Origin of the sequence: Microbacterium sp. SD291 (assembly GCF_017355365.1) — a bacterium.
Lineage (GTDB): Bacteria > Actinomycetota > Actinomycetes > Actinomycetales > Microbacteriaceae > Microbacterium.
Map to the genome: position 1 here is coordinate 1 of NZ_JADIJR010000025.1, position 45,666 is coordinate 45,666.

At 69.1% G+C, this 45,666-nt stretch carries 44 protein-coding genes, 2 tRNA genes and 1 pseudogene; 26 read left to right on the top strand and 21 right to left on the bottom strand.

Features of this window, described 5'->3' with window-relative positions:
- Positions 1-319, top strand: a pseudogene (locus IPV10_RS12920) (DNA-protecting protein DprA); the annotation flags it as partial.
- A gap of 82 nt (positions 320-401) precedes the next feature.
- A complete protein-coding gene (locus IPV10_RS12925) occupies positions 402-1,304 on the top strand; it encodes a tyrosine recombinase XerC (RefSeq protein WP_207484490.1) in 903 nt (300 codons plus the stop codon).
- 29 nt (positions 1,305-1,333) lie between these two features.
- Here IPV10_RS12925 and IPV10_RS12930 read toward each other — a convergent pair whose 3' ends face one another.
- Complete coding sequence (locus IPV10_RS12930; protein WP_242684954.1) at positions 1,334-1,909, bottom strand: murein hydrolase activator EnvC; 576 nt, start codon at positions 1,907-1,909, stop codon at positions 1,334-1,336.
- A 317-nt stretch (positions 1,910-2,226) separates the two neighbouring features.
- On the opposite strand from IPV10_RS12930, the gene rpsB reads away from it, so the two are divergent.
- The 9 genes from rpsB (at position 2,227) to IPV10_RS12975 (ending at position 8,910) form a co-directional block, all read left to right on the top strand.
- Positions 2,227-3,156, top strand: coding sequence for a 30S ribosomal protein S2 (gene rpsB, locus IPV10_RS12935; RefSeq protein WP_207484492.1), 930 nt, complete (start codon positions 2,227-2,229; stop codon positions 3,154-3,156).
- 50 nt (positions 3,157-3,206) lie between these two features.
- A complete protein-coding gene (tsf, locus tag IPV10_RS12940; protein WP_207484493.1) occupies positions 3,207-4,034 on the top strand; it encodes a translation elongation factor Ts in 828 nt (275 codons plus the stop codon).
- Between the two features lie 93 nt (positions 4,035-4,127).
- Complete coding sequence (gene pyrH, locus IPV10_RS12945) at positions 4,128-4,844, top strand: UMP kinase (RefSeq protein WP_207484495.1); 717 nt, start codon at positions 4,128-4,130, stop codon at positions 4,842-4,844.
- A gap of 67 nt (positions 4,845-4,911) precedes the next feature.
- Positions 4,912-5,466 (top strand): ribosome recycling factor, encoded by a 555-nt coding sequence (gene frr, locus IPV10_RS12950; protein ID WP_207484497.1) that lies wholly within the window; start codon positions 4,912-4,914, stop codon positions 5,464-5,466.
- A 5-nt stretch (positions 5,467-5,471) separates the two neighbouring features.
- Complete coding sequence (locus IPV10_RS12955; protein WP_207484499.1) at positions 5,472-6,611, top strand: phosphatidate cytidylyltransferase; 1,140 nt, start codon at positions 5,472-5,474, stop codon at positions 6,609-6,611.
- Complete coding sequence (locus tag IPV10_RS12960) at positions 6,611-7,186, top strand: DivIVA domain-containing protein (protein WP_207484501.1); 576 nt, start codon at positions 6,611-6,613, stop codon at positions 7,184-7,186. The genes IPV10_RS12955 and IPV10_RS12960 overlap by 1 nt, the downstream gene beginning before the upstream one ends.
- A 48-nt stretch (positions 7,187-7,234) precedes the next feature.
- Complete coding sequence (locus IPV10_RS12965) at positions 7,235-7,900, top strand: transglycosylase SLT domain-containing protein (protein WP_307861130.1); 666 nt, start codon at positions 7,235-7,237, stop codon at positions 7,898-7,900.
- 9 nt (positions 7,901-7,909) lie between these two features.
- Positions 7,910-8,197 (top strand): hypothetical protein, encoded by a 288-nt coding sequence (locus IPV10_RS12970; protein ID WP_207484503.1) that lies wholly within the window; start codon positions 7,910-7,912, stop codon positions 8,195-8,197.
- 2 nt (positions 8,198-8,199) lie between these two features.
- Complete coding sequence (locus IPV10_RS12975; protein WP_207484571.1) at positions 8,200-8,910, top strand: alpha/beta hydrolase; 711 nt, start codon at positions 8,200-8,202, stop codon at positions 8,908-8,910.
- Positions 8,911-8,931: 21 nt separating this feature from the next.
- Here IPV10_RS12975 and IPV10_RS12980 read toward each other — a convergent pair whose 3' ends face one another.
- Positions 8,932-9,993, bottom strand: coding sequence for an AI-2E family transporter (locus IPV10_RS12980; protein ID WP_207484505.1), 1,062 nt, complete (start codon positions 9,991-9,993; stop codon positions 8,932-8,934).
- Positions 9,994-10,171: 178 nt separating this feature from the next.
- Between IPV10_RS12980 and IPV10_RS12985 the strand changes: the two genes are divergently transcribed.
- Positions 10,172-12,124 (top strand): glycosyl transferase, encoded by a 1,953-nt coding sequence (locus IPV10_RS12985; RefSeq protein WP_207484507.1) that lies wholly within the window; start codon positions 10,172-10,174, stop codon positions 12,122-12,124.
- Positions 12,121-13,074: a tetratricopeptide repeat protein gene (locus tag IPV10_RS12990; RefSeq protein WP_207484509.1), complete on the top strand. Its 954-nt coding sequence runs from the start codon at positions 12,121-12,123 to the stop codon at positions 13,072-13,074. Before IPV10_RS12985 ends, IPV10_RS12990 begins: the two co-directional genes overlap by 4 nt.
- A 64-nt stretch (positions 13,075-13,138) precedes the next feature.
- Here IPV10_RS12990 and glgB read toward each other — a convergent pair whose 3' ends face one another.
- The 3 genes from glgB to glgX all read right to left on the bottom strand — a co-directional run bounded on the left by glgB (position 13,139) and on the right by glgX (position 19,589).
- Positions 13,139-15,343 (bottom strand): 1,4-alpha-glucan branching protein GlgB, encoded by a 2,205-nt coding sequence (gene glgB, locus IPV10_RS12995; protein ID WP_207484511.1) that lies wholly within the window; start codon positions 15,341-15,343, stop codon positions 13,139-13,141.
- Positions 15,340-17,412, bottom strand: a complete 2,073-nt coding sequence (locus tag IPV10_RS13000) for an alpha-1,4-glucan--maltose-1-phosphate maltosyltransferase (protein WP_207484513.1) — start codon at positions 17,410-17,412, stop codon at positions 15,340-15,342. Before IPV10_RS13000 ends, glgB begins: the two co-directional genes overlap by 4 nt.
- A gap of 65 nt (positions 17,413-17,477) precedes the next feature.
- Positions 17,478-19,589: a glycogen debranching protein GlgX gene (gene glgX / locus IPV10_RS13005; RefSeq protein ID WP_207484515.1), complete on the bottom strand. Its 2,112-nt coding sequence runs from the start codon at positions 19,587-19,589 to the stop codon at positions 17,478-17,480.
- 104 nt (positions 19,590-19,693) lie between these two features.
- On the opposite strand from glgX, the gene IPV10_RS13010 reads away from it, so the two are divergent.
- From IPV10_RS13010 to ligA, 3 genes are read left to right on the top strand one after another with little or no spacing between them, the layout of a single operon-like run.
- Positions 19,694-20,869: a cysteine desulfurase family protein gene (locus IPV10_RS13010; RefSeq protein WP_207484517.1), complete on the top strand. Its 1,176-nt coding sequence runs from the start codon at positions 19,694-19,696 to the stop codon at positions 20,867-20,869.
- A gap of 9 nt (positions 20,870-20,878) precedes the next feature.
- Positions 20,879-21,976, top strand: coding sequence for a tRNA 2-thiouridine(34) synthase MnmA (mnmA, locus tag IPV10_RS13015; RefSeq protein WP_207484518.1), 1,098 nt, complete (start codon positions 20,879-20,881; stop codon positions 21,974-21,976).
- 54 nt (positions 21,977-22,030) lie between these two features.
- Positions 22,031-24,349 carry an NAD-dependent DNA ligase LigA gene (gene ligA, locus IPV10_RS13020; protein ID WP_207484520.1) on the top strand — a complete coding sequence of 773 codons (2,319 nt, stop codon included), beginning with the start codon at positions 22,031-22,033 and terminating at the stop codon, positions 24,347-24,349.
- On the opposite strand, the gene IPV10_RS13025 is transcribed toward ligA, so the two are convergent.
- The 5 genes from IPV10_RS13025 to IPV10_RS13045 all read right to left on the bottom strand — a co-directional run bounded on the left by IPV10_RS13025 (position 24,318) and on the right by IPV10_RS13045 (position 29,439).
- Positions 24,318-24,887 (bottom strand): GNAT family N-acetyltransferase, encoded by a 570-nt coding sequence (locus IPV10_RS13025; RefSeq protein WP_207484522.1) that lies wholly within the window; start codon positions 24,885-24,887, stop codon positions 24,318-24,320. The genes ligA and IPV10_RS13025 overlap by 32 nt on opposite strands.
- 46 nt (positions 24,888-24,933) lie before the next feature.
- Positions 24,934-25,245 (bottom strand): acylphosphatase, encoded by a 312-nt coding sequence (locus IPV10_RS13030; protein WP_207484524.1) that lies wholly within the window; start codon positions 25,243-25,245, stop codon positions 24,934-24,936.
- A gap of 155 nt (positions 25,246-25,400) precedes the next feature.
- On the bottom strand, positions 25,401-25,853 hold the full coding sequence (locus tag IPV10_RS13035) for a GNAT family N-acetyltransferase (RefSeq protein WP_207484525.1): 453 nt from the start codon (positions 25,851-25,853) through the stop codon (positions 25,401-25,403).
- Positions 25,854-25,869: 16 nt separating this feature from the next.
- On the bottom strand, positions 25,870-27,693 hold the full coding sequence (locus IPV10_RS13040) for a DEAD/DEAH box helicase (RefSeq protein ID WP_207484527.1): 1,824 nt from the start codon (positions 27,691-27,693) through the stop codon (positions 25,870-25,872).
- 45 nt (positions 27,694-27,738) lie between these two features.
- Complete coding sequence (locus tag IPV10_RS13045; protein ID WP_207484529.1) at positions 27,739-29,439, bottom strand: long-chain-fatty-acid--CoA ligase; 1,701 nt, start codon at positions 29,437-29,439, stop codon at positions 27,739-27,741.
- 81 nt (positions 29,440-29,520) lie between these two features.
- Here IPV10_RS13045 and gatC point away from each other — a divergent pair, with 81 nt between their 5' ends.
- The 6 genes from gatC to IPV10_RS13075 are packed head-to-tail and all read left to right on the top strand — an operon-like array spanning position 29,521 to position 35,089.
- Entirely contained in the window at positions 29,521-29,820 is a 300-nt protein-coding gene (gene gatC / locus IPV10_RS13050) for an Asp-tRNA(Asn)/Glu-tRNA(Gln) amidotransferase subunit GatC (RefSeq protein ID WP_207484531.1), read from the top strand.
- The gene (gatA, locus tag IPV10_RS13055; protein ID WP_207484533.1) at positions 29,817-31,334 is read left to right on the top strand and encodes an Asp-tRNA(Asn)/Glu-tRNA(Gln) amidotransferase subunit GatA; all 1,518 of its coding nucleotides are present in this window, start codon (positions 29,817-29,819) and stop codon (positions 31,332-31,334) included. Before gatC ends, gatA begins: the two co-directional genes overlap by 4 nt.
- Positions 31,334-32,863, top strand: a complete 1,530-nt coding sequence (gene gatB / locus IPV10_RS13060; protein WP_207484535.1) for an Asp-tRNA(Asn)/Glu-tRNA(Gln) amidotransferase subunit GatB — start codon at positions 31,334-31,336, stop codon at positions 32,861-32,863. The genes gatA and gatB overlap by 1 nt, the downstream gene beginning before the upstream one ends.
- A 48-nt stretch (positions 32,864-32,911) precedes the next feature.
- Positions 32,912-34,171: a DNA polymerase IV gene (gene dinB, locus IPV10_RS13065; protein ID WP_207484537.1), complete on the top strand. Its 1,260-nt coding sequence runs from the start codon at positions 32,912-32,914 to the stop codon at positions 34,169-34,171.
- A 35-nt stretch (positions 34,172-34,206) separates the two neighbouring features.
- Complete coding sequence (locus IPV10_RS13070) at positions 34,207-34,524, top strand: hypothetical protein (RefSeq protein WP_207484539.1); 318 nt, start codon at positions 34,207-34,209, stop codon at positions 34,522-34,524.
- Complete coding sequence (locus IPV10_RS13075; RefSeq protein ID WP_207484541.1) at positions 34,508-35,089, top strand: hypothetical protein; 582 nt, start codon at positions 34,508-34,510, stop codon at positions 35,087-35,089. Before IPV10_RS13070 ends, IPV10_RS13075 begins: the two co-directional genes overlap by 17 nt.
- Here IPV10_RS13075 and IPV10_RS13080 read toward each other — a convergent pair.
- From IPV10_RS13080 to IPV10_RS13125, 10 genes are all read right to left on the bottom strand, one after another.
- Positions 35,086-35,571: a DUF2017 family protein gene (locus IPV10_RS13080; RefSeq protein WP_207484543.1), complete on the bottom strand. Its 486-nt coding sequence runs from the start codon at positions 35,569-35,571 to the stop codon at positions 35,086-35,088. The genes IPV10_RS13075 and IPV10_RS13080 overlap by 4 nt on opposite strands.
- The gene (gene clpS, locus IPV10_RS13085) at positions 35,568-35,864 is read right to left on the bottom strand and encodes an ATP-dependent Clp protease adapter ClpS (RefSeq protein WP_207484545.1); all 297 of its coding nucleotides are present in this window, start codon (positions 35,862-35,864) and stop codon (positions 35,568-35,570) included. Before clpS ends, IPV10_RS13080 begins: the two co-directional genes overlap by 4 nt.
- Entirely contained in the window at positions 35,861-36,208 is a 348-nt protein-coding gene (locus tag IPV10_RS13090) for a metallopeptidase family protein (protein ID WP_207484547.1), read from the bottom strand. The genes clpS and IPV10_RS13090 overlap by 4 nt, the downstream gene beginning before the upstream one ends.
- A gap of 37 nt (positions 36,209-36,245) precedes the next feature.
- A complete protein-coding gene (locus IPV10_RS13095; RefSeq protein ID WP_207484549.1) occupies positions 36,246-36,764 on the bottom strand; it encodes an OsmC family protein in 519 nt (172 codons plus the stop codon).
- Positions 36,765-36,818: 54 nt separating this feature from the next.
- Positions 36,819-37,448, bottom strand: a complete 630-nt coding sequence (locus tag IPV10_RS13100; protein WP_207484551.1) for a LysE family transporter — start codon at positions 37,446-37,448, stop codon at positions 36,819-36,821.
- Between the two features lie 52 nt (positions 37,449-37,500).
- Positions 37,501-39,660 (bottom strand): heavy metal translocating P-type ATPase, encoded by a 2,160-nt coding sequence (locus tag IPV10_RS13105; RefSeq protein WP_207484553.1) that lies wholly within the window; start codon positions 39,658-39,660, stop codon positions 37,501-37,503.
- 92 nt (positions 39,661-39,752) lie between these two features.
- Positions 39,753-39,828: transfer RNA gene (locus tag IPV10_RS13110), tRNA-His, on the bottom strand.
- Positions 39,829-39,864: 36 nt separating this feature from the next.
- Positions 39,865-40,491 (bottom strand): oligoribonuclease, encoded by a 627-nt coding sequence (gene orn / locus IPV10_RS13115; RefSeq protein ID WP_207484555.1) that lies wholly within the window; start codon positions 40,489-40,491, stop codon positions 39,865-39,867.
- Between the two features lie 35 nt (positions 40,492-40,526).
- Positions 40,527-40,601, bottom strand: a tRNA-Arg gene (locus tag IPV10_RS13120).
- A 531-nt stretch (positions 40,602-41,132) separates the two neighbouring features.
- Positions 41,133-41,402 carry a hypothetical protein gene (locus IPV10_RS13125; RefSeq protein ID WP_207484557.1) on the bottom strand — a complete coding sequence of 90 codons (270 nt, stop codon included), beginning with the start codon at positions 41,400-41,402 and terminating at the stop codon, positions 41,133-41,135.
- A gap of 195 nt (positions 41,403-41,597) precedes the next feature.
- Between IPV10_RS13125 and IPV10_RS13130 the strand changes: the two genes are divergently transcribed.
- From IPV10_RS13130 to IPV10_RS13145, 4 genes are all read left to right on the top strand, one after another.
- On the top strand, positions 41,598-42,119 hold the full coding sequence (locus IPV10_RS13130; protein WP_207484559.1) for a single-stranded DNA-binding protein: 522 nt from the start codon (positions 41,598-41,600) through the stop codon (positions 42,117-42,119).
- Positions 42,120-42,190: 71 nt separating this feature from the next.
- Positions 42,191-42,703, top strand: coding sequence for a hypothetical protein (locus IPV10_RS13135; RefSeq protein ID WP_307861132.1), 513 nt, complete (start codon positions 42,191-42,193; stop codon positions 42,701-42,703).
- Between the two features lie 88 nt (positions 42,704-42,791).
- A complete protein-coding gene (gene ettA, locus IPV10_RS13140) occupies positions 42,792-44,471 on the top strand; it encodes an energy-dependent translational throttle protein EttA (RefSeq protein ID WP_207484562.1) in 1,680 nt (559 codons plus the stop codon).
- Positions 44,472-44,478: 7 nt separating this feature from the next.
- Positions 44,479-44,967, top strand: coding sequence for a thioesterase family protein (locus tag IPV10_RS13145; protein ID WP_207484564.1), 489 nt, complete (start codon positions 44,479-44,481; stop codon positions 44,965-44,967).
- Between the two features lie 153 nt (positions 44,968-45,120).
- On the opposite strand, the gene IPV10_RS13150 is transcribed toward IPV10_RS13145, so the two are convergent.
- Positions 45,121-45,522 (bottom strand): hypothetical protein, encoded by a 402-nt coding sequence (locus IPV10_RS13150; protein WP_207484565.1) that lies wholly within the window; start codon positions 45,520-45,522, stop codon positions 45,121-45,123.
- Positions 45,523-45,666 lie beyond the last annotated feature (144 nt).

The window sequence follows — 45,666 nt, forward strand, 5'->3', positions numbered from 1 at the left end:
CTCAGCCACATCGGCCGGATGCCATCGGCTGCTGCGCGAGTACGATGCCCGCTGCGTGACGACGGCGGCCGAGATCCGCGAACTGTGGGGCGAGGGAGCATCGACTGCGCCGAGCGGCGACATCGCCGACCCTGACCGGCTGCGCCTGCTCGACGCCTTGAGCACGCGAGCGCGACTCCCTGCCGACGAACTCGTGCGACGCAGCGGACTCTCGCCAGAGCGGGTCGGCGCGCTGCTCGGCCTGCTGGAGCTCGAAGGCGCCGTCATCCGTGCCGAGACCGGCTGGCGACGGGCGGGAGCGGCGGCCGCGAGCCGCTGAGGGCAGGGGTGTGCGAGCGCCGGTCGCCCGTTCGGCGGCGAGGCGACGCGTGCGTCAGACGGCCCCCGGGCATGCTGTCACCATGGAGTTCCGCTCGGCCGCCGAGGCGTTCGCCGATCACCTGCTGCAGGTGCGTCGGCTGTCGCCCGCGACGGTGCGCGCCTATCGCTCCGATCTGCGCGACCTCGGAGTCTCGGCCGGCGACGCCGATCTGTCGGCCATCGACCTCGAGACGCTGCGCGACTGGCTCTGGCGCGCCACGCAGCGCGGCGACGCGCGGTCGACGCTCGCCCGGCGGGCGGCCGCCGCCAGGTCGTTCTTCAGCTGGGCGCAGGAACAGGGGCTCGTCGAGCACGATCCGAGCGTGCGGCTGATCGCGCCCAAGCGCGGACGCACCCTCCCGACCGTGGCCTCCGCGGATGCCATGACCGCACTCCTCGATCAGCAGCGCGCCGCAGCCGCCGGGGGAGACCCGCACGCCCTGCGGGATCACGCGATCCTCGAGATGCTGTACGGCGCCGGCATCCGCGTGTCGGAGCTGTGCGGTCTGGACATCGACGACCTCGACCTCGATCGCGGCACCGGTCGAGTCCTCGGCAAGGGATCCAAGGAGAGAGTCGTCCCATACGGGATTCCCGCCCGAGACGCCGTCGGTGCCTACCTGACCAGGGGGCGGCCTGCACTCGCCTCCCGCTCGGACAAGGCTTCCCCGGCGCTGTTCCTCGGCGCGAGAGGCGGTCGGATCGGCGCGCGCGCCGTCTACACGCTGGTCGCCGAGGTGCTCGCCCCCCACGTCGGAGCGGCCACGATCGGTCCGCACGCGCTGCGCCACACCGCCGCGACCCACCTGCTCGACGGCGGAGCGGACCTGCGCGCAGTCCAGGAGATCCTCGGACACGCGAGTCTCGGGACCACCCAGATCTACACGCATGTGTCAGCCGAGCGGCTGACGGCGACCTACCGTCTCGCGCACCCCCGCGCCTGAACCGCGTCGCGGTCGACGTCTGCCACAGCTCACAGCGGCCGGCAACAGGGGAGCAGGATCGCGCGCGGCACGTCGCCGAACATCAGCATCGGGTTGATGTAGTCGCCGTCGAGCCGCACGCCCAGGTGCATCGTCCCGGAAGGCGCGTGGCCTCCGGCATCCACAGTGCCGATCACATCGCCCGCGGAGACGACGTCACCGGGGGAGAGCGTCGACGAGAGCGGCTCGAACGTGGAGACGTACCCTCCCGCATGCTCGATCGTGAGCAGCGGACGATCGACGACCGTGCCGCGGAACGCGACGACGCCGTCCGCGGGCGCGCGCACCGACCTGTCGGGAGACGCCACCACGTCCACGCCGCGATGGCCGGCGCCGTATTCGTGCGCTGGTGCGCGGTAGGGCACCGCGACGTCTCGCGCCCCGGCGAACGGCCACTCCCACACGGGGTGCTCCTCCTCTGTGGCCGGATCCGCGTTCGTCGGTCCCGCGGCCACGGACGCCGCCGCGTGGGCAGGCGCGACGTCACCGGCCGGGGTCACGAGCACGGCCAGGAGCACGGCCGCGAGCATGAGCAGGGCGGGGGCCGGACGTTCGCGGATGCGCATGCCGCCCATCCTCCGCTGCCGTCCGGGAGCCGGTTCGGCGGATCCGGCCGAGCCACGGCGGATGAGGAGGGATGCCGGAGCCGCCATGGCGTGCAGGGTGAGTCATGCGGCGGCATCCTGTATGCTGGACGAGCACCTCGAAATCGGGGTGACTACGCGTGCCCAGAGCGACCGGCGCCTGCACAGGCAGAGGTCGCGGCATCCACACCCACAGGTCCCACTCACGAGCGGGCGGGTGTGCGCCGGGCACCAGGAAGTCCGATCAGCAGATCGGCAGAAACCTCAACGGCGCTCAGCGCCAGAACAAGGAGACGACCATGGCTGTGGTCACCATCCGCCAGCTGCTCGACAGCGGCGTGCACTTCGGACACCAGACCCGCCGGTGGAACCCGAAGGTGAAGCGCTTCATCCTCACCGAGCGCAGCGGCATCCACATCATCGACCTGCAGCAGTCGCTGGGCTACATCGACAAGGCCTACGACTTCGTCAAGGAGACCGTCGCCCACGGCGGCACGATCCTCTTCGTCGGCACGAAGAAGCAGGCGCAGGAGATCCTCGCCGAGCAGGCGACCCGCGTGGGCCAGCCCTTCGTCAACCAGCGCTGGCTCGGTGGACTCCTCACCAACTTCCAGACGATCTCCAAGCGTCTCGCACGCATGAAGGAGCTCGAGGAGCTCGACTACGAGACCCCGGCGAACAGCGGCTTCACCAAGAAGGAGCTCCTGCTCAAGAAGCGCGAGCTCGACAAGCTGCACAAGTCGCTCGGCGGAATCCGCAACCTCACCAAGACGCCTTCGGCGATCTGGGTCGTCGACGCCAAGCGCGAGCACCTCGCCATCGACGAGGCCAAGAAGCTCGGCATCCCGGTGATCGGCATCCTCGACACGAACGCGGACCCGGACGACTTCCAGTACCCGATCCCCGGCAACGACGACGCGATCCGCTCCGTCTCGCTGCTGACCCGCATCATCGCGGACGCCGCGGCCGAGGGCCTGCAGCAGAAGCACAACCCGGAGACCGGCGACGCTGAGCCGCTGGCCGACTGGGAGCGCGAGCTCCTCGAGACCCCGGCCGAGGAGACCGCTGAGGCTCCCGCTGCTGAGGCTCCCGCTGCCGAGGCTCCCGCCGAGGAAGCTGCCGCCGAGGAGGCTGCTGCTGAGGCTCCGGCCGAGGACGCAGCCGTCGAGACCGAGGCCGTCGAGACCGAGGCCGCCGAGGCCGAGGTCGTCGAGGCCGACGCCAAGTAATCCCCGCGACACCACGCACACCCACATCACGAAGCAAGGAGCCACCACACATGGCCAACTTCACCATCGCCGACCTCAAGGCGCTGCGTGAGCAGCTCGGCACGGGAATGGTCGACACCAAGAAGGCGCTCGAGGAGGCTGACGGAGACGTCGAGAAGGCCACCGAGATCCTGCGCCTGAAGGGTGCCAAGGGCAACGCGAAGCGCGCTGACCGTTCCACCAGCGAGGGCCTCATCGTCGCTCGCGAACAGGACGGCGCAGTGACGCTCATCGAGCTCGCCTGCGAGACCGACTTCGTCGCGAAGAACGAGCGTTTCATCGCGCTGTCAGACAAGGTCGCCGACGCCGTCGCCGCCGTCAAGGCGGACTCGGTCGAGGCCGGACTCGCCGCCCAGGCGGGCGACAAGACCGTCGAGACGGTCATCTCGGAAGAGGCCGCGATCATCGGCGAGAAGGTCGAACTGCGCCGCGTGCGCACGATCTCGGGCGACAAGGTCGAGGTGTACATGCACCGCACCAGCAAGGACCTGCCGCCGCAGATCGGCGTCGTCGTCGCCTACACGGGTGAAGACGATGAGACCGCTCGCAGCATCGCGCAGCACATCTCGTTCGCGAACCCGTCGTACCTGTCCCGCGAGGACGTCCCGACCGACGCCGTCGAGAAGGAGCGCGAGATCGTCACCGAGATCTCGCGCAACGAGGGCAAGCCGGAGGCGGCTCTGCCCAAGATCGTCGAGGGGCGCGTGTCCGCGTTCATCAAGCAGGTCGCCCTGCTCGAGCAGGACTACGCCAAGGACAGCAAGATCTCTGTCGCCCAGGTGGCGAAGGACGCCGGTATCACCGTGACGGACTTCGCGCGCTTCAAGGTCGGCGCGTAACACTGCGGAAGGGGTTCGGATCGACGCGATCCGAACCCCTTCTTCATGCCCAGAAGGCACTATCTTGAATCGGGACGAGAGGACAACACACCCATGACCGAACGCACCGGACGCCGCCGCGTCCTTCTGAAGCTCTCCGGTGAGGCATTCGGAGCCGGCCAGCTGGGAGTGAACCCCGACGTCGTCAGCCAGATCGCCCGTGACATCGCGGCAGCGGTCGATCGCGTCGAGATCGCGATCGTCGTCGGCGGAGGCAACTTCTTCCGCGGCGCCGAACTCAGCCAGCGCGGCATGGACCGTGGTCGCGCGGACTACATGGGCATGCTCGGGACCGTCATGAACGCCCTTGCCCTGCAGGACTTCCTCGAGCAGGCCGGCGCTCCGACGCGCGTGCAGTCGGCGATCTCGATGACCCAGGTCGCCGAGCCCTACATCCCGCTGCGCGCCGAGCGCCACATGGAGAAGGGCCGCGTCGTCGTCTTCGGCGCCGGCGCCGGGCTGCCCTACTTCTCGACCGACACGGTCGCGGCGCAGCGTGCGCTCGAGATCGGCGCCCAGGAGGTGCTCGTCGCGAAGAACGGCGTCGACGCGATCTACACCGCCGACCCGAACAAGCACGCCGACGCCGAGCGCATCGACCGCGTGACGTACCGCGACGCACTGCAGCGCGGTCTCAAGGTCGTGGACTCGACCGCCTTCAGCCTCTGCATGGACAACAACATGGACATGCGCGTGTTCGGCATGGAGCCGGCCGGCAACGTGACGCGCGCGCTGCTCGGCGAGCCCATCGGCACGCTGGTCACCGCCTGAGCGCCTTCCAGGGCGCGACGGCTTCGACCGATAGAATTCACAGAACACCCCGACGATAGGAGTCACCGTGATCGCGGACGTCCTCGCTGAAACCACCTCTCGCATGTCGCGGGCGGTCGAAGCCGCCAAGGAGGACTTCGCAACGGTCCGAACCGGCCGCGCGAACCCGCAGCTGTTCCAGAAGGTGCTCGTCGACTACTACGGGACCCCGACCCCGCTCGCACAGCTCGCCTCCCTGGCCAACCAGGAGGCGCGCACCCTCATCATCACGCCGTACGACAAGTCGGCGCTGAAGGGGATCGAGCAGGCGATCCGCGACATGCCGAACCTCGGCGCGAACCCGACCAACGACGGCAACCTCGTGCGGGTCACGATGCCCGAGCTGACGGCAGAGCGTCGCAAGGAGTACGTCAAGCTCGTGAAGACCAAGGCGGAGGACGCGAAGGTCCACGTCCGCGGCATCCGCCGCAAGGCCAAGGACGAGCTCGACGCTCTGAAGAGCGAGCTCGGAGAAGACGAGATCGCCCGGGGCGAGAAGGAACTCGACGCCCTCACGCGCCAGCACGTCGACCTCATCGACGACGCACTCAAGCGCAAAGAGGCTGAACTCCTCGAGGTGTAGGCGGCATGTCCGACGATCCAACCGACGCCGAACGCGGCAAGCCGCAGACACGCCGAGAGGCGCGCGACGCGGGGACGCCGGCCGACGGCGTCCCGCTCGCGGATCCGGCGTTCCCCGCGTTCGATTCCTCCAGCATCCCTCCGCGCCCGCCGCTGCCCCCCGATGAGACCGGGCCGGTTGAGCCCGGTCTGGACACGGCCGATCACCATGCGATCCGTGAGCAGTGGCGCGCCGCGCGCGACGAGCTGGGCACCCACGTGTCCCATGCCAAGGATCAGCTCGACCAGGCGAACGAGCGCATCAAGCAGCGCACCGGACGCGACCTGATCCTCGCGATCGTCATCGGGCTCGCGTTCGGCGCGGCCGTGCTCGGCTCCCTGCTGTTCATCAAGGCCCTGTTCGTCCCGTTCGCCCTCGCCGCCGCGCTCCTCGGCGTCTTCGAGCTCTCCCGCGCGCTGCGCAGCTCCGGGCGCCGGATCGACGTGGTGCCGCAGCTGATCGCCGCGGGCCTCCTCGTCCTCTCGGCGTACTTCGTCCAGGTGTGGCTGGTGTGGGTGCTGCTGTTCTTCGCCGTCGCGTTCGTGATCGTGTGGCGACTCGTCGCCCAGATGGTCGCCAAGGACGGACGCACCTACGGCGACGTTCTGGCGGATGCCGTCATCGGCGGCTTCGTGCAGGTGTACGTCCCGTTCCTCGCCGCCGTCGCGCTGATCCTGCTCAAGCAGGAGGGCGGCCAGTGGTGGGTGCTGGGCTTCATCGTGGTCGCCGTGGCCGCCGACACCGGGGCGTACGCCGCCGGTCTCGCGTTCGGCCGTCATCCGATGGCGCCGAAGATCAGTCCTAAGAAGACCTGGGAGGGCTTCGGGGGTGCTGTGATCGCCTCGATCGCGGCCGGAGTTCTCCTCGCCCTCTTCCTCCTCGAGCTGCCATGGTGGGCGGGCGTCCTGTTCGGCGGCGCGATCCTGCTCTCGGCGACACTGGGAGACCTCGGCGAGTCGATGCTCAAGCGCGACCTCGGCATCAAGGACATGAGCTCCTGGCTACCGGGGCACGGCGGGCTCCTCGACCGGCTCGACAGCATCCTGCCCTCGACGATCCCCGCGCTTTGCCTCTATTTCCTCTTCTCTCCCTGGGTGGTGCTCTGATGGCCTCGGACGATGTCCTGGACGCGGGCGCGCAGGCGCGACCGGCGTTCTCCCTCGCAGGCGGCCGTGATCTCGGCTATCACCGTGCGGCGGTCGACACATTCCTCACGGCCGCGCGACAGGCTTTCGAGGGGAACGGCGACCTGACCGCGGCCGAGGTGCGCGTCGCGTCCTTCCCGCTCGTCAAGGGCGGGTACGTCGTCGCCGAAGTCGATGCGGCACTCGGCCGTGTCGAGGATGCCCTCGCAGGACGTGAGCGCGACCGGGTGGTCCGCACGCAGGGAGCAGGAGCCTGGGTGGACCAGGCGCGCGAGGACGCGCAGGTGATCCTCGATCACCTCGCCCGGCCGCAGCGCCAGCGGTTCGCGCGAACCGGCCTCCTCGGCTTCGGCTACCGCATCGACGAGGTCGATCATGTCGCCACGCGCATCGTCCGGTATCTCCGTGACGGCGAGCCGCTCACCGCGGAGCAGTTGCGCTCGGCGGCCTTCCGGATGCAGCGCGGCGGGTACCGCGAGGAGCAGGTCGATGCGCTGCTGGACGCCGTCGTCGATGTGATCCTCGCCGTCCGCTGAAGCCTCCCATGGTCGTCCCAGCGACCTGTGCGTAGAATGTCAGGCATCGTGAACTCCCGAAACGACTTGACCATCGAACGAGAAGACGTCCTGCCGGTCCCCTCGCCCGCGGCTCTCTCGGCTCGAAGGAGTACCCGCCGTCACAGGGTCGCCGGCTTCGTCGCCGGTCTCGCGGTCGTGGGATTCGCCGCGGCGATGGTGGCGCCGACGGGCGTCGCGCTCGCGGAGCCGGTCGCGGAGACCGCACCGGAATCGGTGTACTCGGCGGCGCTCGGCGACACGCAGAACCTCACCGTGACGGTCGAGGGCGCGGCGATCGCTCCCGTCGCGCGTGGTGCGTTCACGGTCTACGTCACGCCCAAGCCGACGCCCACGCCCGAGCCGGCCGCGTCCCGTGGCGGCGGTGGAGGGGGCGGCCCGCTGTTCTACACCGGCGGAGGCGCTCCGGCTGAGTGGATGGCGGCTGCCGGCATCGCCGAGTCCGACTGGGGCTACGTCGATTACATCGTCTCCCGCGAGAGCGGCTGGAACCCGAATGCGACCAACAGCTCGTCGGGTGCCTGCGGCCTCGTGCAGGCGCTGCCCTGCAGCAAGGTCCCGGGGAACGGCTACGACCCGGTCGACAACCTGCGCTGGGCGAATGACTACGCCACCGGCCGCTACGGCAGCTGGGCGGGCGCGCAGGCGTTCTGGTCGAACAACCACTGGTGGTGAGCAGGCGTCATGCCACGCTCCCGCCGACGGACTCCATCGCGCCCTGACTCCGACGACTCGCTGGACCGGCTGCTCGCCTCCTGGAAGCGGACCGAGATCCGGCGCGGGGTCGAATGGACCGTGCAGCCCGTCTCGGCACCGCAGGCGCTGAAGGAGTACAGCTGCCCCGGATGCGGACGCGGCATCGAACCGGGCGTCGCCCACCTCGTGGCCTGGCGCTCCGACGGTGTGCTCGGCGATGCCGCCGACCTCGCCGCGCGCCGGCACTGGCACACTCACTGTTGGAGGATCGCGTGACCATGGAGATCCGAGGGCCGCTGGAACTGCCGGCGCTCCGCGAGGACATCGAACTGTCGACGGCGGATGAGCTGACGCTGGTCGGTGAACTCGCGCTGCCGCAGAAGACGGCGCCTGTCGCGACTCTCGTGACGCTGCATCCGCTGCCGACCGCAGGCGGGTTCATGGATTCGCACATCCTCCGCAAGGCGGCCGGGCGGCTGCCGGCCCTGGCAGATCTCGCGGTGCTCCGTTTCAACACCCGCGGCACCACATCGCAGCGGGGGACGAGCGAGGGCACCTTCGACGGAGGCGCGGCGGAGCAGTTCGACGTGGCGGCGGCGATGGACTTCGTCCGGGATCGCGCGCTTCCCCGTCCCTGGCTGCTCGGCTGGTCCTTCGGCACAGAGCTTGCCCTGAAGTATGGCCGGGAGCACGACATCGAGGGGATCATCCTGCTCTCGCCGCCGCTGCACCGGGCGACCGCTGCCGAGGTCGCAGCCTGGGCGCGCACCGACCATGAGGTCGTCATCCTGGTGCCCGAGTTCGACGACTACCTGCGTCCTGCGGAGGCGCAGGACAGGTTCGCGGGCATCCCGCACGCGCGGCTGATCGCCGTCGAGGGCGGCAAGCATCTCTGGGTGGGGGAGAGCCAGACCCGCCGCGTTCTCACCGAGATCGTCGCCGCCGTGAACCCGGTTGCGCTGCCGCTGGCGACGCACTGGCCCCGGTAGGGCCTCCGACGCGAACCGCCGTCAGAGCTCGTTCATACGAGGGATGAGCACCTGCCGGTAGATGATGAGGATGCTCGCCGCGACCGGGATCGCGATGAGGGCGCCGAGCAGGCCGAGCAGGCTCCCTCCGGCGAGTGCCGCGACCACGACGACCGCTCCCGGAACGGCGACAGCGCGGCTCATGATGCGCGGCGAGATCACGTACGCCTCGATCTGCATGTAGATGAGGTAGTAGATTCCCGCGGCGAGGGCGATCTGCGGTGACCCGAGACCGGGAATCAGGCAGACGAGCACGATGATCGTGGATCCGGTGAGCGTGCCGACCAGGGGGATGAGCGAGAAGAAGAAGGCCACGACGGCGAGCACCGCGGTGAAAGGTGCGTCGATGATGGTCAGGTAGATCATGCTGAGCACGCCGTTGATGACGCCGAGCGTCACCTGACCCATCACGTAGTAGCCGACGGAGTCGGTGATCTGCTCGGAGAGATCGACGAAGCGCTCGCGCCTGGATGCCGGTACGAGCTGGTAGACGGCCCTCTTGAGCGACGGCGTCGACGCGGTGAGGTAGATCGTCAGGATCAGCACGATGAAGGCGCCGAAGAGGCCGCTGATGACCGCCCCGCTCGCGACCAGCACGCCCTGGCCGATCGAGCCGCCGATCTCGGTGAGGTTGGTGTCCAGCCACGTCGCGACGAACTCGAACACCTCGTCCACCTTGAGATTGGGGAACGTGTCCAGCATCCACTCGCGAAGGTCGTCGAGGAACGTCCCGCGCTGCACGATGGCCGTGATCTGGGCGATCAGCTGCGAGATCTGATCCACCAGCACCGGGAGCACGACCAGCACGACGCCGGAGAAGACGCCGAGCACCGCAAGGATCGTGACGAGCACGGCGAGCCACCGCGGGAGGCGCTTGCGCTCGAGGAGCGACACCAGCGGATCGAGGCCGAGGCTGAGGAACAGCGCGGTGCCCACGTAGAGCAGGACCGTGGACAGGCTCTGCAGGCTCCCGATGAGCAGGATGCCGAGTCCCACGCCGAGCGTCGCCACGAGGGCGGTGCGGAACGGGCTGTGGATCTTCATCGCTGCTCCTCGGGAATGCGGATGCTGCAAGGCTATCGAGCGGCGCAGAGCTGATGACGACGACGTGCCGTGCGGCGCGCAGGTCTCCCTGGTGGGCAACACACAGGTGCTTTCGCTAGTCTGAAATGTCGAGTGTTGCGGCTCGGGCGGATGCCCTGGTCGCGTGAGGAGACTATTCGTGCGTTTCGTATGGGCCGTCGTGGCCTTCGTGCTGGCCACGGTTCTGATCGGTGCGGGCATCGCGCAACGGACCATCTTCATGGGACCTTCCTCTCAGCAGGTCGCCGTCGAGGTGGAGGAGCCCGCGCCGTTCGTGCTGATGGACGGCGAAGTCCTCCGCGAGCACCCCGGGGCGCAGACCCTGCTGATCCGCGGCGAGGGAGAGATCTTCGCGGCGTACGGCCGCACGGCCGACCTGGAGGCCTGGCTCGCCGACTCCGAGTACAACCACGTCACCGCCGGCAAGGGCGGGAAGCTCGACGTCGCGTTCGTGGCGTCCTCCGCGACGGGCGGCTCCGGTGACGGCGCGGAGGAGCCGACGGCGACCCCGGCGCCCGTGGAGACGCCGGCGGCGGAGGGCGACGCCGTCGCCGAGTTCGCAGGACGCAATCCGGCGGGCTCCGATCTGTGGCTGGATTCCTTCACCGACGAGGACGCGCTGATCGCCGACAAGATGCAGCTCCCCGACGGCGTCAGCGTGATCATCGCCTATGACGGCACGAAGGCCGCGCCCGACGACATCGTCGTCTCCTGGCCGATCGACAGCTCCACGCCGCTGGCGGGTCCGCTGATGGCTCTCGGCGCCGCTGTGCTCCTCGCAGGGCTCGTCCTCTACGTGCTCGGCATCCGGCACCAGCGCCGCGGACGCGGCCCCCGGCGCAAGGGTCCTGGTCCGATGCCCGTCACCGAGCCGATCGATCTCGAGGCGCTTCCGCCTGCAGAGCGTGCGGCGATCGACGGCCCCGGTCCCGAGCCCACCGCAGACGCGCCGGAGACCGAGAAGCCGACCGCGCAGGGCGAAGAGAAGCCCGAAGCCAGAACCGAGATGCGTGCAGGGCGCGCGTCGCGGCGACGCCGGATGCTCGCCCTCCCGGCACTCGGACTGACGGCGCTGCTCGCCGCCGGATGCTCGGCCGATTCGTGGCCGCAGTTCGGCGACGCCTCGCCGACGCCGTCGCCCAGCCCGACGATCATCGCCCCGGAGAACCAGAAGCCTCCTGCCGTGACCGAGGCCCAGGCGAAGCGCATCATCAAGGAGGCGTCGGCGACCCTCGTGGAGGCCGACACCGCGCTCGACATCGAGCTCGCAAAGACCCGCCTCGATGGATCGGCGCTGGCCGCGCGGACTACCGAGTACGCGCTGCGCACAGCGCTGCCCGACACGGCTCCGCCCGTCGCCATCCCGTCCGACGACGTCGAGGTCGTCCTTCCCGAGGCCACCGATCGCTGGCCCCGCACCGTCCTGATCCTGTCGAAGAGCAAGGGCGACGACACCGTCCCGCCCGTGGTCCTGACGATGACGCAGCAGGACCCGTGGTCGAATTACAAGGTCACCGACATGGCGGAGATGGCCGCGGAAGCGGTGTTCCCCGATGTCGCCGCGGCCTGGCTCGGCACTTCGCTGGTGCCGGACGAGACCGCGTTCCTGAACGTCGCACCGGGCGAGCTCGCCGCGACCTTCGCCGACGTCGTCGACGCGGGGGAGAAGAGCGCCTCGTACGGCCTCTTCGACGAACTGGCCCTGAATCTGGCGCAGTCCATCCGCGACAGCCGGCAGACGGTGGTGCAGAACCTGGCCGACCAGGGCGCATCCGAGACGTCGGACACCGCCTTCGACATGCTACCCGCCGCGTCACCGCCCGTGTCCATGACGAATCTGGACAGCGGCGCGATCGTCGCGGTGTCGCTCGTCGACACCGAGTCGGTGACCCCGACCTCGGCCGACGCGGTCATCCGCTTCGGCGAGAACGCACAGGCGAAGGCGCTCACGGGCGTGGAAGAGTCGTCGAAGGGCGTGAAGACGACCTACTCCTTCCAGCTGTTCTTCTCGGTGCCCGCGCAGGGCTCGACCGAACAGATCCGTCTCCTGGCCGTGCACCAGGACCTTCTCTCCGTCGAGGTGATCAAATGAGCGACATCTCTCCCGCCGCACTGCGCGGCGCCGTCGATCTGTCCACGCTGCGCAACCGTCCGGCCGCGACAGCCGGGGGACCGGGCGCGCCTGCCGCTCCTGCCCCCGGGCTCACGGACGTGGTCGTCGATGCGACCGACGAGTCCTTCGGGCAGATCCTCGAGATCTCCCGCACCGTGCCGGTGGTCGTCGACCTCTGGGCCGAGTGGTGCGGGCCGTGCAAGCAGCTGAGCCCGATCATCGAGAAGGTGACCAGGGAGCTGGGCGGCCGGGTGCTCCTGGCCAAGGTCGACGTCGACGCCAACCCGCAGCTCGCACAGGGCTTCCGGGCGCAGTCCATCCCGATGGTCGTCGCCCTCATCGCGGGCCAGCCGGTGCCGATGTTCACCGGTGCCGTGCCGGAGCAGCAGGTGCGCGAGGTGTTCGCCCAGCTGCTGCAGGTCGCCGCGCAGAACGGCGTCACCGGCACCCTCGACCTCGGCGAGGGCGGCGGTGACGGTGGCGAGGCCACTGCATCCGCTCCCGAGGAGCCGCCGCTTCCGCCGCTCCATGCCGAGGCGTATGCCGCGATCGAGGCCGGCGACTATCCCGCCGCGATCACCGCATACGAGAAGGCGCTCGCGGAGAACCCGCGCGACGAGGACGCGATCGCCGGGCTCGGCCAGGTGCGGCTCCTCGACCGCGTGCAGGGACTGGATCTGCAGTCGGCCCGCGCGGCGGCCGCAGCCGCCCCGCTCGACGTGCAGGCGCAGTTCGACGTCGCCGACCTCGACCTCGCCGGCGGGCACGTGGAGGACGCGTTCGGAAGGCTCCTCGATCTCTTCCAGCAGCTTCCCTCCGACGGGCGCGCGCCGGTGCGCGAGCGGCTCGTCGAGCTGTTCGGCCTGATCGGAGCCTCCGATCCGCGTGTCGTGTCGGCGCGCAACAGGCTCTCCTCGCTGCTGTTCTGACCGCGCCGGCGTCGTGACGCACGCGGGCCCCGCCTCCATCACCGGAGGCGGGGCCCGCGCCGCATCAGCCGTGGTTGATGGTCGGCACGTGCGGGTCGCCCTGATGGCGCAGCCAGATCGTGGAGAGCGCCGGCAGCGTGATCGTCGCGGTCGGCGGACCGTCGTTCTCGGACCGCGCGACGACCATGCCGAGGTTGCCCGACCCCCTCCCGCCGTAGTCCGCGGCATCCGTGTTGAGGATCTCGTTCCAGACGCCCTGGCGCGGCAGCTCGAGGCGATGTCCCGTCCGCTCGACACCGGCGAAGTTGCTCACGACGACCAGGCGTCCGCCGTGGGCGTCGCGACGCTCGAAAGCGATCACCGTCGGCTCCCAGGCGGGCGCGCCCAGACGCGAGAACGACGATGCGTCGTTGTCGCGCTCCCACAGCGGAGCCTGTGCGCGGTAGGTGCGGTTGAGCACGCCGACGAAGCTCTGCAGCTGCCGGTGCGACGGCTGGTCGAGCAGCCACCAGTCGAGCTCGCGGGACTCCGACCACTCTGCGAGCTGACCGAACTCCTGGCCCATGAAGAGCAGCTTCTTGCCAGGGTGCCCCCACATGTAGGCGAGGTACGCGCGGGTGTTGGCCAGCTTGTGCCAGTGGTCGCCCGGCATCTTCGCCACCAGACTCCCCTTGCCGTGCACCACCTCGTCATGACTGATCGGGAGGAGGTAGTTCTCGCCGAACGCGTAGACGAACGAGAACGTCATCTCGCCCTCGTGATGCGAGCGGTACATCGGGTCGCGTTCGATGTACTGGAGCGAGTCGTTCATCCAGCCCATGTTCCACTTGAACCCGAAGCCGAGCCCCGCGTGGTCCGTCGGCGCCGTGACGCCGGGGAAGCTGGTGGACTCCTCGGCGATCATCATGATGCCGGGGTGCAGCCGGTAGGCGGTCGCGTTGACCTCCTGCAGGAACCGGATCGCCTCCAGGTTCTCCCTGCCGCCGTGGATGTTCGGCTCCCATTCGCCGTCCTCGCGGGAGTAGTCGAGGTAGAGCATCGAGGCGACGGCATCCACGCGCAGTCCGTCGACGTGGAACTCGCTGAACCAGTACAGCGCGTTCGCCACGAGGAAGCCACGGACCTCGGGGCGGCCGTAGTCGAAGATCAGGGTGCCCCAGTCCTGGTGCTCGCCCCGGCGGGGGTCGGGATGCTCGTACAGGGCTTGCCCGTCGAACTTAGCCAGCGCGAACGCGTCCTTCGGGAAGTGCCCTGGCACCCAGTCCATGATCACGCCGATGCCGGCCTGGTGCAGACGGTCGATCAGGTGGCGGAGGTCGTCCGGGCTGCCGAAACGGCTCGTCGGCGCGTAGTAGCCGCTGATCTGGTAACCCCAGGAGCCGCCGAACGGATGCTCGGCCAGCGGCATGAACTCGACGTGGGTGAACCCGGCCTCGGTCACGTGGGCGATGAGCGCGTCTGCCGCGTCCCGGTAGCCGAGGCCGTGCCGCCAGGATCCGAGGTGCACCTCGTACACGGAGAGCGGCTGGGCCACAGCGTGGGTGGCGGCCCGGCGCGTCATCCACGCGCCATCCGACCACTGATAGGAGGATCTCGTGACGACGGACGCGGTCTCCGGGGGCACTTGAGCGGCCTGCGCCATCGGGTCGGCCTTGAGGGTCCAGCCGCCGCCGCGGGTGCGGATCTCGTACTTGTACTTGGCGCCGGGGGAGAGGTCGGGGATGAAGAGCTCCCAGACGCCGCTGACGCCCATCGACCGCATCGCGTGCGATTCGCCGTTCCAGCCGTTGTGATCGCCGACGACGCGCACCGCGGTCGCGTTCGGAGCCCAGACGGCGAACGAGACGCCGGTGTCGCCCCCGAGGGTGCGCGGGTGTGCGCCGAGCACCTCCCAGAGCCTCTCGTGACGTCCCTCCGCGATGAGGTGCAGGTCGATGTCGCCGAGAGAGGGCAGGTGCCGATAGGGATCGCCGGCGATGATCTCGTCACCGTCGTCATAGGCGGTGGCGATGCGGTACGCGACCGGCGGGCCGTCGTGCTGCGCCTCCCAGAGGCCGTGCGCCACGTGCTCGAGATCGAGACGGCTGCCGTCGGCGAACACTGCGGCGACGGTCGAAGCGAGGGGCCGGCGCACCCGGATGACGGTGATCGTGCGATCGGCCGCGTCCTTGAAAGGATGCGCACCGAGAACCGAGTGCGGTTCGTGATGCGATGCCGCTGCGACGGCGGCCCAGTCGGCGGATGCCGTCACGTCTTCCACATAGCTCATGCTCGTGTCCTCACCTTCAGGATGTGCACCGGCTCGGCGAAGGCGTCGAGGCGCACGTAGTTGTGGTCTGCCCAGGTCCAGACAGCACCGGTGATGAGGTCCTCGACCTCGAAGCTCTCGCCGAGCGGCACTCCCCAGACCGTGGTGTCCAGATGGACCGTGGTCTCGCGCACGGAGTGCGGATCCACGTTGGCGACGACGATCAGGGTGTCGGCTTCCCCTGTGCCTGTGTACGCGGCGTCGAGATGCTTGCTGTACACCAGCACCGCGTCGTCATCGCTCCAGTGCACGGAGAGGTTCCGCAGCTGGCGGAGCGCCGGATGCGCGGCACGGATCCCGTTGAGCCGGCGCAGGAGCGGCGCGAGCGAGTTCCCCGCCGCCTCCGCGCCCGCCCAGTCCCTGACCTTGTACTCGTACTTCTCGTTGTCGATGTTCTCCTCGGAGCCGGGCCGGGCGACGTTCTCGAAGAGCTCGTAGCCCGCATACACCCCGTAGACGGGCGCCGCGGTGGCGGCGATGCACGCGCGGATCCGGTACGCGGCACGACCGCCGAACTGCAGATACTCCGTGAGGATGTCATGCGTGTTCACGAAGAGGTTCGGCCGCATGTAGTCGCTGGTGTCACGTGAGACGGTCGTGAGGAACTCCTCGAGCTCTGCCTTGGTGTTGCGCCACGTGAAGTAGCTGTAGCTCTGCTGGAACCCCACGGCGGCCAGCGCCCGCATCACGGCGGGGCGGGTGAACGCCTCGGCGAGGAAGATCACGTCCGGATCCGCGGCGTTCACGGTGGCGATCAGCCATTCCCAGAACTGGAGCGGCTTGGTGTGCGGGTTGTCGACGCGGAAGATCTTCACGCCCTGACCGACCCAGTGCTGGACGATCCGGAGCATCTCCTGATAGATGCCCTCCGGGTCGTTGTCGAAGTTCAGGGGGTAGATGTCCTGGTACTTCTTCGGCGGGTTCTCGGCGTATGCGATCGTGCCGTCCGGCAGCGTCGTGAACCATTCCGGATGCTCGGCGACCCACGGGTGATCCGGCGAGGCCTGCAGGGCGAGGTCGAGTGCGACCTCGAGCCCCTCCTTGTGCGCGGCGCGGACGAAGGCTCGGAAGTCTGCGGGCTTGCCCAGGTCGGGATGGATCGCGTCGTGCCCTCCCTCCGGGGCGCCGATCGCGTACGGGGAACCCGGGTCGCCCGGCTCAGTGGTGAGCATGTTGTTGCGGCCCTTGCGGTTCGTCGTGCCGATCGGGTGGATCGGCACCAGGTAGATGACGTCGAACCCCATGGCGGCGACCGCGGGGAGCCGCTTCGCCGCGGTGCGGAAGGTGCCCGTCTTGACCGTGCCGTCCTTGAGTCGCTTCGCTCCTTCCGAGCGCGGGAAGAACTCGTACCAGGCCCCGACGCCCGCTGCGGCGCGCTCGACCAGCAGGGTCTGCAGCGCTGACGCCGACCGCAGCGTTGTCAGAGGGCGTTCGGCGAAGATGTGCGCGAGCTCGGGATCGGTCGACATCGCGAGCGCGGTCGCGGCCTCTCCTGCGTCGAGAGCCACCGCGCCCGCCTCGAGGCGCTTGCGCTGCGCCGCAGGGCGGTCCTTCTCGGCCGCGGCCCTGCGGAGCAGCTCAGCGCCGAGAGCGGCCATCACCGGAACGTCGACGCCGGCCGCGACCTTGAGGTCGGCCGCGTGCGCCCAGGTGGCGAAGTCATCCGAGAAGCTCTCGAATCGGAACGTCCATGCGCCCTGCACGTCGACCGCGAGTTCGGCGCCCCAGGTGTCGGTGCCGTCCTTGCGCGGGCTGAGGCGGTGCAGGCTCTCCGCACCCGACGGGGAGGTGAGACGGAGCTGGACGCCGATGATGTCGTGGCCCTCGCGGAACGAGACGACGCTGAACGGCACCACCTCGCCGACGAACGCCTTCGGCGGGAAGCCGCCCGGCACGGACGGCGTGCCGTTCACCAGCGGGAGCCGAGTGGCGCGGAGCCCCTCCGGATCCGAAGTCGGCCCCAGCGGACGCAGGGGGATCTGGGCGGGGCTTCGAAGCTCCGCTGGTCGGGTACTCGCACGTGCTGCCACACCCCGAATGTACCGCTATGCCCGCATGGCGGGTAGCGCGATGACAGGGCGCGTCGCGCGCGTCGTCACTCGACCCGGAAGAGCCTCATCGAGGTCCCCGGGATCGGCAGCACGTCACCCGGTGCGAACACCTCTTCCTCGGCGGAGGGGCGCTCTTCAGCGCTCGACCAGAGCGACACGAACCGGGTCGCTCCCTCCAGCTCATCGGGGAGCCGGACGTCGATGGGGGCCTCCGTGCCGTGCACGATCAGCAGGATGCGGTTGAACGCCTCGGTGTCGGGCGTGGAGGCTGCGACGTACTGCAGCGTGCGGTGGCTGGGGTCGGCCCACTGCTCGCTCTCCATCGTCTCGCCGTTCGGGCCGAACCAGTCCATGACCGAGGCGTTGGGGATGTGCTCACCGAGCCGGGCGTAGCGGCTGGGCCGCAGCGCGGGGTTTGCGGCACGCAGTGCGATCAGGCGGGTGACGTGAGCGCGCAGATCCTCCTGCCACGGCTCCGCGTCCCAGCTCAGCCACGTCATCGCCGTGTCCTGGGCGTAGGCGTTGTTGTTCCCGCGCTGCGTGCGCCCGACCTCGTCGCCGGCCGTGAGCATCGGGATGCCGGCCGACAGCAGCAGGGTGCCCAGCAGGTTGCGCATCGCCTTGCGGCGGGCGGCGAGGATCGCCTGGTCGTCCGTCGGTCCCTCGATGCCGTGGTTGAACGAGCGGTTCATGTCCGCGCCGTCGCGGTTGTGCTCGCCGTTGGCCTCATTGTGCTTCACGTCGTAGGCGACGAGGTCGTGCATCGTGAATCCGTCGTGCGCGGTGACGAAGTTGATGCTCGCGAGCGGGCCGCGCTGCTCGGAGAAGGTGTTGGATGAGCCGGCCAGCCGCGTCGCGAACCCGCCGATCCCGACGGGAGCCGACGCGCGGCGGGCGTAGTCGATGTCGCTCAGCCAGAAGTTGCGGACGCGGTCGCGGTACCGGTCGTTCCACTCGTGCCATCCGGAGGGGAAGTTGCCCGTCTGCCAGCCGCCGAGACCCACGTCCCAGGGCTCGGCGATGAGCTTGGTCTCCTTGAGCACCGGGTCATCGGCGATCGCGGTGAGCAGCGGATGCTCCGGCGTGTAGGTGTGCGTACCGTCGCGGGCGATCGCGGTGGCGAGATCGAATCGGAAGCCGTCGATCTGCATCTCCTCGGCCCAGTAGCGCAGCGAGTCGAGCACGAGACGGGCCCCTGCGGGCGTGGAGGTGTTCAGGGTGTTTCCGACGCCGGTGGTGTCGATGTATGCGCCGGAGGCATCCTGGCGGTAGTAGCCGGCGTTGTCGATGCCGCGCAGGTTCCAGCGGGGGCCGCCGAGGCCCTCCTCCGCGGTGTGGTTGTACACGACGTCGAGGATGATCTCGAGTCCGGCTTCGTGAAGGAGCCGCACCATTCCCTTGAACTCGGCGAGCACGGCCTCCGGGCCCTCGTTCCGAGCCTTCTCGGTCGCATACGCGGCGTGCGGGGCGAAGAAGTTGAGGGTGTTGTATCCCCAGTAGTTGCTGAGTCCGCGTTCGAGAAGACGCGGCTCCGAGACGAAGGCATGAATCGGGAGCAGCTCCACCGAGGTGATGCCCAGTTCATGGAGGTACGCGATCATCGCCGGGTGCGCGAGACCCGCGTAGGTGCCGTGAAGCGCCGGCGGCACGTCGGGATGCCTCTTGGTGAGGCCCTTCAGATGGCCCTCGTAGATCACAGTGCGGTCCAGAGGTACGCGCGGCTTCCGGGATTCTCCCCAGTCGAAACCGTCGACGATGACGACCGAGCGCCACTCCTCGTAGCCGTCGCCCTGGGCGAGGCCGCGCGCGTACGGATCGAGGAGCAGGGTCTCCGGATTGAAGGTGTTGCCGGGACCGTGCGGTCCGCCGACTCGCAGAGCGTACCGCGTGCCGGGCTGCAGCAGCTCGGTCGTGACCTCCCAGACGCCGCCGGGCAGCCGCTCAAGGTCGGCCTGGTCCGTCACCCAGTCGAGGTCGGTCTCGTCGAAGACGACGAGCTCGACGGATGACGCGTTCTGCGACCAGACGCGCAGCGTGCCGACGCCGTCGTGCAGACGGACGCCGAGGTCGTCGAGTTCGGCTCCGCCAGGCGGAGTGCGCTCTGGCGTGGCGAGCTCTGTCGCGCCGGGTGCGGTGAGCTCTCGGGTTTCGGGCATGAGTACACATTAGAGGTCGGCGTTCCAGTCTCAAATCAGGCCGCACTCAGTTCCATGTGCCGCCGACGGTGCCGGACTGTCCCGATCTGGGAGAGAGTAGAGGGATGCGGCACTACCTCGATCACGCGGCGACGACGCCTCTGCGCCCTGAGGCGCGCCAGGCATGGCTGTCTGCGAGCGAGACGGTCGGCAACGCGTCGTCCACGCACGGTGCGGGTCAGGACGCGCGCCGGCTGCTCGAGGAGTCGCGGGAGCGGATCGCCGAGATGCTCGGCTGCGATCCGATCGAGATCGTGCTCACCTCGGGAGGGACCGAGTCGATCAACCTCGCCCTGCAGGGACTGTGGCGCTCCAGGGCCGACGGCACGGACGCGATCGTGATGCCGGATGCCGAGCACCACGCCACCATGGACACGGTTCAGGCGCTGATCGCCGAAGGCGCTGCACTCCGCGGGGTGCCCGTGACCTCGACCGCGGGCATCCTCCCCTCGGAGTTCGCCGCACGGCTTCCCGGTGCGGCGCTCGCGACCGCGCTGATCGCCAACAACGAGGCGGGGACGATCAACGACGCCGCGGCGATGTCTGCGGCATCCGCGGCGATCGAGACCCCGCTGCATCTGGATGCCGTCGCCGCTCTCGGGCATCTGCCGCTTTCCTTCCGGGGTTTGAGGGCGGATGCTGCACCTGGGACGGGCCTCGTGGCCATGAGCGTCGCCGGGCACAAGATCGGGGCGCCCGTCGGCGTCGGCGCGCTGGTCGTGGCGCGCAGCGCCCGGCTGACCGCGCTGCTGCGGGGGGGAGCGCAGCAGCGCGGCCTGCGAGCGGGCACGCAGGATGTCGCGGGGGCGGCGGCGTTCGCGACGGCACTGGAGCTGGCAGAAGCCGAGCGGGTGTCGGAGGGCGCACGGCTGGGGCTGCTGCGCGATCGTCTCGTCGACGGCATCCGCTCCAGGGTCCCGTCTGCCGTGCTGCTCGGAGATCCAGTGCATCGCCTGCCGGGGAATGCGCAGATCCTGTTCCCGGGCGCAGTGGGGGAGAGCCTGCTGTTCCTGCTCGACATGGCGGGTATCGCCGCATCCACCGGGTCCGCATGCCAGGCCGGCGTCGCCGAACCGTCTCATGTGGTGATGGCCATGGGCCGCAGCGAGCAGGACGCCCGGAGTGTGCTGAGGTTCACGCTGGGGCGCACGTCGACCGACGCCGACGTCGGTGCGGTGCTGGACGCGATCGCCGACGCCTGTGCGCGGGCATCCGGGTCCGGCACAGGTGAGCGCTCGTAGACTGGTCGCATGCGGATACTTGCGGCGATGAGCGGTGGAGTGGACTCCGCCGTCGCGGCTGCACGGGCCGTGGAGGCGGGGCACGACGTCGTCGGCGTGCACCTCGCGCTCTCCAGGGCGGGCGGCACGCTGCGCACCGGCAGCCGCGGCTGCTGCACGATCGAGGATGCTCTCGACGCCCGGCGCGCGGCAGACGTGCTCGGCATCCCGTTCTACGTCTGGGACTTCTCGGAGCGCTTCCGTGACGATGTGATCGCCGACTTCGTCTCCGAGTATCAGGCGGGTCGCACTCCGAACCCCTGCATGCGGTGCAACGAGAAGATCAAGTTCGCGGCTCTGCTGGAGCGCGCTCTGGAGCTCGGCTTCGACGCGGTGTGCACGGGGCACTATGCGACGCTGATCACCACGGAATCGGGGCTCGAGCTGCACCGCGCCTCCGACAACGCGAAGGACCAGTCCTACGTGCTGGGCGTGCTCACGGCCGAGCAGCTCGCTCACACGTACTTCCCGCTCGGGTCGACGCCGTCGAAGGCGCTCGTGCGCGCCGAGGCCGCCGAGCGAGGACTCAGCGTGGCGCAGAAGCCGGACAGCCACGACATCTGCTTCATCCCCGACGGCGACACGCGCGGCTGGCTGGCGGAGAAGGTCGGCACGGCCACCGGCGAGATCGTCGACCGTTCCGGGGCCGTCGTCGGGTCGCATGAGGGCGCGCACGCCTTCACGGTCGGGCAGCGTCGCGGCCTGAAGCTCGGGGTGCCCGCCGCGGACGGCAAGCCGCGCTTCGTGCTCGAGGTCCGCCCTGTGTCGAACACGGTCGTCGTCGGCCCGAAGGAGGCGCTCGCGATCGGCGAGATCGCGGGGGAGCGGTTCAGCTGGGCGGGGAGCGAGCCCTCAACGTCGTCTTTCGCGTGCGATGTGCAGATCCGCGCCCATGCCGAGCCGGTGGCGGCGACCGCCCATGTGACGCCGGAGGGCGTCCGCGTGGTGCCGGAGGTGCCGCTCGACGGCGTCGCGCCTGGGCAGACCGCCGTGCTCTACGTCGGCACGCGGGTTCTGGGCCAGTTCACGATCGACCGGACGGTGTCGGCGGTTCCCGTCGAGGCGTAGCAGTCCGCGTGCAGTCGCCCTCTCGATGTCGGCCCTCGCTCGTAGACTGACGGGGTGCCGGACAACATCTCGCTGGAAGACGCTCGCATCGAGGCCGAGGAGCTGACCACCCGCATACTCGAGGCGAAGGACGCGTACTACGGCCGCGACACCTCGGTCGTCGACGACGCGACGTATGACGGCTGGATGCATCGGCTCGAGGAGCTCGAGCGGCTGCACCCCGAGCTGCAGGGCCAGGACTCGCCCACCCAGATGGTCGGCGCGGCCGAGGCGACGGGGCTCGCGACCATCGAGCACGCCGAGCGGATGCTGAGCCTCGACAACGTCTTCTCCGTCGAGGAGCTGACGGAGTGGGCGGCGAAGACCCGCGCCTCGGCGGGGCGCGATGTCGCCTGGCTCACCGAGCTGAAGATCGACGGCCTCGCGATCAACCTCCGCTACGAGAACGGCGTGCTGACGTCTGCCGCGACGCGGGGCGACGGCAGAGTCGGCGAGATCGTCACCGAGAACGCGCTCCGGCTTCCCGAGATCCCCCGGAGGCTCAGCGGCACCGGCCACCCGCGGATCGTCGAGGTCCGCGGCGAGGTGTTCATCCCGGTCGCGGCGTTCGAGCGTCTCAACGCGGCGCAGGCGGCGTTCCGCGATCGCGCCTACGCGGACGCGCTGGGTCGATGGGAATCTCGTGTGGGAGCGAAGAGGCCGTTCGACGAGGAGAAGAACCGCACTGCGGCCGCGCGCCGGTTCCCCGCTTTCGCGAACCCGCGCAATGCCGCCAGCGGCGGACTTCGGCAGCAGCTCGACAAGAAGGCCGGCCTGGAGCTGGAGGCGGGTCTCCTGCGTATCGAGTCCCTCGCGATGTACGTTCACGGCATCGGTGCCTGGGAGAATCCGCCGGTGTCTTCGCAGAGCGAGGTCTACGAACTCCTCGCCGGGTGGGGACTTCCCACGAGTGCGCACACCAGGGTGTGCCAGGGGATCGACGAGGTCGTCGCGTTCGTCGAGCACTTCGGCGAGCACCGGCACGACATCGAGCATGAGCTGGACGGCATCGTCGTCAAGGTCGACGAGCTTGCCCTGCACGACGAGCTGGGCATGACGAGCCGGGCGCCTCGCTGGGCCATCGCCTACAAGTACCCGCCGGAGGAGGTGCAGACGAAGCTCCTCGACATCGTGGTGTCGGTGGGCCGCACTGGCCGTGCGACTCCGTTCGCCGTCATGGCACCCGCCCATGTCGCGGGGTCGGTCGTGCGCCAGGCGACACTTCACAACAAGGACGTCGTGAAGGCGAAGGGAGTGCTGATCGGCGACACCGTCGTGCTGCGCAAGGCCGGCGACGTCATCCCCGAGGTGCTCGGGCCGGTGGTGGAGAAGCGGGACGGCACGGAGCGCGAGTTCGTGATGCCGGTCGGATGCCCGGAGTGCGGCACGCCTCTGCGCCCGATGAAGGAGGGCGACATCGACCTCCGCTGCCCGAACGCCCGTTCCTGCCCTGCGCAGGTGCGCGGACGCGTGGAGCACATCGGCTCGCGCGGGGCGCTCGATGTCGAGGCTCTCGGCGAGGTGACCGCGGCCGCCCTCACGCAGCCGACGTCGCCCGCGGCGCCGCCGCTGGAGACCGAGGCCGGGCTGTTCGCGCTGACACTCGAGGAGCTGGTGCCGATCGAACTGGTCGTGAAAGATGCCGAGACGGGGCTTCCGAAGGAGGACGACGACGGGCTCGTCAAGACCCGCGCGCCCTTCCGCCGGAATCCGACCGCCGCGGAGAAGAAGTCCGGCCTGGAGGGGCCGCAGCCGTCATCGCAGGCGCTGACGCTGCTCGCGGAGCTGGAGAAGGCGAAGACCAAGGAGCTCTGGCGGCTGCTGGTCTCCCTGAACATCCGCCACGTCGGCCCGGTGGCCGCGCGCGCGCTGGCGCAGTGGTTCGGCTCCCTTGACGCGATTCGCGGGGCCTCGCGTGAGGAGCTCGCCGCGGTGGAAGGGGTCGGCGGCATCATCGCCGATTCACTGCTGGCCTGGTTCGAGGTCGACTGGCACCAGGAGATCGTGCAGCGGTGGGCGGATGCAGGAGTGCAATGGGCCACACCGGGTCACCCTGGCCCCGGCGCTGCCGTCGTCGAAGGAGGAGTGCTCGAGGGCCTCACGGTCGTCGCCACAGGCTCGCTGGAGGGCTACTCCCGTGACGGCGCGCAGGAGGCCATCATCAAGGCGGGCGGGAAGGCCGCGTCGAGCGTATCCAAGAAGACCGATTTCGTCGCGGCAGGTCCCGGTGCCGGCTCCAAGCTCGGCAAGGCGGAGGAGCTCGGCATCCGCATCCTGGACGCTGCGCAGTTCCACATCCTCGTCACCGAAGGGCCGGACGCGCTGGATAGCTGAGCCGACGGGAGTGGCGGATCTCGTGCAGCCCCTGCACGCTGCCGCCCTCGCCTCGCTTCTCGCGGCCGTCGGCGATCCACCCGTGGCGCTCGTAGAAGCGGATGGCCCGGTCATTGCCTTTGAGGACCCAGAGGTAGGCCTCGGTCCACCCCTCGGCGCGCAGTTCGTCCTCGGCCCGGCTGATCAGCGCGTGACCGATTCCCTGCGACCACGTGGACGGATAGGCGTACAGCCCGGCAAGCTCGCCCTGATGCGTCGAGTCGGCGTCTCGCCCTCCACCGAAGCCGGCCCAGCCGATGATCCGGCCTTCGATCTGCGCGACCAGCAGCCGGTGCGGCACGGGGCCGTAGGCGTCGGTGCTTTCGCCGGCAAGTGAGCGCTCGATCCAGTTCCGCCACATGGCCGTGCGATGCTCGACGCTCTGAGCATCGAGCACCTGCTGATCGATCAGTCCGGCGTACGCCGTGCGCCAGGCGTCCACGTGCACGATCGCGACGCCGTGCGCGTCATCGGGCGTCGCCCATCGGATCGTCGTCATGGCACCAAGATAGCTGCGACCATGTCCCAGTGCCTGCGCGGGGCACTCAGGCGGTCGGGTGGATCTCGAAGCCGTTGGCAGAGGCGTCGTGCTTCAGGTCTTTGTCGGTACCCGGCTCCGTGTCCTGCTCCTGCTTCGCCACAAGCTCTGAGACGAGGGCATGACGCGGGCCGTCGCGCATGGCGTCGATCACCGTGTCGACTGCTTCTGCGTCGCCGCGGAGCAGCGCTTCGACCGAGCCGTCACGGCGATTGCGCACCCACCCGGTCGCTCCGGCTGCCTCTGCGGCCTCTCGCGTGAACCAGCGGAAGCCGACGCCCTGCACTCGGCCGCGCACGATCACTCTGACGGAAGTCATGCCGCTGAATCCATCCACATGATCATCCTGCGGCAACGATCGCCTGGAGCACGTCAGAAGGGAACCGCGTTCGCCGGCGACGAGACGCTCCCAGGGGGTGGCGGAGCCGCGCTTCGTCTCGCGAAGACCCATGATGCGCGTGCCGGCGCCTCGGCTCAGTCTTCCACCGCGCGCTGCATGAGCCGTGTCGAGGAATCGAAGCCGAGGCGACGATACACGGGAACGGCTCGGCTGCTGGAGTGCACGGTGATGCGACCGGCGCCCGCCTCGGCAGCGTGCGCGTACGCGGCTTCGACGAGTGATGAGCCGAAGCCGCGACCGCGATGCTCGGGCAGAACGAACACGCTCTGGACATCCGCAGACAGGCGGTTCAACGCACCGGGACTCGGCACGCGCGGCAGCAGCGCGATCCACGCGGCACCGGCGATCTCGTCCTGATCGGTGCGGGCGATGAACGCGGAGTGCGTGGAGCGATGCGCGCGCCACCACTCGGCGAACCCCGTGACGAAGGAGTCGAACGACGACGCCGCCTCACCTGAGGCGCGATCGACCCACTTCAGGCGCGCCAGATCGTCGACGTCGGCCGGTGTCGCGAGATGGATCCGCATCGCCGTCCCGAGGCGCTCAGCCCTTGTGACGCGGCTTGCGGAACGGCTTGTCGTCACGGTCGCTCCGTGCCGGGCGGTCGTCGCGTGAGCCGTACGACGGGCGCTCGCGCCGATCACCGTGCTCGCCGTCCCGGGGCGCACGACGTGCACCCGGTCCGCGATCCGGCTTGATCTCGATCAGGCGGCCTGAGATGCGCGTGTCGCGGAGCTTTTCGAGCACCGACGCATCGAGGTTCGCCGGCAGTTCCACGATCGAGAAGTCGGGGCGGATGTTGATCGCGCCGAAGTCGTCGCGGCCGAGGCCCCCCTCGTTCGCGAGCGCGCCGACGATCTGCCGTGGCTCGACGCGATGACGGCGCCCGACCTCGATCCGGTACGCGGAGTAGTCTCCGCGGCCGCGGCGCTCCGTGCGGGGCTCGCGCGCGTCACGGGTGGAGCGTTCGCGGGGCGGACGGTTGTCGGCCTCGACGGACTTGGAGAGCGCGTCGTTGGACGGGTCGAGCAGCAGTGGCGTGTCGCCTTGGGCGACGACGGCGAGAGCGGCGGCCACATCACCCTCGGGGACGTCGTGGTGGCGCACGTAGTGCGCGACGATGTCGCGGAACGCCTCGATCCGCCCCGTCTCCGACAGTGCGGTCGTGATCGCGTCGTCGAAGCGCGCCAGGCGCGTCGTGTTGACGTCCTCCGTGCTCGGCAGCTGCATCTGAGCCGGCTGCTGACGCGTGGCCTTCTCGATGGACTTCAGCAGGTAGCGCTCGCGCGGCGTGATGAAGCTGATCGCATCGCCGGTGCGGCCGGCGCGACCCGTGCGGCCGATGCGGTGCACGTACGACTCGGTGTCGGTGGGGATGTCGAAGTTGATGACGTGGCTGATGCGCTCGACGTCGAGACCACGAGCGGCGACGTCGGTGGCGACGAGGATGTCGAGCTTGCCGTCCTTCAGCTGGTTGACGCTGCGCTCGCGCTGCACCTGCGGCACATCGCCGTTGATCGCGGCTGCCGAGTACCCGCGGGCGCGGAGCTTCTCGGCGAGTGTCTCGGTCTCGTTCTTCGTCCGGACGAAGACGATCATCCCGTCGAAGTTCTCCACCTCGAGGATGCGGGTGAGCGCGTCGACCTTCTGCGCATAGGAGACCACCAGATACCGCTGGGTGATGTTGGTGCCGGTCGCGGTCTTCGACTTGATGCTGATCTCTTCGGGGTCGCGCAGGTACTGCTGCGCGAGCCGGCGGATCTGCGGGGGCATCGTGGCGGAGAACAGGGCGACCTGCTTCTCCTCCGGAGTCTGCGCGAGGATCTGCTCGACGTCCTCCGCGAAGCCCATCTTCAGCATCTCGTCGGCCTCGTCGAGCACGAGGTACTGCAGCTCGGAGAGGTCGAGGGTGCCCTTGGCGAGGTGGTCCATGATGCGGCCGGGCGTTCCGACGATCACGTGCACTCCACGGCGGAGAGCGGACAGCTGCACACCGTAGCCCTGGCCGCCGTAGACCGGGAGGACGTGCACGCCCTTCATCTTCGACGCGTACGACTCGAACGCCTCGCAGACCTGCAGGGCGAGCTCACGGGTCGGCGCGAGCACGAGGGCCTGCGGGGTCTTCTGCGACACGTCGAGCCGCTCGAGCACCGGCAGCGCGAAGGCGGCCGTCTTGCCTGTTCCGGTCTGGGCCATGCCGACCACGTCACGCCCTGCGAGAAGGGTCGGGATCGTGGCGGCCTGGATGGGAGAGGGGGTCTCGTAGCCGAGATCCTTGATGGCCTTGAGGACGGGGCCGGTGATGCCGAGCTCCTCGAATCCGGGGGTCGCGGGGGCGTCGGTGGGCACAGCGTCTTCTTCAGTCACTGACCAAGGGTAGCGTGATCCCGCCCGCCGCACCTGGGCGCGAGGTCAGGAACCGCTCGTGAGCGCCAGAAGCCTCTCCCTGACCTGCCGCCGCAGCACCTTCCCGATCAGCGATTTCGGCAGCTCGTCGACCACGAAGACGCGCCGCGGCACCTTGTACGGGGTCAGGATGCTGCGGGCGAACTCGCGGATCGCCTCGACGTCGACATCCGTCGCGCCGTCGACGACGATGGCCGCGACCACCTCCTCGCCGGAGTGCCCGCTCGGAAGGCCGACGACCGCGGCATCCGAGACCTGCGGATGCTGTCGCAGGGCGTTCTCGACCTCGGTCGGGGCGACGTTGAAGCCGCCGGTGATGATGAGCTCCTTGATGCGGTCGACGATCCGGATGAAGCCGCCCTCGTCCACCGTGACGATGTCGCCGGTGCGGAACCAGCCGTCGACGAAGACCGCCTCGGTCTCCTCCGGCTTGCCGTAGTAGCCGCCGAACACCTGGGGGCCCCGGACGATCAGCTCGCCGGGCGAGCCGGCCGGCACGTCGACGGTGGGGTTCTCGGGGTCGACCACGCGGCACTCGGTGCCAGGCAGCGGGAGGCCCACGGTGCCCGGCACCCGGTGCTCTGCGACGGGATTCGCCATCAGCACGGGGGAGCACTCGCTGAGCCCGTAGCCCTCGACGAGATACCCGTGCGTCGCCGCTTCGAACGGCACGACCAGCTCGTGCGGCAGCGCCATGGCACCCGAGATCGCCACCGCGACGCCGTCGAGCGAGACGCCCTTGGCTTTCGCCGCCGTCAGCAGCCGGTCCGCGATCGGCGGCACCAGCGGGAGGAATGTCGCCGGATGCTTCTTCATGACGTCGAGCACGAGATCCGGGTCGAACTTCGGGAACAGCACGAGACGCGCGCCCATCGACATCGCGAAGGTGAGGCACAGCGTCAGGCCGTAGGCATGGAACATCGGGAGCACGGCGTACACGACGCAGCCGTCTCCGCGCTGGATCGACGGCACCCACGCCTGTGCCTGCGCAGCGTTCGCGAGCAGGTTGCGGTGCGTGAGCGACGCGCCCTTCGGGGTGCCGGTGGTTCCGGACGTGTACTGGATGATCGCGAGATCGTCCGTCTCGGGGGTGGGGTGGGTTGCAGGGATGGGGGATGAGGCCACCAGCGAATCCCACGTGACGGTGCCGCGGACCTTCTCGGTGAGCGCCGCTCGCGACTCGCGCGCCTTCGCCACGGGCAGACGCAGCGCGACGCGGGTGAGCAGAGGCATCGCCCGAGTGACGTCGACGGAGATGAGGTTCGTCACGGCCAGGTCGGCGGGGAAGTCCTGCACCGAGGCGACGACCTTGTTCCACACGATCGCGTGCTTCGCACCATGATCCTCGAACTGCTTGCGCAGCTCGCGCGGCGTGTACAGCGGGTTGTGCTCGACGACGACGGCGCCGAGCCTCAGCACCGCGTAGAACGCGATGATGTGCTGCGGGCAGTTCGGCAGCACGATCGCGACGGGGTCGCCGGCGCGCACGCCGAGATCGCGGAGCCCTGCGGCGGCGCGGTCGACCGAGTCCTGCAGCTGCGCATATGTCGTCTCGCGGCCGAAGAACTGCAGCGCCGGAGCATCGGGATAGTCACGGACGGATGCGGCGACGATGTCGATCAGCGAACCGGAGACGGGCGGGAGGTCATCCGGGACGCCCTCGGCGTAGCTGGCGACCCACGGACGAGGAGGCTGGAACGTGCTCACCCGCCCACCCTAGCTCCGCGCGGGAACCCCCTGCACCGGAACCGGGACGGGAGCGGTGAGCGCGCTGACTAGACTTGGGGGGTGTCTGAAATCACCCCTGAACTTGTGCGCCATCTCGGCGTGCTCGCGCGCATCCAGCTGAACGACGACGAGGTGACGCGGCTCACCGGCCAGCTCGACGCCATCGTCGACAACATCGCGAAGGTGTCCGAGGTCGCGACCGCCGACGTCGCCGCGACGAGTCACCCGATTCCGCTGAGCAACGTCTTCCGCCCCGACGAGGTCGGGCAGACGCTCACGCATGAGCAGGTGCTCCAGAACGCACCCGATGCCGCCGACGGCCGTTTCCGCGTCACCGCGATCCTGGGAGAAGAGCAGTGAGCGACATCATCCGGCTGACCGCGGCGGAGCTCGCCGACAAGCTCGCCTCGCGCGAGATCTCCAGCGTCGAGGCCACCCAGGCGCACCTCGACCGCATCGCCGCGGTCGACGGCGCCGTCCACGCCTTCCTGCACGTGAACGAGGGCGCGCTGGCCGCAGCCGCCGACATCGACGCGCGCCGCGCCGCGGGGGAGCAGCTCGGCCCGATCGCCGGCGTGCCGCTCGCGATCAAGGACGTCCTGGTCACCACCGACCAGCCGACGACCAGCGGCTCGCGGATCCTCGAGGGCTACCGCTCGCCCTACGACGCCACCGTCGTCGCGCGCTCCCGTGCCGCCGGACTCATCCCGCTCGGCAAGACCAACATGGACGAGTTCGCGATGGGCTCCTCCACCGAGCATTCCGCCTACGGTCCCACGCGCAACCCGTGGGACCTCGACCGGATCCCCGGCGGCTCCGGCGGAGGCTCCGCTGCGGCCGTCGCGGCGTTCGAGGCACCGCTCGCACTCGGGTCCGACACCGGCGGCTCGATCCGCCAGCCGGCGCACGTGACCGGCACCGTCGGCATGAAGCCGACCTACGGCGGTGTCAGCCGTTACGGCGCCATCGCCCTCGCCTCGAGCCTCGACCAGGTCGGCCCCGTCACCCGCACCGTGCTCGACTCCGGCTTGCTGCACGACGTGATCGGCGGCCACGACCCCAAGGATTCCACCTCGCTGCGCGATCAGTGGCCGTCCTTCGCGGAGGCCGCCCGCGAGGGCGCTCGCGGTGACGTGCTCAAGGGCCTGAAGGTCGGCGTCATCCGGGAGCTGCCCGACAGCGGGTTCCAGCCCGGCGTCGCGGCATCCTTCCGTGAGTCGCTCGCGCTGATGGAGGCTCAGGGAGCGGAGATCGTCGAGATCGGCGCCCCGCACTTCGAGTACGGCGTCGCCGCCTACTACCTGATCCTCCCCGCCGAGGCATCCAGCAACCTGGCCAAGTTCGACTCCGTGCGCTTCGGCCTGCGGGTCACGCCGGACGGCAACCCCACGGTCGAGGACGTCATGTCGGCGACCCGCGACGCGGGCTTCGGCGACGAGGTCAAGCGCCGCATCATCCTCGGCACCTACGCCCTGTCGGCCGGATACTACGACGCCTACTACGGCAGCGCGCAGAAGGTCCGCACCCTGATCCAGCAGGACTTCGCGAACGCGTTCGCCGAGGTCGACGTGATCGCCACGCCGTCTGCGCCGACCACGGCGTTCAAGATCGGCGAGAAGATCGACGACCCGCTGCAGATGTACCTGAACGACATCACCACGATCCCGGTGAACCTCGCCGGCGTCCCCGGCATCTCGATCCCCAGCGGCCTGGCCGTCGAGGACGGGCTGCCCGTCGGCATCCAGTTCATCGCGCCGGCGCGGGAGGACGCGCTCCTCTACAAGGTCGGCGCCGCTCTCGAGGCCGTGCTGCTCGACTCCTGGGGTGCGCCGCTGCTCACCCGTGCACCCCAGCTCGTGGGAGGGACCCGCTGATGGCCGCCGCCAAGCTCATGGACTACGACAAGGCGCTCGAGCTGTTCGAGCCGGTGCTCGGCTTCGAGGTGCATGTCGAGCTCAACACGAACACCAAGATGTTCTCGGATGCGCCGAACCCGGCGAACGAGCTGTACCACGCGGCAGAGCCGAACACGCTCATCGCACCGGTCGATCTCGGTCTTCCCGGTTCGCTGCCCGTCGTGAACGAGACCGCGATCCGCTCGTCGATCAGCCTCGGTCTCGCACTCGGCTGCTCGATCGCGGAGTCCAGCCGGTTCGCCCGGAAGAACTACTTCTACCCGGACCTCGGCAAGAACTATCAGATCTCGCAGTACGACGAGCCGATCGCGTACGAGGGATCGGTCGAGGTGGAGCTCGAGGACGGCACCATCGTGCAGATCCCGATCGAGCGCGCGCACATGGAGGAGGACGCCGGCAAGCTCACCCACGTGGGCGGCTCCACCGGACGCATCCAGGGTGCCGAGTACTCGCTCGTCGACTACAACCGGGCCGGCGTCCCGCTCGTCGAGATCGTCACCAAGACGATCTTCGGCACCGAGCACCGCGCCCCGGAGGTGGCGAAGGCGTACGTCCAGACCATCCGTGACATCGTGCGGAGCCTCGGCATCTCGGAAGCGCGACTGGAGCGCGGCAACCTGCGCTGCGACGCGAACGTGTCGCTGCGCCCGCGCGCCGCCGAGGGGGAGCCGCCGGCTCCGCTCGGAACCCGCACCGAGACGAAGAACGTCAACTCGATGCGCTCGGTCGAGCGCGCCGTGCGGTACGAGATCCAGCGTCAGGCGCAGATCCTCGCCGACGGCGGCACGATCACGCAGGAGACGCGGCACTGGCACGAGGACACCGGCACGACCTCACCGGGTCGTCCGAAGTCGGACGCCGATGACTACCGCTACTTCCCCGAGCCCGACCTGCTCCCTGTGGAGCCGGCCGCGGAGCTGATCGAGGAGCTGCGAGCAGGCCTTCCGGAGCAGCCGGTGGCCCGCCGACGCCGCCTGATGGCGGAGTGGGGCTTCACCGACCTGGAGTTCCAGGACGTGCGCAACGGCGGCCTGCTCGAGGTCGTCGAGGCGACGATCGCCGCCGGTGCGACCCCGGCGACCGCCCGCAAGTGGTGGACGGGCGAGATCACGCGTCTCGCGAACGCGCAGGAGAAGGATGCGGCCGAGCTGGTCAGCCCCGCCAACGTCGCGGCTCTTCAGCAGCTCGTCGATGCGGGAACCCTCACCGACAAGCTCGCCCGCCAGGTGCTCGAGGGCGTCATCGCCGGCGAGGGCACGCCTCAGGAGGTCGTCGACGGCCGTGGCCTGGCAGTGGTCTCCGACGACGGCGCACTGATCGCCGCCATCGACGAGGCGCTCGCGGCCCAGCCAGACATCCTCGCGAAGATCAAGGACGGCAAGGTGCAGGCAGCCGGCGCCGTGATCGGCGCCGTGATGAAGGCCATGAAGGGCCAGGCGGATGCCGCGCGCGTGCGCGAGCTCGTCCTGGAGCGCGCCGCGCAGTAGCAGCGTCCCCCGGATCCCGATGTCGGTGGTCCGGGGGACAATGGGGACATGGGACACGGTGACGGCAGAGGGCGCGTCGTCTCGTCCGCTGATGCGGATGACACCGGCACGCGCATCCTGCACGTCGACATGGACGCCTTCTACGCGGCAGTCGAGGTGCTCGACGATCCCAGCCTGCGCGGCCTTCCGCTGATCATCGGCGCGCCCGACGGCCGCTCGGTCGTGTCCAGCGCCTCCTACGAAGCGCGGCGCTACGGCGTGAGGGCGGCGATGCCGGTGTCGCAGGCGCTGCGGCTCTGTCCGTCGGCGCGCGTCGTGCTGCCGCATTTCCATCGGTATCAGGAGGTGTCCCGGCAGGTCATGGCGATCTTCGAGTCGTTCACCCCGCTGGTCGAGCCGCTGTCCGTCGACGAGGCGTTCCTCGACGTCGGGGGAGTGCGGCGCCTGTGGGGGAGCCCGGCGCGCATCGCGCAACTCGTCCGCGAGCGAGTGCAGAGCGAGGTCGGCATCAGCTGCAGCGTCGGCGTCGCGGCGACGAAGCACGTCGCGAAGATGGCATCGACGATCGCGAAGCCCGACGGCATGCTCGTGGTCGCCGCGGCTGACACGTTGGAGTTCCTCGCCCCTCGGCCGGTGCGGGCGATGTGGGGTGTGGGCCCCAAAGCGGCGGAGTCACTGGAGGGTCGCGGCATCCGCACCATCCTCGACATCCGCGAGTCGTCGCGGGAGATGCTCGACCGGGCGGTCGGGCCGGCACTGAGCGCGCGCCTGTCGCTGCTGTCGCGGGGCGAGGACGCACGGGCGGTGGAGACCGACCGCGTGGAGAAGAGCATCGGCCACGAGGAGACGTTCGACGAGGACATCAGCGACCGGGTCTTCCTCCGTGCAGAGCTGCTGCGGCTGGCTGACCGCGTCGCGGCGCGTCTGCGCCGCGCGGGATGGGAGACGTCCACGGTCGCCATCAAGGTGCGCTTCCAGGACTTCCGCACGATCAGTCGCTCCCAGACCCTCGCCGAGCCGACCGCGGTGGGACAGCGGATCGGCGAGGCCGCCCAGGCTCTCTTCAATCAGATCGAGAGCCGTGAGCCGGTGCGACTGGTCGGCGTCCGCGCCGAGAAGCTGCTCCCGGCCGGCGGCGGGAGGATCGGGCTGTGGGACGACGACGAGGACTGGCGCCGCGTCGAGGGCGCCGTCGACGACGCGACCGCCCGCTTCGGGTCTTCCACGATCACCAGGGCGAGGCACCTCGGGCGCGGCGAGGGCCACGGCGGCGCGGCGCATCCGAAGGCTCACGGCGTCGAATGGTGACGTCGGCAGGGCCATCGTCGACTAGCGTGGGTGCCATGCCGAACATTGCACTGGAACTCGGGAAGCAGGCCGCCTCTCTCGGGGTGAAGAGCGCGTACGGTGAGCCGCAGGACGTCGACGGCGTCAGCGTCACGCCGGTGGCCTTGGCTCTCACCGGATTCGCCGGCGGCAACGCGGAAGGCGGAGAGGGCGGCACCGGAGGCGGCATCGCCGTTCCCCTCGGCGTGTACGTGCGCCGTGAAGAGGGGCTCCGGTTCGAGCCGAACATCGTCACGCTGCTCGTCGTCGCCGGTCCGTTCCTGTGGGTCGCCGGACGCGCGCTCTCCCGCGTCATCCGTGCCCTCAAGAAGTGACGATCCGGTCGCGATCGCGCTCGAGCGCGCCGCGGCACTGATCACAGAGGACATCCGTGCCCTGGCCGCAGCCAACCCGGTCGTGCTGATCGACGGATGCAGCGGTGCCGGCAAGAGCTCGCTCGCGCGAAGGATCGCGTCGGCCTGGCCGGTGGCCGGTCGGGTCCAGCTCATCGGCCTGGATTCCCTCTATCCGGGGTGGGACGGTCTCGATGCCGGCGTCCAGAGAGCCCTGGAGTGGATCCTTCGTCCCCACGGCCGCGGCTATCTCGGCACCTGGCGGCGCTGGGACTGGGAGCATCAGGTGGAGGCGGAGAGTCACGCGGTCGATCCTGCTCTCGGCGTGATCGTCGAGGGCAGCGGCATCCTCACTCCCGAGACCGCCCCGATCGCGGACATCCGGGTCTGGGTGGAGTCGGCCGAACCAGGGCGGAGATTCCGCGCGCTCGAGCGGGACGGCGACACCTACCGCCCGCACTGGGATCGCTGGGCAGCGCAGGAGCGAAGTCACATCGATCGCGACGACCCTCGCGCGCTCGCGACCAGGATCGTCGAGATCCCTTAGAGCAGCTCTTCGGCCGCCTCGATCAGCACCTCGAGACGATACGCCAGCCAGTCGTACACGCCGTGGCGAGGGTCGTCCACGTCCTCATCCTCGCCTTCGATCCCGAGGCGCTCGGCGATCACGAGCCTGAGGGCGGTGATGGTGCGCAGCCAGGCGTCTATATCGGATGCCGTGATCGTGAGATCGCGTTCGGCGACGGCCTCCTCATCCGACAGTGCGGAGAGGTCGGCGCGGAGGCCGGCGAGGCCCGCGAGCACGACGTCGGCATCGAGTGCGCGGCGGTCGAGCAGCTCCTTCCTCGTGCCGTCGCGGAATCCACGAGAGGCGTCCGCGTCGTCGGGATACACGTCAGGGGTGAGCCTTGCGACTGCCGGATCGGCGTGATCGCGAGCGGGCCCGACGAGGTCGCGGAAGTCGTCGACGAGGCGCGCGAGCTGAGTGGCCTCGATGACCGCCATCCGGACGTTCAGCTGCTCCTTCATGCCTTCGCCTTCCGCACGGTCGCCCACAGCCCGTAGTCGTGCATGGCCTGGGCGTGCACCTCCATGGTCTCGCGGGGACCGGTGGCGACGATCGCGTGACCGTCGTGGTGCACCGCCAGCATCAGCTGGGTCGCGCGCTCCTGCGAGTATCCGAAATAGGTGCGGAACACGCGGACGACGTAGCTCATGAGGTTGACGGGGTCGTTCCAGACGACGACCTGCCAGGGCTCGAGCGGCGCTGCCGAGAGATGAGTGACCTCCTCGAGGTCCGGCGTGGCGATCGAAGCGCTCATGCCCACCCCAGCTCATGCAGCTGCTCGTCGTCGATTCCGTAGAAGTGCGCGATCTCGTGGACGAGCGTCGTATGGACCTCATCGCGGAGCTCGTCCTCCGACTCGCTACCGGCGAGGTGCGGCTCGCGGTAGACGATGATCCGGTCGGGAAGCTCGCCCATCCCGTACTGTCCGCGCTCGGTGAGGGCGAGTCCGTCGTAGAGGCCGAAGAGGTCGAGGCTGCCGTCCTCCGGCCGGTCCTCCACCACGAACACGACGTTCTCGAGCCCATCGACCATCTCGTCCGGCAGGCGATCGAGCTCGGCGATCACGAGCTCCTCGAAGGCTGCAGCATCCATCTCCATCGTGGCCCAGCCTATTGCCGGTGACGGGCAGCGGTCGTCAGCTCGGCCGCGCCGGCGTGCGCCGCACCTCGATGCGCACCGGGCTGCTGAGGCTCTGGCCGACGACGCAATAGCGCTCGGCGGAGGCGGCGAGCCGTGCCAGCGTCGCGTCATCGGCGTCGCAGTCGAGTTCGGCGACCACATCGATCGGCCCGATGCCGACCGGGACCGTACGGTCAATCCCCAGCGTTCCGCGGGCGTCGAAGGTGCTGCGTGCCGTCAGATGGGCGCTGCGGACCTCGAGGTCCATCGCCGTCGCGACGCTGCGGAGCGTGACGCCGGCGCACGCGAGCACTGCCTCCACCAGCATGTCGCCCGAGCAGGCATCGAGGCCGTCGCCTCCTGTCGCGGGGTGGAGCCCGGCGCGCGTGATGCCGGACCAGGTGTGCAGAGTGGTCGTGATGCCGTCGTCGCGCCAATCGCCCTCGGCAGCGAGAGGGACCGCGGCCTTGGCAGGATCCACCGTGTAGCGGTCCCGCACGGTCGCCTGAAGTGCTCGCAGCTCTGCGCGATCCATGAGGCGATGATCTCACCGGCAGACGGCGGGCGCCAGAGAGCGGTTCGGTCCGATTCAGTGAATCAGCACGAGCAGCCCCGCGACCGCGATGAAGAGCACGCCGAAGACCGTGTTGAGAGTGCGCTGACCGCGCGCGGATCGGGTGAGACGCCGGAACGGGCGAGCAGCCGCCGCGAAGAATCCCCACATCACGATCACATCGACGATGATCACCGTGATGATCAGCGTCAGGTACTGCGGCAGCTGCGGCTGGTCGAGACGGATGAACTGCGGGATGAAGGCGAGGAAGAACACGATCGCCTTGGGATTGAGGAGGTTCACCCAGAAGCCACGGCGCATCATCGACCAGTGGCTCTCCCGGGAGTCCACGAGCGCGTCGTCCGCGTCGTCCGAGGCCGCCGGCTTCGCGAGGATCAGGCGGATGCCGAGATACACGAGATACGCCGCGCCCGCATAGCGGATGACGTTGAACAGCACCTCGGATCTCGAGACGATGAGCCCGACTCCCGCCGCCACGATCACGACGTGCACTATCAGCGCCAGCTGCTGCCCGACGATGCCCCAGATCGAGCGACGCCAGCCCTGGCTGAGCGAGTTGGACATCGTGAAGATCGCGCCCGCGCCGGGCGTGAAGCTGATCACCACACAGGCGGGAAGGAGAGAGAGCCAGATGGCGAGTGTCACCTCACGAGTCTAGGGCTCGCGCCTCACCGGCCCCCGCGGCGCGGTCTTCGCGTCACCGGCCGTCGACGAGGGCGTCCGGGCGGAGGTCGGTCCTGCGCAGCAGCTGGGCGTTCACCGCGACGACGATCGTCGAGAGCGACATGAGGACCGCGCCGACCGACATCGGCAGCACGAACCCGACCGGTGCGAGGACGCCGGCGGCCAGCGGCACGGAGAGCAGGTTGTAGCCTGCGGCCCACCACAGGTTCTGCCTCATCTTCCGATAGCTCGCCCGGGAGAGCTCGATCACGGAGAGCACCGTGCGCGGGTCGTCGCTCGCGAGGATGACGCCGGCCGAGGCGATCGCCACGTCCGTGCCGGCGCCGATCGCGAGGCCGACGTCGGCCTGCGCGAGCGCCGGAGCGTCGTTCACGCCGTCGCCGACCATCGCGACCTTCCTGCCCTCCGCCTGCAGTTCGCGCACCTTCGCCGCCTTGTCCTCGGGGCGGACGCCTGCGAAGACCCGGTCGATGCGGAGCTCGTCCGCGACGTGCTCCGCGACAGCGGGCGCATCGCCCGTGATCATCACGACCCCGACGCCGCGTGCGTGGAGCGCGGCGACCGCCTGGGCGGATTCGTCCCGGATCTCGTCCGCGAGCCTGAGGGCGCCGGCGACCGAGCGGTCGATGAGGACATGGAGGATGATCGCACCCTCCGCGCGCCAGGCGTCGGCGACGGGGAGCTCGACGGCTCCGGTCTCATCGAGCAGGTGCGGCCCTCCGACCTGGACGAGCCTGCCTTCGACGGTCGCGCTGACGCCGACCGCGGGGGAGGAGACGAAATCGGCGGCTGCAGGGAGGTCCAGGTCGCGCGCCAGCGCGGCGCCCACGATCGCCTTCGCCAGCGGGTGCTCCGAATCACGCTCGGCGGCCGCAGCGAGGCGCAGAAGGGAATCCTGGGTGAAACCGGTGACGGGCTCGACTCCCGTGACGGCCGGGGCGCCCTCGGTGAGCGTTCCGGTCTTGTCGAACAGAACAGTGTCGACCGTGCGCATGGTCTCGAGAGCAAGGCGGTCCTTCACCAGAACGCCGGCCCTGGCCGCCTTCTCTGTCGCGATCGAGACGACCAGCGGGATGGCGAGGCCGAGCGCGTGCGGGCAGGCGATGACGAGCACGGTGATGGTGCGGATCACGCCTTCGTCGGGCATCCCTGCCAGCGCCCAGACGCCCGCGGTGATCACGGCGGCGCCGAGCGCGAACCAGAACAGCCAGGCGGCAGCGCGGTCGGCGATCCGCTGAGCGCGGGACGACGACGCCTGTGCGTCGGTGACGAGCTTCTGGATGCCGGCGAGCGCCGTGTCGGCGCCCACCGCGGTGATCTCGACGCGAAGACCGGAGTCGGTCGCGACCGTGCCGGCGACCACCTGGTCGCCGACCCCGCGCCGCACAGGCTTCGACTCGCCCGTGATCATCGACTCGTCCACGCTGGCGCTGCCCTGCCTCACCACGCCGTCTGCCGGGAGCCGGCCACCCGGCCGCACGACCACGACATCGCCGAGACGGAGATCACTGGGGGAGACCACGGTCGTATCATCGCCGTCGACGCGCTCAGCCTCATCCGGCAGAAGGGCCGCGAGCGAATCCAGTGCGCTGGTGGTCTGCGCCAGCGATCGCATCTCGACCCAATGGCCGAGCAGCATGATCACGATGAGGAGTGCGAGCTCCCACCAGAATTCCAACTCGTGATGCAGGATGCCGAGGCTCGCGCCCCACGATGCGAGGAAGGCGACCGTGATCGCCAGCCCGATCAGCAGCATCATTCCCGGCTTGCGTGCACGTAGCTCGCTGGCGGCTCCGGTGAGGAACGGCGCTCCGCCCCACACATACATGACCGTCCCGAGAACAGGGGCGATCCAGCCGGCCCAGCCGGGGACCTGATAGCCGAGTACCATCGCGAACATCGGCGACGTCACCACGACGGGGACCGCGATGCCCAGCATGATCCAGAACAGCCGGCGGAAGCGATCCGTGTGGTTCGCGTGCCCGGCATGAGCGCTGTGGTCGCCGGAGGCGCCATTGGCGCTGTGGTCGCCGTGCTCGCCGTGCTCTGCCGGGGACGCGTTTCCCGCGTTGTCGTGTGCGGAGTGACCACTGCTCGCGTGGTGAGCGGAGTGATCGGTCGGCATCGGCTCGTGCGACTGGTTCGACATGATGGCGGTCCCTTCGTGCTTCACCGGGACAAACCTGGTACCCCTGAGGGGTATTCCCGATCCTAGATCGAGGATACGACGAAGGCCCGAGTCTTTCGACCCGGGCCTTCGTCGTATGGGGTGAGTAACGGGACTCGAACCCGCGACATCCGGCACCACAAGCCAGCGCTCTACCAGCTGAGCTATACCCACCATGTGCCCACCGGAGCGGGCAACCAGATAAGTGTATTACAGGTTCGGGGTGAACTCTGACACCGTGCGCGCCGCGATCTCACGCGCGTCGTCGCTCGAGGGACCCGGCTCGTCGACGAAGACAGCCTGGCGGTAGTAGCGCAGTTCGCGGATCGACTCGAGGATGTCGGCCAGCGCGCGGTGCCCGCCGTCCTTGACCGGCGCCTGGAAGAAGACCCGCGGGTACCAGCGGCGGGACAGCTCCTTGATGCTGGATACGTCGACGTTGCGGTAATGCAGCCACTGGTCGACCTGCGGCATGTACTTGGCGAGGAACATCCGATCGGTGCCGATGGTGTTTCCGGCGAGCGGGGCCTTCCGCTCCAGGGGGACGAAGCGCTTGATGTAGGAGAGCACCTGCGCCTCGGCGTCGGCCAACGAGACGCCCTGGGGGATCTCGGTGATCAAGCCTGAGGTCTCGTGCATCTTCGTCACGAAATCGTTCATGTTGGCCAGCGCGGCTTCGCTCGGCCGGATGACGACCTGGAACCCCGGATCCACGGGATTGAGTTCGAAATCGGTGATGACGACGGCGATCTCGACGAGCTCGTCGACCGAGAGATCGAGCCCGGTCATCTCGCAGTCGATCCAGACGAGTCGATCGTTCTCGGAGGCAGATACCATGACGCCATCCTATCGACGGCTCAGACATCGGCCTGTGGCCCCCCAGGCACGATTCGAACGTGCGACCGGCGACTTAGAAGATCGATGCTCTTCCGCTGAGCTACTGGGGGTAGGACTTAAGCCTACCGACTCTTCAACGGTCGGCGTTACTCTGGCCTGTTTCGTCGGAAACGGAAGCCCTGGAACTCGCACGCCAGGCGCGGGCATAAGCGTTCCTCCGTTCGCGGCAGGGCTGGCAAGGACATCCGCGGCGTCCTTTCGCCCCGCCTCCGTGCGGAATCCGAGGGCGCGCATGCGGCTGCTCCGGCGCAGACACCGGAAGGCCCCAACTGAGCAGATGTTTCCGATGCCCCGCGCGAGCGGCCGTCCTGCGGCGATGACAGTTCGCGCAGACGACCTCGCACTTCTGGATCTCGCGCAGGATCGTCGCCCACGCGCGGGTCGACGAGTTGATCGCCCGTGCGATCTCGAACCGCTTCTCGACTCCGGGGAGGTGATCGAAGTCGAGGACCACGGGGTCGTTCTCTCCGCAATCGGCGCATGGGTTCACACGAAGGTGCTCCATCATGCGCGTGAAGTTCTGATGACGGTGCCAGGCCTGTGCGGCCTTGAGCTTCTCGCCTGTGCTCGGCACGGCGCGGTCACCCGTTGCGCAGTGCCGCCACGGCATCGTCCGGCCGCCAGAAATCGCCCACCAGGCGGAACGCGCCGGTGGCGAGATGCAGGCGCTCCGCGCGATAGCGCATGCCCAGTGGGTCGGCGATGATGCGCAGGTGACCGAGCACCCGGCCGTTCCGGTCCTGCACCCGCCACAGGTGCGCTGCCGCGCGCACGAGGTGCTCACGCGGGGAAGAGAGCCGAGGCGTCGCATACGGAACCTCGGGCAGGGACGTGATCAGGCTGTCGGACATCGACTTCTCCTTCCTGATTCGAAGATATGAGCGACCTCCGACATTGGACGCGGGTGCTTCGCGTCCACTCCTCCTGCGCAACCGGGGATCCTGACGAGTTCTCCACCGGTCGCGGGTTTCAGGGGTCTCGACGTCGCCCCGGTGCCGCACTCTGGAGCGATCCGGGCGATCGCCCCGGGCCACAGAGGAGACAACATGTCCGACACACTGACGATCGTGGGCAAGGTCGCGACCGACCCGACCCAGGGCAGGACCGCTGGCGGCATCCCGGTGACGAACTTCCGTCTCGCCACGACGCACCGTCGCTTCGACGCCGTGACGCAGACCTGGGTGGATGCCGGCACCAACTGGTATTCGGTCGCCGCCTTCCGCCAGCTCGGCGAGCATGCGAAGGCGTCCCTGCGCACGGGCGACAGCGTCATCGTGACCGGCCGGCTGAAGATCCGCAACTGGGAGGCAGGCGAGAAGCACGGCACGAGCGTCGACATCGACGCCGACGCGATCGGACACGATCTCCGATGGGGGATCACGACCTACCTGCGAAGCTCGCGCGCCACGTCGATGGAGCAGCCGATGCGAGGTCTCGCGGATGCGACGACTCCGCGCGAGCCGGAGGACGAGCATCCTCTGGACGAGGACCGCGAGCTGAACCCGCTCGACACGTCTTGGTCCACGACGGAGGACGAGGTCGTGAACGCCGACTCGGTGCTGCACTGAGCAGGGGCCGCGCGGGGCGGCCTGCGGCTGCAGCCCGCGAGGCGGAGGAAGGCGGCGCATAGACTCGGATCGTGCTCCGATGGCCTGCCTCCGCTTCGCGTGCGACGATCGCGGCGGCTGCGGCCGTGTCGATGGCAGTCCTGCTCACGGCCTGCGGAACGCCCCTCCCGGTCGGCCCGGTGCGCACGTCGACGCCGGCCGATCCCGATGCGAACCCGGCTCCGACCACGCCCGCCACAGCCGAGTCGCCGTCGTACGTCGCGGATGGCACCGCGGCGGACAATCTTCCGCTGTTCGCGGCGACGACGGCACAGGTGTGGGCGTCCGATCAGCGCGGATCCGGACGTGCGTATGTCGACGCGCTCGTGGCGTCGGGCTTCGACCGGAACGCGATGCAGGTGACGGAGGACCTCACAACCGTCGGCGAACCGGTGGAGAGCCTGCAGTTCTCGGTGCGGTGGGGGGACAGCGAATGCCTCGTCGGGCAGGTCGGGCCCTCGACCGGCGAGCCGGTCTCGATGGTCATGCCCCAGCTCGCCGAAGGACGCTGCCTGATCGGAGACACGCGCCCGATCGACTGGTGACGGCTGGGCGAACGCTCGACGGCGCCCGTCTGCGGGGCCGGTAGGCTGGAGTGTCGATCTTCGACGCCAACAGAAGGAGCGGTTTTCGGTGGCTGAGTACATCTACTCGATGGTTCGTGCGCGCAAGGCGGTGGGTGAGAAGCTCATCCTCGACGACGTCACGATGGCATTCCTCCCTGGCGCCAAGATCGGCATGGTCGGCCCGAACGGCGCTGGTAAGTCGACGATCCTCAAGATCATGGCGGGAATGGACACGCCCTCGAACGGCGAGGCCAAGCTCTCGCCCGGCTACTCGGTCGGGATCCTCATGCAGGAGCCGGAGCTCGATGAGTCGAAGACCGTTCTGGAGAACATCCAGGAGGGCATCGCGATCAAGGCGAAGCTCGACCGGTTCAACGAGATCTCCGCCCTGATGGCAGACCCGGATGCCGACTTCGACGCGCTTCTCGCCGAGATGGGCACACTCCAGGAGGAGATCGACGCCGCGGACGGCTGGGACCTCGACTCCCAGCTCGACCAGGCGATGGACGCGCTGCGCACGCCCCCGGGCGACGCGGCGATCGCGCCGCTCTCCGGTGGAGAGAAGCGCCGTGTCGCTCTCGCCAAGCTCCTGCTGCAGAAGCCCGACCTGCTGCTCCTCGACGAGCCCACCAACCACCTCGACGCCGAGAGCGTGCTCTGGCTCGAGCAGCACCTGCAGGCGTACAAGGGCGCGGTGATCGCGATCACCCACGACCGGTACTTCCTCGACCACGTCGCCGAGTGGATCGCCGAGGTCGACCGCGGCCGCCTGATCGGCTACGAGGGCAACTACTCCACCTACCTGGAGAAGAAGGGCGAGCGCCTCGAGATCCAGGGCAAGAAGGACGCCAAGCTCGCCAAGCGCCTCAAGGAGGAGCTGGAGTGGGTGCGCTCGAGCGCCAAGGGACGTCAGACCAAGTCGAAGGCGCGTCTCGCGCGCTACGAGGAGATGGCGACCGAGGCGGAGCGCACCAGGAAGCTCGACTTCGAGGAGATCCAGATTCCGGCCGGCCCGCGTCTGGGCAGCGTCGTGATCGAGGCGAAGAAGCTCAAGAAGGGCTTCGACGGTCGCTCGCTCATCGACGGCCTCAGCTTCAGCCTGCCGCCCAACGGCATCGTCGGCGTCATCGGCCCGAACGGCGTCGGCAAGACGACCCTGTTCAAGACCATCGTCGGTCTCGAGCCCCTCGACGGCGGTGACCTGAAGATCGGCGAGACGGTCAAGATCAGCTACGTCGACCAGTCCCGCTCGAACATCGACCCGAACAAGACCCTGTGGGAGGTCGTCTCGGACGGGCTCGACTACATCACCGTCGGCAAGACCGAGATCCCGTCCCGCGCGTACGTCTCGAAATTCGGCTTCAAGGGACCGGACCAGCAGAAGAAGGCCGGCGTACTCTCCGGTGGAGAGCGCAACCGCCTGAACCTCGCGCTGACCCTCAAGGAGGGCGGCAACCTCCTCCTCCTCGACGAGCCGACCAACGACCTCGACGTCGAGACCCTGAGCTCTCTTGAGAACGCGCTGCTCGAGTTCCCCGGATGCGCCGTGGTCATCACCCACGACCGGTGGTTCCTCGACCGCATCGCGACGCACATCCTCGCGTACGAGGGCACCGACGAGAACCCCGACCGGTGGTACTGGTTCGAGGGCAACTTCGACGCCTACGAGGAGAACAAGATCCAGCGCCTCGGCGCGGATGCCGCGAAGCCGCACCGGTCCACGCATCGCAAGCTCACCCGCGACTGAGCCGGAGATGTCCGACTCCGACCCGGGACCCCGCCTCCACATCCCGATCCACCTCCGCTGGGGAGATCTGGACGCGTTCAACCACGTCAACAACACCTCGATGCTCAAGCTCCTCGAGGAGGCGCGCGTCCGCGCGTTCTGGCGCGCGGGCCCCGGCGAGGAGGCACCGTCAACCGCGGTGCTCGACTCGGGCATCGAGGAGGGCATCCTCACCCTGATCGCTCGGCAGGAGATCGAGTACCTCGCACCCGTGCCGTACCAGCGTCGCCCGCTCGAGGTGCAGATGTGGTTCGGCAAGCTCGGCGGCTCCAGCATCGAGGTCTGCTACGAGGTCTTCAACCACCCGGAGAGCGATGGACGCGTGCTCTACGCGCGCTCGGCTGCCGTGATCGTGCTCGTGGATGCCGGCACCGGCCGGCCGACCAGGCTCACGGCCGAGATGCGAGAGGCGTGGGAGCCTTTCGCGGGCGCCAAGATCGAGTTCGACCGGCGCTAATTCGTCCCTCATCCGGATGCCGATCGAGGAATACTGAGGTTTCCGGCGCGCAGAATCTGCGGAATCCCGGGAATCCGGAGATGTCGATTCGAGAATGTGCGCGCGCCGCAGAGGAATTTGAATCAGCGTCTTGACGAAAGCCTCGCGGCGGGTCTACCGTGGCGTCGTCCGGTTCGCCGCATAGTCGCAGACGACCATCAGGCTCGCCGGACCATCGAAAGATGGTGGGAAAGTCATCGCCGGGGTTCGGGGGAACCGCCACGCGGGAGTGTGTACACCGGCGCGTTGTTGCAGGTTCGTCCAATCGAGCGACAGGCGCGTCATGGTTCGGGTAATCGGAGCGAAGCGTTCATCGAACGCGACGTTCGGCGTGATCACGTACGCGACGGCACTCGCCGTCGCAGTGAGCATGGCGATTCCTTTCGGCGCGCCCCTGAACGCGGACGCCGCCGCCGTTTCCATCTTCACACGCGTCGAGGCGCCGCCAGCAGACCCGCGGCCCGAATCGGCACCGGCGCTGCCGTCGGAGCGATCCGACGAGATCGTCGTGCACATCAGCTCCGCCATCGACACCGAGGGCCCCGCGATCGCAGACGCAGCGCCCGTGGTCGGGCAGCTCGCGATGCTAGGCTCCCGGCCGTTCGAGACGACGGACCCGACGCCGACGGACCCGACGCCGACCGAGCCTCCGAGCGAGCC

Coding starts and splice junctions, on each gene's coding strand:
- IPV10_RS13030 (WP_207484524.1), bottom strand. CDS start 25,245: ATGACTTCCGTCAGAGTGATCGTGCGCGGCCGAGTGCAGGGCGTCGGC.
- IPV10_RS12975 (WP_207484571.1), top strand. CDS start 8,200: ATGGAGATCCGAGGGCCGCTGGAACTGCCGGCGCTCCGCGAGGACATC.
- IPV10_RS13125 (WP_207484557.1), bottom strand. CDS start 41,402: ATGTCCGACAGCCTGATCACGTCCCTGCCCGAGGTTCCGTATGCGACG.
- mnmA (WP_207484518.1), top strand. CDS start 20,879: ATGCGGATACTTGCGGCGATGAGCGGTGGAGTGGACTCCGCCGTCGCG.
- IPV10_RS13130 (WP_207484559.1), top strand. CDS start 41,598: ATGTCCGACACACTGACGATCGTGGGCAAGGTCGCGACCGACCCGACC.
- tsf (WP_207484493.1), top strand. CDS start 3,207: ATGGCCAACTTCACCATCGCCGACCTCAAGGCGCTGCGTGAGCAGCTC.
- dinB (WP_207484537.1), top strand. CDS start 32,912: ATGGGACACGGTGACGGCAGAGGGCGCGTCGTCTCGTCCGCTGATGCG.
- IPV10_RS12955 (WP_207484499.1), top strand. CDS start 5,472: ATGTCCGACGATCCAACCGACGCCGAACGCGGCAAGCCGCAGACACGC.
- IPV10_RS13145 (WP_207484564.1), top strand. CDS start 44,479: ATGTCCGACTCCGACCCGGGACCCCGCCTCCACATCCCGATCCACCTC.
- glgB (WP_207484511.1), bottom strand. CDS start 15,343: ATGAGCTATGTGGAAGACGTGACGGCATCCGCCGACTGGGCCGCCGTC.
- IPV10_RS13090 (WP_207484547.1), bottom strand. CDS start 36,208: ATGGAGATGGATGCTGCAGCCTTCGAGGAGCTCGTGATCGCCGAGCTC.
- IPV10_RS13035 (WP_207484525.1), bottom strand. CDS start 25,853: ATGCGGATCCATCTCGCGACACCGGCCGACGTCGACGATCTGGCGCGC.
- IPV10_RS12970 (WP_207484503.1), top strand. CDS start 7,910: ATGCCACGCTCCCGCCGACGGACTCCATCGCGCCCTGACTCCGACGAC.
- IPV10_RS13080 (WP_207484543.1), bottom strand. CDS start 35,571: ATGAAGGAGCAGCTGAACGTCCGGATGGCGGTCATCGAGGCCACTCAG.
- glgX (WP_207484515.1), bottom strand. CDS start 19,589: ATGCCCGAAACCCGAGAGCTCACCGCACCCGGCGCGACAGAGCTCGCC.
- IPV10_RS13070 (WP_207484539.1), top strand. CDS start 34,207: ATGCCGAACATTGCACTGGAACTCGGGAAGCAGGCCGCCTCTCTCGGG.
- orn (WP_207484555.1), bottom strand. CDS start 40,491: ATGGTATCTGCCTCCGAGAACGATCGACTCGTCTGGATCGACTGCGAG.
- pyrH (WP_207484495.1), top strand. CDS start 4,128: ATGACCGAACGCACCGGACGCCGCCGCGTCCTTCTGAAGCTCTCCGGT.
- gatB (WP_207484535.1), top strand. CDS start 31,334: ATGGCCGCCGCCAAGCTCATGGACTACGACAAGGCGCTCGAGCTGTTC.
- IPV10_RS12980 (WP_207484505.1), bottom strand. CDS start 9,993: ATGAAGATCCACAGCCCGTTCCGCACCGCCCTCGTGGCGACGCTCGGC.
- IPV10_RS12930 (WP_242684954.1), bottom strand. CDS start 1,909: ATGCGCATCCGCGAACGTCCGGCCCCCGCCCTGCTCATGCTCGCGGCC.
- clpS (WP_207484545.1), bottom strand. CDS start 35,864: ATGAGCGCTTCGATCGCCACGCCGGACCTCGAGGAGGTCACTCATCTC.
- IPV10_RS12990 (WP_207484509.1), top strand. CDS start 12,121: ATGAGCGACATCTCTCCCGCCGCACTGCGCGGCGCCGTCGATCTGTCC.
- IPV10_RS13095 (WP_207484549.1), bottom strand. CDS start 36,764: ATGGATCGCGCAGAGCTGCGAGCACTTCAGGCGACCGTGCGGGACCGC.
- rpsB (WP_207484492.1), top strand. CDS start 2,227: ATGGCTGTGGTCACCATCCGCCAGCTGCTCGACAGCGGCGTGCACTTC.
- IPV10_RS12960 (WP_207484501.1), top strand. CDS start 6,611: ATGGCCTCGGACGATGTCCTGGACGCGGGCGCGCAGGCGCGACCGGCG.
- IPV10_RS13150 (WP_207484565.1), bottom strand. CDS start 45,522: ATGTGCACGACGATCTCGTCGGATCGCTCCGACGGCAGCGCCGGTGCC.
- IPV10_RS12925 (WP_207484490.1), top strand. CDS start 402: ATGGAGTTCCGCTCGGCCGCCGAGGCGTTCGCCGATCACCTGCTGCAG.
- IPV10_RS13025 (WP_207484522.1), bottom strand. CDS start 24,887: ATGACGACGATCCGATGGGCGACGCCCGATGACGCGCACGGCGTCGCG.
- IPV10_RS13010 (WP_207484517.1), top strand. CDS start 19,694: ATGCGGCACTACCTCGATCACGCGGCGACGACGCCTCTGCGCCCTGAG.